Origin of the sequence: Variovorax atrisoli, assembly GCF_014195185.1 — a bacterium.
Classification (GTDB): domain Bacteria; phylum Pseudomonadota; class Gammaproteobacteria; order Burkholderiales; family Burkholderiaceae_C; genus Variovorax; species Variovorax atrisoli.
The window spans coordinates 222890-277428 of the sequence record NZ_JACIBG010000002.1 but is presented as its reverse complement, the minus strand read 5'-3'; the positions used below and the strand labels follow the sequence as shown (position 1 = coordinate 277428).

Below are 54539 nucleotides of genomic sequence, written 5' to 3'. Positions count from 1 at the left end.
GCCTGCTCGCGAGCGCGACGAGCCGGTGCGTGGCCACCAGCGCCGCACCGGCCGCCATGGTGCTCCAGAAGGGCGAGGCGCCGACCACCGCGCGGCTAAGCACCGCGCCCAGCAACACGGTGATGCAGATGTCGAACGGGCTCTGCTGGCCGAAGGAGCGCCGTCCCGATGCGCGGATCATCGCCAGCGCGAAGAAGAAGACGACCAGCGCCCGCGCGGCCATCTGCCGCGGGGTGAGCGCGGAGCCCTCGCCGAAGAGCCAGTCGAAGAACTGCATCGCCTTCGTCATTGCGTCATTGCGTCATTGCGTCATTGCGTCATTGCGTCATTGCGTCATTGGGCCGGTGGCCTGGGAGCCTCGGGCGGCTGGTGACGATCCTCGTCTTCGCTGCCGCCGTCGTTCTGCTTCTTGATGCTGCTCTTCTTCTTGAAAACGCTCAGCGTTCCATCGCTCTCAAGCCGGGCGACGCGCACCTCCGAGAAATCCGCCACGCCTTGCTCACGGAGTTTGCCGCGCAGTTCGTCCGTGGTGATCATCTCGCGCCGAAGCGCGCGCCGGTTCAGCCGGCCGCCGCGGATGAGAACCTCCGGCTGCGGCTCGAGGAAGCGGGCGACCGGCTCGAAGCGATAGCTGAGCCAGTCGAGCGCGAAGTTCCAGCCCACCAGCGTCGCCAGCAGCACGAGGCCGTCGTCGATCGACTTGTACTCGCCCTGCATCGCATTGCTGGAAGCGTCGGCCACCAACACCACGAAGAGCAGGTCGGCCACGCCCATCGAGCCGATGTCGCGCCGCAGCACGAAGCGGAACACCAGCAGCAGGAACCAGTACACGACCGTGCCCCGCACCACCATGTGCCACACGGGAAACTCGCGCGCGAAAAGTTCGGCGACTTCGCTCATGCCGTCTGCCTGTCCTCTGTCTGCTGTGAGTCGGTTCAGGCTTCAACATAGGTTCGGGTGGAGTCGGGCCTTGTCGGCAGCGGTGGCTGCGGGCTGTAGGTGGCGACTACCCGGGTTGCGCCATGGGGTGTTGGTCGACGACGCGCTCGGCGAGGCCGGCCCGCAGCCTTTGCAACGTCGCGTCTGCCGCTCCCAGGCACCTCTGCAGCTCCTCGTTGACCACTCGCACCAGCGCTCCGAGTTCGGTGCGGGTCGGGTAGACCTCATCGGTTTCGCTCGTTCGCTGGGGAGCGATGAGCTTTTCAAGGCACGCGAATGCGCGTTGCACTGCCAGGAGGCCATCGATGTCGTCGCAGGCCTGCAGCGCGAGCGATTCGAGGCTTGCGGCTTCGGAAGATGGGGGGAATGAAGAGACGGGCGCTGACGCGCGGGCAGATGCAGCCATCAAAGGCCTCCAGTGGTTTCGGCTTGTTGACACCGCTACGCTCAACGCCAATTGAGGGCGGCGGCTCGACGAGTTGGCGTACCGGGAAACCACTTGCATGAAACCGGCCGGGCTCGCGCCCGCACGTCGAGCCGCCAAAACTGGAGGCACGAACGACGAAGCCGCAGACCCTGCGCGGTGACTGCGGCTTTGCGTCGCAGTGATTTCAGCGGGACGCCAATCCCGATCACGCCCTCGTTCGACGTGACGGGGCGCAGTATAGCCACCCGCCGCGGCCTCACTGGCGCTTCACTGATCGTCTTCCCGCCCCCGGTATTGCCCCATCAGCACCTGCTGCACGTTCGGTGGCACGGCCTCGTAGTGCGACAGCGCGATCGTGTAGCGGCCCTGTCCGCTCGTCATCGCATTGAGTCGCGACTGGTAGCTCGCCAGCTCGGCCATGGGCACCTGTCCGCGCACGGCAGCCGCGCCGGCTCCGAGGGCCGACGTGCCGGTGACCAGTCCGCGCCGCGACGAAAGGTCGCTCGTCAGGTCGCCCACCGCATGCTCGGGCGCCACGATCTCGATCTGCACGATCGGCTCCAGCACCACCGGCCTTGCTTCGCGGATCGCGGCCATGAAGGCCTTTCGGCCTGCGGTGGCGAAGGCGATGTCCTTGCTGTCCACGCTGTGGTGCTTGCCGTCGTAGACCACCACGCGCACGTCGACGACCGGGTAGCCCGCGATGGCGCCGCACGAGAGCACCTCGCGCACGCCTTTCTCGACGGCGGGGATGAACTGGCCCGGAATCGCGCCGCCCCTGACTTCGTCGGCAAACTGGAAGCCGTCGCCGCGAGAGAGCGGCTCCACGCGCAGGAAGACTTCGCCGAACTGGCCTGCGCCGCCGGTCTGCTTCTTGTGGCGGTGATGGCCCTCGGCCGGCGCGGTCACGGTCTCGCGGTAGGCGATGCGCGGCGGGCGCGTCTGCACCTCGAAGCGATACACCTCGCGAAGGCGTTCGAGCACGGTGCGCAGGTGCAGTTCGCCCAGGCCGTAGAGCACCGTCTCGTTGGTCGCCGCCACATGCTCGATGCGCAGGCAGGGGTCTTCGGCCGCGAGCTTGCCGAGGATCTCCCATGCGCGCTGCTCGTCGCCATGCCGTTTGGGCTCCACGGCCAGCCCGTGCACGGGCACGGGAAACGCCAGCGGCGCGAGGTGCACGTGGCTGTCTTCGGCCGCGTCGTGCAGCACGTCGTCGAACTGGAGCTCTTCCACCTTCGCCACGGCCACGATGTCGCCCGGCACGGCCCTCGGCACCTCGACATGGTCCTTGCCCTGGAGCATGAAAAGATGCCCCACCTTGAAGGGCTTGCGGCCGTCGCCGATGTAGAGCTGGCTGTCGCTCGCGACGGTGCCCTGGTGCACGCGCATGATGCCGAGCTTGCCGACGTAGGGATCGCTCGTCACCTTGAAGACGTGCGCCAGCACGTGCATCGACGGGTCTGGCGTGGCGTGCATCGGCCTTGCATCCTCGCCTTCGCCGAGCAGGAAGTCCGGCGGATTGGCCTCGCTCGGGTCGGGCAGCAGCTTGACGATGATGTCGAGCATCTCCGCCGCCCCCGCGCCGCTGCGCGCCGAGACGAAGCACACGGGAATCAGGTGGCCTTCGCGCAGCGCCTGTTCGAGCGGCGCATGCAGCTCGGCGGCGTCCACGTCGCCGTCGTTCAGGTAGCGCTCGACGAAGGCCGCGTCGACCTCGACGACCTGTTCGACCAGCGCGCGATGCGCCGCATCGACCGCGCCGATGTCGGACTCGCCCTCGCGGTTGAAGAAGCAGTCGATCACGCGCGTGCCGCCCGAAGCGGGCAGGTTCAGCGGCAGGCATTCGCGGCCGAAGGTGTCCTGGATCTGCGCTAGCAGGCCGGCGAGGTCGGCGGCGGGGTCGTCGATCCTGTTGACGACCACGAGGCGCGCGAGGTGGCGCGATGCCGCGTAGTCCATCATGCGCAGCGCCATCGGCTCGATGCCGGCGGCGGCGTTGATGACGATGGCGGCGGTTTCCACGGCCTCCAGCGCGGGCAGGCTCTGGCCCAGGAAGTCGGCGCCGCCGGGCGTGTCGATCAGGTGGATGCGGGTGCCACCGTGCGCCATGTGCATCAGCGTGGCATTGAGCGAATGCTGCATTCGCTTCTCGAGCGGGTCGTGGTCGCTGACGGTGGTGCCGCGCTCCACGCTGCCGCGTGCCCCGATGGCGCCCGCCTCGTGCAGCAGGGCCTCTGCAAGGGAGGTCTTGCCGGACGCGGAGGCGCCGACGAGCGCCAGGGTTCGCACCGCTTCCATTTCGGCCGCGAGGCCGTTCGATCGGCTTGGCATGCGTGGCTCCTTCACGCCCGCAAGACAGGCCCGGCGGCCCGCTCGGGGCTCGGGTGCTGCACGCGGACGCCGGGTCAGCCTAAGGTATTGACCGTACCGATGCAAGCGGAAATGGCAGGGTCGCGAGGAGGGCCTTCGCTAAACTGCGCGGGTGAACTCTTCTTCCGAGCCTCCCAGTAGGCCGCTGGCATGCGCCAGCACCGCCTTCGCTTCAACCCTCATCTCTTCCCCGCAAAGCGGCGCCGCGGCTGACATCCACGCGGCCTTCTTGCGCTCTCCGCCTCCCCAGTCGCCTCCCGAGCCGCCCCTTTGCGGCATGGGCCGCGGCATGTTGCGCTGCAGCGGTGTGCGTGCTTCTTCCTTGCTCCCATCATGATCGAACTGCTCTCCGACCCGGCCGTCTGGCTCGGTCTCCTGACGCTGGTCGTCCTGGAGATCGTGCTGGGCATCGACAACCTCGTCTTCATCGCGATCCTCGCGGAGAAGCTGCCGCCAAGCCAGCGCGACAAGGCCAGGCTCATCGGCCTGAGCCTCGCGCTCATCATGCGGCTGGCGCTGCTGTCCATCGTCTCGTGGCTGGTGACGCTGACCACGCCGCTGTTCCACGTGTGGGGGCACGGCTTTTCGGGCCGCGACCTGATCCTGCTGGGGGGCGGTCTGTTCCTGCTCTTCAAGGCCACGTCGGAGCTGCACGAGCGGCTCGAAGGCGTGGCGGCGCACACGGCCACCGGTCCGGTGGCCTACGCGAGCTTCTCGCTGGTGGTGTCGCAGATCGTCGTGCTCGATGCGGTGTTCTCGCTCGATGCGGTCATCACCGCGGTGGGCATGGTCGACCACCTGCCGGTGATGATGGCGGCGGTCGTCATCTCCATCGGCATCATGCTGTGGGCCTCGAAGCCGCTCACCCGTTTCGTCAACGCGCATCCCACGGTGGTGATGCTGTGCCTGAGCTTCCTGCTGATGATCGGCCTGAGCCTCGTGGCCGAGGGCATGGGCTTCCACATTCCGAAGGGCTACCTGTACGGCGCCATCGGCTTCTCCGTGATGATCGAGGCGCTGAACCAGTGGGCGCGGCGCAATGCGCTCAAGCACGAGGCGCGCAGGCCGCTGCGCGAGCGCACGGCCGAGTCGGTGCTGCGGCTGCTCGGCGGCAGGGTGCGCGGCGAGCCCGTGCCCGCCGGTGCGGGCGCGTCCGACGCGACGCCAGAGGCACAGGAAGAACCGGCCTTCGCGATCGAGGAGCGCAACATGGTGAGCGGGGTGCTCTCGCTGGCCGAGCGCACCGTGCGTTCGGTGATGACGCCGCGCGCCGATGTCTCGTGGGTGAACCTCGACGACGACCCGGTGGCGGTGCGCGAGCAGCTGCTCGACACGCCGCACGGCATCTTCCCCGTGTGCCGGGGCTCGCTCGACGAGGTGGTGGGCGTGGCGCGCGCCAAGGACCTGCTGGGCCAGCTGCTGCGCAACGGCCGGATCGACGAGAGCGCCGGCCTGCGCGCGCCCATCTACGTGCCGGAGTCGACCACCGCGATCCGCCTCATCGACACGCTGCGCGGCGCGCGCGGCCAGCTCGCGCTGGTCAGCGACGAGCACGGCACGCTCAGCGGCGTGGTGACGCCCATCGACGTGCTGGAGGCCATCGCCGGCGAGTTTCCCGACGAGGACGAGACGCTGGAGATTCTGCAGACCGCGCCCGATGCATGGACCGTCTCCGGCAGCGCCGACCTGCATCTGCTGGAGCAGGCGCTGCAGACCCATGGCCTCGTCAGCGATGACGACAGCTACACATCGGTCGCTGGCCTGCTGCTGGAGCGCTTCGGCGGGCTGCCCGCGCGCGATGCCCGCTGGACGCACGACGGGTACGATTTCGTGGTGACCGACGTCGATGCGCAGCGCATCCGCACGGTCGCCGTCCGCCGGGTGCCGGTGGAAGAGCCCGAGACCTGATCCACGTCCTGATCCATCGCCCGCCATGAACGCCATCACCCACCGCCAGCCCGTCGCACTGAACAAGGCCTACCGCCTGCTGAACCACGGTCCCACGGTGCTCGTGAGCGCCGCGCACGGCGGCCGGCGCAACATCATGGCGGCAGCCTGGGCCATGCCGCTGGACTTCGATCCGCCCAAGGTGGCGGTGGTGCTCGACAAGAGCACCTGGACGCGCGAACTGCTCGAAGGCGCAGGCAGCTTCGCGCTGCAGGTGCCGGTGCGCGCGCAGCTCGACCTGACGGAGACGCTGGGCAACACGTCGGGCCGCGAGATCGCCGATCAGCCGGGGCAGGACAAGTTCGCCGCCTACGGCCTCTCGACCTTCGCGGGCGCTGCCATCGACGCGCCGCTGCTCGAAGGCTGCGCCGCGTGGCTCGAATGCAGGCTGCTGCCAGAGCCGGCCATCCAGCAGCGCTACGACCTGTTCCTCGGCGAGGTGATCGCCGCGCAGGCCGACGAGCGGGTGTTCTCCAACGGGCGCTGGCACTTCGACGGACACGACGAGCTGCGCACGCTGCACCACGTGGCGGGCGGGCACTTCATCGTCGATGGCGAAGCGGTCGACGCGCGGATGCTGCCCCGCTAGAGGAAGCCCGCGCTCAGGCGGGCTGCAGGCAGCGGGTGAGCGGTGCGAGCGTGACCTCGCTGCCTCCCGCATCGCGCAGGGCCTGGGCGGGCTCCAGCGCGAGCAGCGCGGTGTATTCGCGCAACCGCGCGCCGCCATGCGGATCTCCGGGCATGAGGCCGGCGGACGGATGGCACATGAGCACGTCGCCGGTGCGGCTGGCCGAGAGCCATTCGCGCAGCCGCTGCTCGTGGCTGTTGATGTCGCCCGAGAAGCCGTAGACGCCCAGCAGCCGGCCGCTGGTCGGAATGCCGCGGCGTTCGGCCAGCGCAGCCAGCCGCGCGCCGCCCAGCGCGTGGATGATCTCGGCCTTCAGCCGGTCGGGGCCCTGGCGAAAGCCCGGCGCCGTGTTGCGGATCCAGGGCGGTGACGAGGGATAGCGCCGCGCGATCTCCTCCACCAGCAGTTCGCGCACCACCGGGAACTGGTGCACGTGCCGATGCCCGTCGACGAAGGCGGGCGCGCGGCCCATGGCGTCCTCGAAGCGGGTGAACTGGTCGCGGATGTCGGCCTCTAGCCCGGGCGAGAACACCGTGCGCGTCCAGGTGCGCGCGATCAGGCCGGCCAGGCCCGGCTCGGGGCCGCCGGCATGCGCGGGGCGCGTGAGGTCGAGGTGCAGGCCGGCGTCGAATTCCGAGGGCTCCAGCTGACGCAGCGTCCTCGCGCCTGCCAGCCAGGCCTCGCGGCGCACCATGCCGCTGGTGGCCGAGATCTTTCCTTTCGCGGCGAGGTCGAGCACGGCCGAGTTGATGCCGGCGCTCATGCCGAAGTCGTCGGCGCAGATGCACAGGTAGCGGCGCGGTTCAGCCATTGCCGCCGTTCGTTCCGGTGGTGTGGGCGGGCGCCGGGGCGGCGGCCGGGTCGGGGAAGGGCACCGTGTCCAGGCAATGCGGGTCGCCCGTGGCGCTGCCCTTGAAGCGCCAGGCCGCCAGCCCGTCGTTCACCACCACCAGCTGCGCATGGTGCAGCCACGGGTTGGCGAGGTGCGCCGTGTTCGCGCCGACGATCCAGGTGGTGCGCGGCACGCACAGCACTTCGGCGAGCTCCGTGCGGTCGACCAGCGTGCGCGCCGCGCGCGCCGGATCGAAGCGGCTCGCGTCGAAGATCTCCTTGCGCCAGTTGTCGCGCGTGTCCTCGGCCGCGGCCTTCCAGTCGTCCGACACCATCACCGGCTCGCGCAGGTTCCAGTAGAACGGAATCTCGTAGTTGTAGGTGTCGAGCATCAGCACCTGTTCACCCGGTGCCACCGCTTGCCCAGCCGGCAGGCGCAGCCGCGAGCCCGGCGGCGACGAATACACCATCACGGCGATCACGCACCCGATGCAGACCGCGGCCGCCGCCACCGTCATCGCGCGCACCTTCGGCAGCAGGGTCTCCAGCGGGCGTCCCGCCAGCACGCGCTGCGCGATCAGGTACGCCAGCGGCGGCAGCGCCGGGAGCACGTAGCCCACCAGCTTGGAGCGCGGCAGCGAGAAGAACACCACGATCACCGCGAGCCATATCCACATCAGCCGGTCGATGTCCGGCTGGCGGTGGCGCGCCGCGGCGTCGTTCGTCGCGTCGTCCGATCCGCGAGGCACGAACACCCATGCGAACCACGGCAGCGTCAGGCCCGCCAGCACCGGCAGATAGAACCAGAAGCCGTGCTCGTTGTTGAAGCCCGACGACGCGAAGCGCCGGAAGTGCTGGGTGACGACGAAGTAGTCGAAGAACTCCGGATATCTCAGCTGCATCGCGACGAACCACGGCCCGGCCACTGCCAGCAGCACGGCCCAGCCGGGCAGCCACAGCGCGAGGCGCAGTGCCCCGAGCCTGCGCGTTGCGGCGCACCAGATCGCGATCACCATCGCGGGCAGCACGAGTCCGATCAGCCCCTTGGCCAGCAGGCCGGCCGCGGCGAACAGCCAGGCGCCGGCCAGCAGCGCGCGCCATGGCTCCTCGCGCTCGCGGGCCAGTGCCGCGCCCGCCGCCAGCAGCACCGTGGCCGAGATGCAGCCCGCCACCAGCATGTCGAGGTTGGCGAACTGCGCGCCCAGGAAGAAGAAGGGCGTGGTCACCAGCACCACCGTGGACAGCAGCGCCAGGCGCACCGTCGACCAGCGGCGCAGGAAGAGAAAGAGCGCCGCGGCCGCCGCTGCGCCGCCCAGCACGGAGGGCAGCCTCGCCGCCCATTCCACGGGCCCTGCGATCGACATCGCCGCCGCGCCGATCCAGTAGAAGAGCGGCGGCTTGTGGAAGAAGGGCAGTCCGTCGAGCCGTGGCACGAGCCAGTCGCCCGAGTGCAGCATGGCGAGCGCGACGCCGCCGTAGCGGCCCTCGTCGGGCGCCATCAACGGACGCATCCATGCCGTGGCCAGCAGCCAGGCGAGCAGGGCTGCGATGAGCCATATGGGTTGAGGAGCGGTCCACCATGGGGAAGCGGGTCGTTTCATGTCTTTCCGGTCTCGAGTCCCGTGCCGCGTTCGCGGCGCACCACGTACAGCGGCCGGCCCTTCACTTCCTCGTAGATGCGGGCGATGTATTCGCCCACGATGCCGGTGGAGATCATCTGGATGCCGATGAAGAACATGAGGCTCACCACGATGGTGGTCCAGCCCGAGACTTCGTTGCCGAACAGCAGGTAGTTGATGGCCACGAAGGCGCCGTAGGCGAAGGCCGGTATCGCGAGCATGAGGCCCGCCACGCTGACCGCGCGCAGCGGCCAGGTGGTGAAGGCGGTGAGCCCGTCCATGGCCAGGCGCACCAGCCGGCGTTTGTTGAAGGTGCTCTTGCCTTCCGCGCGCGGCGCGGGCGTGTAGGGCAGTGCCACCGCACGGAAGCCCACCCAGGCGTACAGGCCCTTCATGAAGCGGCTGCGCTCGGGCAGGCTCATGAGCGCGTCGACCACCTTGCGGTCCATCAGGCGGAAGTCGCCCGCGTCCTTGGGCACGGTGAAGCGGTCGGACCCGTTGATCAGGCTGTAGAAGAGCTTGCTGCCGAGCTGCTTGAAGCGGCTCTCGTCGCTGCGCTGCTCGCGCACCGCGTACACCACCTCGGCACCGGCCACCCACTGCGCGATCATGGTGTGGATGAGTTCCGGCGAATGCTGCAGGTCACCGTCGAGCAGCACCACCGCGTCGCCCGTGGCGGCGGCGAGACCCGCGGTGAGCGCGGCCTCCTTGCCGAAGTTGCGCGACAGCGAGATGCAGCGAAAGCCCGAGAGCTCGCACCATGCCTCGGCCACCGCGACGGTGTCGTCGGTGCTGCCGTCGTCCACCACGATGATCTCCCAGCGCATGCGCGTGTCCCAGAGGATGTCCTCCAGCAGCGGCAGCAGGTGCCGCAGGTTCGCGGCTTCGTTGAAGCACGGGATCACGCAGGAGATGCTGCGCGTCGAATCGGGTGCCGCATGCGGCACGTCGGTGTCCGCGCGCGCGGCGGGGAGGGCTTCGGCCTGTGGCATGCGCATCGGCGCGCGTGCATGCCGGCCGTTGTCGGTCGAGGAAATCATGGATGCCTCCAGAAAGAAGCGGCCGCTTGCCTGTTGTCGCGGGCGCGGCCGGCCGGCGACGCTGGAAAAGAGAAGAAGCGATGCGCCAGGAGCTGCACGACGAGGAGCGCGCCCGCAATGGCGCCTCCGAGCAGCAGGCCCGCGGCGATGTCGATCGGGAAATGCACGCCCACGTAGACGCGCGCCCAGCCCGTGAGGGCCGCGAGCGCCAGCAGCGGCATGGCCAGCCTGCGCAGCCCCGGGCGCAGCAGGAAGGCCAGGGCCACCATGAACATCACGGTCGCGTGCGTGCTCGGCAGCGAGCCGCGGCCGGCGTGCTCGATGTAGGCGGGTGCGAGCCCGAGCACGAAGGGGCGCGGCGCGTTCACTGCCTGGGCGATCGCATGGGAGGCCATCGACGAGAGGCCCGCGAAGGCCGCGACGATGCACAGGTAGGCGCGTTCCTCGCGATACCGCCACAGCGCGAACACGACCAGGGCCGCACTCACCCAGCTGCCCCAGAGCGCGAAGGCGGATGCGACGGACAGCACCCACGGCGTCGGCTGCGTGCCGGCCGTGAGCCATTGGAAGAGCGCGAGATTCAGCGAATTCATGACGCCACCTTCTTCGGCGCGATCGGGAAGTGGAAGGAAAAAATGGGCGAGCGAAGCCACGCGCCACCACGGGCGCAACTAGCGAAACCGGACATGGTCGAACCTTTCGACAGGGGAAGAGATGGCCCGCTGCAGGACGCAGCAGACCGCCTCGACGCACGAGGCGTCGTGTCTCAGGTGGCGGAAGGTGGTGCGACGGTGGGCGGCAGGCGCCGCCAGGGCTGCGAGGGAGGTGGCGCGCCGCCGTGCGGAGGCACGTGTTCGGGCGCTTCGCGCACGATGGGAACCGCGAGCCGTGCGACGGCCAGCGCCAGCGGCAGGAGCGCCAGCACCATCGCCATCAGCGTGCTCAGCGCGAGGTCGAAGGCATCGGGATGGTCGGTGCTCGCAGGAGCCTGTGCGAACAGCGTGGTCTCGCGATCGGACGGGTGGTCCGCGCGGTCGTCGGCTTCGAACTGGGTGGTGTCGCTGGCGCTGCGCACGCGCAGCATCGGCTCGTCTTCCAGCCCGTCGCAGCGGAAATGGACCGCGATGAAGGGCTGCAGAAGAATGAGCAGCATGCCCGCCACACACCACGCCTTGTGGTGTGCGTCGACGAAACGGCGGACGCGTGCGAGCAACAGCATGGGCGAATGCTATGAGGCTCGTGTGAACCGAACCTGATCGGGCGGGTCAGCATCCCGCAAGGTTCAGGATGACGCCCGTATGAAAAAGGGCGTCGAGGTTGAAGCGCCTTGCGAACGTGAAAAAGGTCTCGCGCCGTACGGCTCGTCACACATCGGCGTAAACATTCGTCAACTGCGCTGCTGCGAGCGCGTTGGTCGCTGCATGCACGTGCTTTCGTGCGATTCACAAGGAGCGATCTTGAAGAAGACCCTTTTCCTGCTGGCGGCCAGTTCCGTCCTTGCCGTCTCTGCCTTTGCACAGCAACCAGCCGCTCCCGCGACGACCAGCCCTGCCACCGCGCCGGCCGCTGCCACGGCACCTGCTCCTGCGGCGACGAAGCCCGCTGCTGCGCCTGCTGCGGCCGCACCCGCTGCAGCAGCGGCCAAGCCCGCAGCCGCGCCTGCCGCCTCCACGACTGCAGCGGCACCCGCCGCCGGCCAGGTATGGGTCAACGGCAAGGTCTATCACTGCGCCAACGACAAGTACTTCGGCAAGACCAAGCGCGGCTCGTACATGTCAGAAGCCGACGCGAAGGCCAAGGGCGCACACGCCGCCCACGGCAAGGCGTGCTGAGCGTCGAAACCACGTGAATAGCGCCCCTGACGGGGCGCTTTCTCTTTGGCGCAGCGGAAGTGCCTGCGCCTTCTCGAGCGGGGCGACAGGCCCTAGAACAGGAACGGAATGAAGCGCCGCGTGCCGCGCATGTATGCACGGTAGTCGTCGCCGAAGTGCGCGATGCATTCCTGCTCGTCGCGCAGCGCCGTCATGAACAGCAGCACCGTGGCCGCCAGCACCAGCGCGAGCGTGAGCCAGCTGAACTGCTTCATGAAGGCGCCCCATGCCAGCAGCAGCAGCGCCGTGTACATGGGATGGCGGATGTAGCGGAACGCGCCGCTGCTGACGATGGCCGAGGTCTTCTCGAAGCCGTAGAGCGCCGGATCGTCGTTGCGCGCGTCGCTGGGCTTGCCCTGGGCCTTGAGCAGCCGCACCGCGTGGATCGGCAGCCAGATCGACAGTACGAAGAAGAGCGAGGAAACGATCTGCCGGGGCGAGAACGGATCGTCGTGCCACCAGGGCAGGTTCAGCACGATCAGCACCAGCATGCACTCCCACGCGAAGAAGCGGTAGAAGCCGTGCGAGCCCGGCTGGCTCAGCGGGCCGCGCGACACGTACACCAGCGCGGCAGTGCCGGCGACGAGAAGGAATATCTGGATCCAGAAGAGCATGGCCGGCGAATTTACACGGCCCGCGGGCTTCAGCCCGAAATGGAGAAGCCGCCGTCTACGGGTATTGCGGTACCGGTCACGTAGTCGGACGCTGCGCTCGCGAGGAACACGGCGGTGCCGGCGATGTCGGCCGGCTGGCCCCAGCGGCCTGCGGCGGCGCGGGCGTTCACCCGTTCGTAGAGGCCCGGCACCTGGCTGCGCGCGCCGTCGGTCAGCTCGGTCTCGAACCAGCCGGGCAGGATCGCGTTGACCTGGATGTTGTCGGGAGCCCACGAGAGCGCCGTCGACTTGGTGAGCTGCACGATGCCGGCCTTGCTCGCCGCATAGGCCGGCGCGTAGGCCGCGCCGAAGATCGACATCATCGAGCCGATGTTGATGATCTTTCCGCCGCCCGCGGCCTTCAGATGCGGGTGCGCGGCACGGCTGCACAGGAAGGCGCTGGTGAGGTTGGTGTTCATCACCTTGTGCCAGTCGTCCAGCGGGAGCTGGTCGACCGGCTTGCGGATGTTGGTGCCGGCGTTGTTGACGAGGATGTCGAGCCGGCCGGCGCGCGCGGCGGCTTCGTCGAACAGCTTCTGCACCGAGGCCTCGTCGCTCACGTCGGCCTCCAGCGCGAAGCTGTCGCTGCCGAGCGCCTTCAGTGCCTCGACCGCCGCGGCCGACTTCTGCGCATTGCGCGCGGCCACGATGACGCGGGCGCCGGCCCTGGCAAGGCCCTGGGCCATGCCAAGGCCGATGCCCCCGTTGCCGCCCGTGACGAGCGCTACCTTGCCGGTGAGGTCGAACATGGAGGACGAGGAAGATTGCATCAGGCGTTGGCCGAGGCTGCAGCGGCTTCGGGCTTCTTGGAGACGAGGGTCAGGATATCGTAGCTGGCGACCAGCTCGCCGTCCTGGTTGGTCACCTCCACGTCCCATGCGACCACGCCCTGGCCCTGGCCGCTCGCGTCCTTCTTGTTGCGGTCGATCTTGCGCTTGCAGGTCAGGCGCGCGCGGATGGTGTCGCCGATGCCCACGGGCTTGGTGAAGCGCAGCGTATCGAGGCCGTAGTTGGCCAGCACCGGCCCCGGCGAGGGCGACACGAACAGGCCCGCCGCCGCCGACAGCACGAAGTAGCCGTGCGCGATGCGCTTGCCGAAGGGCGACTCCCTGGCCGCCACTTCGTCGAAGTGCATGTAGAAGTAGTCGCCCGAGATGCCGCCGAAGGCCACGATGTCGGCCTCGCTCACCGTGCGGCGGTGCGTGAGCAGCGAGTCGCCGACGCGCAGGTCCTCGAAGTAGCGGCGGAAGGGATGCACCTCGCTCTCGCGCACGGCCGCGCCGCGCACGTGCTCGCCGGTGATGGCGGCCAGCATGGTGGGCGAGCCCTGCACGGCGGTGCGCTGCAGGTAGTGCTTCACCGCGCGCAGGCCGCCCAGTTCCTCGCCGCCGCCCGCGCGGCCCGGGCCGCCGTGCTTGAGCTGCGGCAGCGGCGAGCCGTGGCCGGTCGATTCGGCAGCGGCCTCGCGGTCGAGCACCAGCAGGCGGCCGTGCCATGCGGCAGCCACCGGAATCGCCTTGGCAGCGGTGGCCGGGTCGCGGGTGACCAGCGTGCCGACCAGGCTGCCCCGGCCGCGCGCGGCCAGCGCCAGCGCCTCGTCGATGCCGTCGTAGGGCATCAGCGTGCTGACGGGGCCGAAGGCCTCCACGTCATGCGCCGCGTCGTGTTCGAGCGGCTTGCGGCTCAACAGCAGCGTGGGCGCGAAGAAGGCGCCTTCGACCACGCCGTCGCCCACCGGCGAGAAGCCGTCGCGCTCGCCGTACACCAGCTCCGCGCCCTTGAGCAGCGTGGCCACTCGCTCGGCCACGTCGGCCTGCTGGTCGCGCGATGCCAGCGCCCCCATGCGCACTTCCTCGCGCGAGGGGTCGCCCACGACCGTCTTCGCGAGCCGCGCGCGCAGGCGCTCGGCCACCGCGTCGAGGTGCTGTAGCGGCACGATCGCGCGGCGGATGGCCGTGCACTTCTGGCCGGCCTTCACGGTCATCTCGCGCGCCACTTCCTTCACGAAGAGATCGAACTCCTCGTCGTCGGGCGTCACGTCGGGCGCGAGGATCGCGCAGTTGAGCGAGTCGGCCTCGGCGTTGAACGGGATCGACTGGCGCACGATGTTCGGGTGCACGCGCAGCTTCGCCGCCGTGTCGGCCGAGCCGGTGAAGGTGACCACGTCGGGCCCTTCAAGCCGGTCGAGCAGGTCGCCCGTGCTGCCGATGACCAGCTGCAGCGCGCCTTCGGGCAGGATGCCCGACTGCACGATCAGCCGCACCAGCGCCTCGGTGAGATAGCTGGTGGCCGTGGCCGGCTTGCCGATGCAGGGCATGCCCGCGAGGAAGCTCGGCGCGAACTTCTCGAGCAGCCCCCACACCGGGAAGTTGAAGGCGTCGATGTGCACCGCCACGCCGCCGCGCGGCACCAGGATGTGCGTGCCCGCGAAGCCGCCCTTCTTGCCGAGCGGGAAGGCCGGGCCTTCATGCACCAGGTTGCCCGAGGGCAGCTCGTTGGTGCCGATGCCGGCGTAGGCGCTCAGCGTGCCGGCACCGCCTTCGATGTCGATCCAGCTGTCGGCGCGCGTTGCGCCGGTGTGGGCTGAGATGGCGTAGAGCGTTTCCTTGTTCGCTGCGAGGAACTTGGCCAGCGCCTTCAGGCGTTCGGCGCGCTGCTGGAAGTCGAGCTTCATGAGCGCCGGGATGCCGATGCGCCGCGCATGGGCCAGCGCCTCGGCGAAGTCGATGGCCTCTGCATGCGTGGCGGCCACGGGCTTGCCGTTGACGGCACTGCGCAGCTGCTGCGCGGCCTGCTGGCCGATCCAGCGGCCGGCGATGTAGCTTTGGAGGGTGGTGGTCATGGTGCGGGTCCTTTGCGTGTTGCTCCTTCCCCCTCTGGGGGAAGGCTGGGATGGGGGCAGCCACGTCCTCGAAGGCTGCGCGGCGGTGGAGGCCGCCGTGCCCCCACCCCTGCCCTCCCCCAGCGGGGGAGGGTGAAAGTCAAGTCACTCTTTCTTGCCGATACCCAGATAGGTATCGATGATCCGCTGGTCGTGCAGCAGGTCGCGCGCCTTGCCTTCGAGCGCCACGGCGCCCATTTCCAGCACATAGGCGCGGTCGGCCACCTGCAGCGCGGCGCGGGCGTTCTGTTCCACCAGCAGCACCGACACGCCGTGGCTGCGCAGCTGCGACACCACGCGCAGCACCTCGCGCACCACCAGCGGGGCGAGGCCGAGCGAAGGCTCGTCGAGCATCAGCAGGCGGGGCCGCGCCATCAGCGCGCGGCCGATGGCCAGCATCTGGCGCTCGCCGCCGGAGAGCGTCGATGCCATCTGCGCGCGGCGTTCTTTCAATCGCGGGAAGATGGCGAAGATCTCGTCCATGCGCGCACGCTGGTCGCGCTTGCCCTTGCGCCACTGGTAGAAGCCGCCGAGCAGCAGGTTGTCTTCGACCGACATCTCGCCGAACAGCTCGCGCCGCTCGGGCACCAGCGCGACGCCGCGCGACACCATGGTCTCGACGCTGGGGCGCGAGACGCGCTCGCCGTCGAGCAGCAGCTGGCCGGTGGAAGGCAGCAGCCCCATGGCCGCGCACAGCAGCGTGGTCTTGCCGGCGCCGTTGGGGCCGATCACGGTGACGATCTCGCCCTCGTTCACCTGCAGGCGCACGCTGTGCACCGCTTCAACGGTGCGGTAGGCGACGCAGAAGCCGTCGAGTTGAAGCAGGGGATGGCTCATCTTGCGTCTTCCAGCAATTCGTCGTCGGCACCGCCCAGGTAGGCTTCGAGCACGCGCGGGTTGGCCTGCACTTCGGCGGGCGTGCCGGTGGCGATGACGGTGCCGAACTCGAGCACCGTGATGCGGTCGGCGAGGTTCATCACGAATTCCATGTCGTGCTCCACCACCAGGATGCCGAGGCCCTCGGCGCGCAGCTGCGCGAGCAGTTCCGAGAGGGCGCGCTTCTCCAGGTGGCGCAGGCCGGCGGCAGGCTCGTCGAGCAGCAGCACCGAGGGTTGTCCGGCGAGCGCACGGGCGATCTCCACCACGCGCTGCTGCCCGAGCGAGAGCGACGCCGCGGGCGTGTCGGCATGCGCGCCGAGGCCGCAGCGTTCGATCTGCCTGCGGGCCTCGGCCATCAGGGCGGCCTCTTCGGCGCGGTCCAGGCGCAGCATGGCCGACAGCCAGCCGCACCTGGCACGCAGGTGGGCGCCGAGCGCCACGTTCTCGACCACGCTGCGCTGGCCGAGCAGCCGCACGTGCTGGAAGGTGCGGCCCAGGCCCAGCGAGGCGAAGGCGCGCGAGGGCTTGCCCGACATGGGCTGGCCGACCAACCGCACTTCGCCGGTGGTCGGGTCGTCCACGCCCGAGATCATGTTGAAGAAGGTGCTCTTGCCGGCCCCGTTGGGCCCGATCAGCGCATGCACCTCGCCGGCCTTCAGCGTCATCGAGATGTCGTTGTTGGCCACCAGGCCGCCGAAGCGCTTGCTCACGCCGTCGGCCTGCAGCAGCAGCGTGCCGGCGGCGGGCACCGCGCGCTGCGCGAGCTGTACCGTGGTCGATGCGGCAGGGCCGGCACCTGCGGCGCGCGGCACTTCGCGCACCCAGCGGCGCGACAGCCGAGCGAGCGTGGGCCACAGGCCGTCCGCGAAGCGCTGCAGAACGAACAGCATCAGCAGGCCGAACACCACCACCTCGAAGTTGCCGCTGGTGCCCAGCAGCGCGGGCAGAACGTCCTGCAGCTTCTCCTTGAGCAGCGTGATCAGCGTGGCGCCCAGCACTGCGCCCCACAGGTGGCCCGCGCCGCCGACCACCGCCATGAACAGCATCTCGATGCCGATGTTCAGGTTGAAGGGCGTCGGGTTCACGAAGCGCTGCATGTGCGCATAGAGCCAGCCCGAGATGGCAGCGAGCAGTGCAGCCAGCACGAAGAGCTTGATGCGGTGGCGCGCGGTGTCCACGCCCATCGACTCGGCCATCAGCCGGCCGCCCTTGAGTGCGCGGATGGCGCGGCCCTCGCGCGAGTCGAGCAGGTTGTGCATGGCCCACAGCGCGAGCAGGAGCACGGCCCAGATCACCACGCCCAGCATGCGCGGCGTGGCGAAGGAGACGCCAGCCACCACCAGCGGCGGAATGCCGGTGATGCCGGTCTGGCCGCCGAGGAACTCCATGTTGCCCAGCAGGAAGTACAGGCTCAGGCCCCAGGCGATGGTGCACAGCGGCAGGTAGTGGCCAGAGAGCTTGAGCGTGACCGCGCCGAGCGTCCACGCCAGCGCGAAGGTCAGCACCAGCCCGAGCAGCAGGCCCAGCCACGGCACCAGCGCGGAGCCTGCGAGGCCGCCGAGCCAGCCGGCGGCCGTGGGCGAGGTGCAGATCCAGGCGGTGGCGTATGCGCCCATGCCGACGAAGGCGGCCTGGCCGAAGGAGGTCATGCCGCCCACGCCCGTCAGCAGCACCAGTCCGACCGCGACCAGCGCGTACAGGCCGATGTTGCTGAGCACGCTGACGGTGAACTCGGGCAGCCAGCCCCAGGCCAGCGCGAGCGCGACGATGAAGACGAGGGTGAGCACGCGCGGCGTCACGAGCGGGCGGCCCTCGGGCACGGCGTTCGCGGCGGTGGATGCGGTTGGGGATGAAGACGACGGGTTCATTCCTCGTCCTCCACGTGATGGCTGTTCAGCGAGCGCCACAGGAGCACCGGGATGATCAGGGTGAAGACCAGCACTTCCTTGTACGCGCTGGCCCAGAAGGAAGAGAAGGCCTCCAGCAGGCCGACCAGCAGCGCGCCCGCGAGCGCCAGCGGATAGCTCGCGAGCCCGCCGACGATGGCGGCCACGAAGCCCTTCAGGCCGATGAGGAAGCCGGTGTCGTAGTAGACCGTGGTGATCGGTGCGATCAGCAGGCCCGAGATGGCGCCGATCACTGCCGCCAGCGCGAAGCTCAGGTCGCCCGAGAGCTCGGTGGGAATGCCCGACAGCCGTGCGCCCACGCGATTGATGGCGGTGGCGCGCAGCGCCTTGCCGACCATCGAGCGGCCGAAGAACCAGAACATCGCGATCACCAGCACCAGCGTGACGCCGACCACCACCAGCGACTGGCCGTTGACCGGAATGCCGCCGAGGTCGAAGCGCGCTTCCGAGAACGCGCTGGTGCGCGAGCCCTCGGCGCCGAAGAAGAAGAGGCCGAGGCCCACGAGCACGCCATGCAGCGCCACCGACACGATCAGCAGCATCAGCACGCTGGCATCGGCCAGCGGGCGATAGGCGACGCGATACAGCAGCGGACCCAGCGGCGCGATCAGCACCAGCGTGGCGAGCGACTGCATCGCGAGAGAGGTGGGCTTGAAGCCGAGAATCAGCACCGCCGCGATGGCCGGGAAGGCCACGCACCAGGTCAGGGCCGAGCGCCAGTCGACGGTGGCGCCGCGCTTCCAGCGCCAGGCCTCCACCACCAGCACGATCACGGCCAGCGCCAGCAGCAGCCACAGCGTGGAGGGCGCCCGCCCGCCCTGCAGCGCGGCCATCGACAGCGCACCGAAGGCGACGAACTCGCCCTGCGGGATGAAGATCACGCGCGTGACCGAAAACACCAGCACCAGCGCGAGCGCCATCAGTCCGTAGACCGCGCCGTTCACGATGCCGTCCTGCCCGAGCAACAGGGCGATCTGCAAATCCATAAAACAACCTTCGGGCGTCGCCCGTGACTCAGTTCAGGAACACCGAGGAACCGGCTCTGCCGGGCCTCTGGTGTTGCCCCCGGTAGGGGGTGGGAGAAGCGACACGAAGTGCGCGGAGCCTGGGGGCGAGCTTATGGTTGGTATTTCCAGGCGCCGTTCTCGATGCGCACCATCACGCGTGCGCGCTGGTCCAGGCCCAGGTGGTCCTGTACGGTCATGTTGAACACGCCGTGCGCGCCGGCCACTTCCTTGGTCTGCTCCAGCGCGTCGCGCAGTGCGGCGCGGAACTCGGGCGTGCCGGGCTGGGCCTTCTTCAGCGCGACGGGCACGGCCGAGCTCATCAGCAGGCCGGCGTCCCAGGCGTGGCCGCCGAAGGTCGAGACCGAGCCCTTGCCGTAGGCGGCTTCATAGGCGGACACGTAGGCGAGCGCGGACTTCTTCACGGGGTTGCTGGCGGGCAGCTGGTCGGCCACGAGCACCGGGCCTGCGGGCAGGAAGGTGCCTTCCACGTCCTTGCCGCCCACGCGCAGGAAGTCGGCGTTGGCCACGCCGTGGGTCTGGTACATCTTGCCGGTGTAGCCGCGTTCCTTCAGCGTCTTCTGCGGCAGCGCGGCCGGCGTGCCGGAGCCGGCGACGAGCACCGCGTCGGGCTTGGCGGCCATGATCTTCAGGGCCTGGCCGGTCACCGAGGTGTCGGTGCGGGCATAGCGCTCGTTGGCCACGATCTTGATCTTCTTCAGGTCGGCGGCCTTGGCGAACTCCTGCGACCAGCCTTCGCCGTACGCGTCGGAGAAACCGATGAAGGCGACGGTCTTCACGCCGTTGGCGGCCATGTGCTCGGCGATGGCCAGCGACATCATGATGTCGTTCTGCGGCGTCTTGAACACCCACTTCTTCTTGGCGTCCATCGGCTCGATGATGCGCGCCGACGCGGCCACCGAGATCATCGGCGTCTGCGCCTCGGCGGCCACGTCGATCATGGCGAGCGAGGCCGGCGTGGTGGTCGAGCCCAGGATCACGTCGACCTTGTTCTCCGCGATGAGCTTGCGCGTGTTGTTGACGGCCGCGGTGGTGTCGGAGGCATCGTCCAGCACGATGTAGTTGATCTTCTGCCCGCCGATCGTCTTGGGCATCAGCGAGATGGTGTTCTTCTCGGGGATGCCCAGCGAGGCTGCCGGGCCCGTGGCCGAGATGGTCACGCCGACGTTGACGTCGGCCCAGGCCGCGAGGGCCGAGGCGCACAGGGCGACGGTCAGCAGGGGCTTGAAGAATTTCATGGTTGGCTTGTCTCCGGGTTGAAAATCGATTGAGGCCTGAAGTATCTCCGTTGCAGGTGTCTTTTTCAGGGCACCGGTGGAGCCGGCTTTGCCGGGCCACCGGGTGCGCCCCCTTGAGGGGGGATCCGAAGCGACACGAAGTGCGCGGAGATTCAGGGTTGGATTCATCTTTCAGCGCTCGTCGAACGACAGCGTGACGCGTTCGGTCAGGGGGTGCGCCTGGCAGGTCAATACGAAACCCGCGGCGACTTCATTCTTGTCGAGCGCGAAGTTTCTTTCCATGCGGACTTCCCCGTCCACGCACTTCGCGCGGCATGTTCCGCACACGCCCGAGGTGCACGAGAAGGGCACCTCGAGCCCCGCGGCCGATGCCGCGTCGAGGATGCTGGGCTGCCCTTCGGTGAAGGTGATCTCGCGCTGCAGGCCGTCGCGCACGATGACGATGCGCGCCTGCTTCGCATCGCCGGGCTGGGCCTCGTGCACCACCGCGCCCACCTGGCTGGCCGAAGGCAGCGCGACGCCGAAGCGCTCGATGTGGATGCGGTCTTCCGGCACGCCGGCTGCCAGCAGCGCGGCCTCGGCCTCGTCGTTCATCTGGAATGGGCCGCACACGTAGACGTGGTCGATGTCCGCGGCAGGCACCACGCTCGCGAGGAACTCGCCGATCTTCTCGCGGTTCATCACGCCGAAGCCCAGCGGCGAATCGGTGTGCTCGTCGGAGAACACATGCTGCAGCACGAGGCGCGTCATGTAGCGGTTCTTCAGGTCCTCGATCTCTTCCTTGAACATCGTGGACTGCAGCTGGCGGTTGCCGTAGATCAGCGTGAAGCGGCTGTGCGGCTCGCGCGCCAGCACCGTCTTCATGATCGACAGGATGGGCGTGATGCCGCTGCCGCCCGCGATGCCGACGTGGTGGCGCGCCGCCTCCGGCTCGATGGGCACGAAGAAGCGGCCCTGCGGCGCCATCACCTGGATGGCATCCCCGGGCTTGAGGCTGGCGTTGATCCAGTTGGAGAACACGCCGCCGCGCACCTTGCGCACGCCGACGCGCAGCTCGCCGTCGTCGAGGCCGGCGCAGATCGAATAGGAGCGGCGAAGGTCCTGGCCGTCGATCTCGTGGCGCAGCGTGAGGTACTGGCCCTGCGTGAAGCCGAAGACCTGCTGCAGGTCGGCCGGCACCTCGAAGGAGACGATGACGGCCTCGGCGGTGTCGGGCTCGATGGCCTTCACGCGCAGGGGATGGAAGAGGGTGCTCATCGCGGGGGGCGTCTCAGATGGGTTTGAAGTGTTCGAAAGGCTCCTTGCACGCCATGCAGCGATACAGGGCCTTGCATGCGGTGGAGCCGAATGCGGAAAGCCGCTCGGTGCGCTCGCTCGCGCAGCGCGGGCAGGCGATGCGCTCGCCGGCGATGCGGCCGAAGAGCCTGATGGGCACGGCGGTGCCCGCGGCCTGTTCGGCATTCAGGTGCGCGGGCGGCGCGATGCCGTAGGCCTTGAGCTTGGCGCGGCCCTCGTCGCTGATCCAGTCGCTGGTCCATGCGGGCGCTCGGCGCAGCGTGGCGCGCGCGCGGCCCAGGCCGGCCTGCTCGACGGCGGCGAGCACGTCGTGCTCGATGGCCTCGGTGGCGGGGCAGCCGGAGTAGGTCGGCGTGAGCACGATCTCCAGGCCGTCGTCGTGCTCGATCACCTCGCGCACGATGCCCAGGTCGCACACCGACACGGCCGGCACCTCCGGATCGGGCACGTTGCGCAGCACGGCCCATGCCGCGTCGACGCGCGAGGCCAGTGCGTTCATCACCACACGCCTCCGGGATAGGTGCGCTGCAGGTGCTGCATCTCGGCGAGGATGTAGCCCATGTGCTCGCTGTGCACGCCGTGCTTGCCGGTGCTGCGGAAGGCGGCTTCCTTCGGCATGGCGAGGCCGGCCGCGTCCAGCACCTGCTGCATCTCGGCGAGCCAGGGTTCGCGCAGCTCGCTCCATGCGGGGCCGAGGCCGCTGGCGCTGGCCGCGGCATCCACCTCGTCGCTGAAGAAGAGCTCGGGCATGTAGAGCCACAGCTGCTTCAGCGCCTTCTCGGTGCGGCGGCGCGATTCGTCGGTGCCGTCGCCCAGGCGCACCACCCAGTCGCCAGAATGCTGCTGGTGGTAGCGCGCTTCCTTCAGCGCCTTGCCGGCGATGGCTGCCACCTCGGGGTCGTTCGAGGCCGCCAGGCGCTGCCACAGCAGCTTGAGCAGCGTCGACACCATGGTGTTGCGCACGACAGCGAAGGCGAAGTCGCCGCGCGGCAGTTCGGCGATGGTGAGGTTGAAGTAGTCGCGCTCGTCGCGCAGGTAGGCGAGCTGGTCCTCGTCGTGCTCGCGGCCGGTGCCTTCGAGCTTGCCGGCGTGCGTGAGCAGCGCGCGGGCCTGGCCGACGAGGTCGAGCGCGATGTTGGCCATCGCGATGTCTTCCTCCAGCACGGGCGCGTGGCCGCACCATTCGCCCAGGCGCTGCGCCAGCACCAGGCAGGTGTCGCCGATGCGCAGCAGGTATTGCACGGCGGGCGTGCGGTTCAGTTCGATGGATGCTTGCATGATGCTTCCGTCAATGGCCGCTCACATGTGGTCGACCGACTTGGGCAGGGCATAGAAGGTCGGGTGGCGGTACACCTTGTCTTCGGCCGGATCGAAGTACATGTCCTTCTCGCCGGGGTCGCTGGCCACGATCTGGTCGGAGCGCACCACCCAGATGCTGCTGCCTTCCTGGCGGCGGGTGTAGACGTCGCGCGCCATCTGGATCGCCATCTTCGGGTCGGCCGCATGCAGGCTGCCGCAGTGCTTGTGGTCCAGGCCCGCCTTGCTGCGCACGAACACCTCCCACAGAGGCCATTCCTGTTTCGCTTCGGTGCTCATGCTGCTTCCTTGATCGGTTGATGTTGCTTGTTGGCGTGGGCGAGCGCGGCTTCGCGCACCCATGCGCCGTCTTCCCAGGCGTCGACGCGGGCCTGCAGGCGTTCACGGTTGCAGGGGCCGTCGCCGCCGATCACGCGCCAGAACTCGCTCCAGTCGATGGCGCCGAAGTCGTGCGCCTGGCGCTCCTCGTTCCACTTGAGGTCGGGGTCGGGCAGGGTCACGCCGAGGATGCGGGCCTGCTCCACGGTGGCGTCGACGAACTTCTGGCGCAGCTCGTCGTTGCTGAAGCGCTTGATGCCCCAGCGCATCGACTGCGCGCTGTTGGGCGACTGGTCGTCCGGCGGGCCGAACATCATGATCGAGGGCCACCACCAGCGGTTGACCGCGTCCTGCACCATGGCCTTCTGCGCCTCGGTGCCGTGGGTCATCATGGTCAGCAGCGACTCGTAGCCCTGGCGCTGGTGGAAGCTCTCCTCGCGGCAGATGCGGATCATGGCGCGCGCATAGGGCGCGTACGAGCAGCGGCAGATCGGCACCTGGTTCATGATGGCCGCGCCGTCCACCAGCCAGCCGATGGTGCCCATGTCGGCCCAGGTCAGCGTGGGGTAGTTGAAGATCGAGCTGTACTTGGCCTTGCCGCTGTGCAGCGCCTCGAACATCTGGTCGCGCGAGGTGCCCAGCGTCTCGGCCGCGGCATACAGGTAGAGGCCGTGGCCGCCCTCGTCCTGCACCTTGGCCAGCAGGATGGCCTTGCGCTTGAGCGTGGGCGCGCGGCTGATCCAGTTGCCCTCGGGCAGCATGCCGACGATCTCGGAGTGCGCATGCTGGCTGATCTGGCGCACCAGTGTCTTGCGGTAGTGCTCGGGCATCCAGTCCTTCGCCTCGATGAATTCGCCGGCGTCGATCTGCGCGTCGAAGCGTTCCTCGAGGCGCATCTCATCTGCGGAGCGCACGGCCTTCTTGCCGTCGCCCGCGTCCTTGCCCATGGTGTCCATTGCCTGGGTGTACATGTGCGTGTCCTTTCGGTCGGTGTTGGTAGTGGCTGGTCTCAGCGCGGGCGCGTGTCGATCACGCGGCGCGCCTTGCCGGTCTGGGTGCGTTCCATCTCGTCGGGGCCGTGCACCACCACGCGGGTGGAGATGCCGATGAGCGTCTTCACGCGGTGCTGCAGCCAGTCGCCGATGGCCGTGCGGTCGGCCGAGGTGGCGTCGGCGGGCTTGAGCTCGCAGTGGATCTCGACCTGGTCGAGCTTGTCGGCGCGGCTCACGTGAACCTGGTAGAGGCCCGAGAGCGCCTGGTGCGCGAGCACGATCTCCTCCACCTGCGTGGGGAAGACGTTGACGCCGCGGATGATCATCATGTCGTCGCTGCGCCCGACGATCTTGCCCATGCGGCGGAACGAGCGCGAGGTGGGCGGCAGGAGGCGCGTGAGGTCGCGCGTGCGGTAGCGCACGATCGGCATGGCCTCCTTGCTCAGCGAGGTGAAGACGAGCTCGCCTTCCTCGCCGTCGGCCTTCAGCTCGCCGGTCTCGGGGTCGATGATCTCGGGGTAGAAGTGGTCTTCCCAGATCACGGGGCCGTCCTTGCTCTCCACGCATTCGCTGGCGACGCCCGGGCCCATCACTTCGCTGAGGCCGTAGATGTCGACCGCGTCGATGCCGGCGCGGGCCTCGATGTCGCGGCGCATCGCCTCGGTCCATGGCTCGGCGCCGAAGATGCCGACCTTGAGCGAGCTCTCCTTCGGATCGAGCCCCTGGCGCTCGAACTGCTCGATGATCACCTGCATGTAGCTGGGCGTGACCATGATGATGTTCGGCTTGAAGTCCTGGATGAGCTGCACCTGCTTCTCGGTCTGGCCGCCCGACATGGGGATGACGGTGCAGCCCGCGCGCTCGGCACCGTAGTGCGCGCCCAGGCCGCCGGTGAAGAGGCCGTAGCCGTACGACACGTGCACCATGTCGCCGGGCCGTCCGCCCGCGGCGCGGATGGAGCGGGCGACGAGGTCGGCCCAGGTGTCGATGTCCTTGAGGGTGTAGCCCACCACGGTCGGCTTGCCGGTGGTGCCCGACGATGCATGGATGCGTGCCACCTTCTCGCGCGGCACGGCGAACATGCCGAAGGGGTAGTTGTCGCGCAGGTCGCTCTTCACCGTGAACGGGAACTTCGACAGGTCGGCCAGCGACTTCAGGTCGTCCGGGTGCACGCCCTTGGCGTCGAAGGCCTTGCGGTAGTGCGGCACGTTCTCGTAGGCGCGCTGCAGCGTGGCGCGCAGGCGTGCGAGCTGCAGCGCGGCGATCTCGTCGCGGCTGGCGGTTTCGATGGGATCGAGCTCGCCGGGGGCGGGGCGCTTGACTGTCATGGTGTGTTGTCTCCTCAGGCGGCTGCAGCGGCAGGCGGAACGGCCGGGCGGCCCTTGGCGGTGTAGGAGCGGCCGCGGAAGATCGCGATGCGCTCGCCGCGCTGGTTGGTGATTTCGGTGTCGTACACGCCGGTGCGGCCGGCCTTCGACACCTCGTGGCAGCGCGCGGTGAGCACGTCGCCTTCACGCGCGGGGGCGATGAAGTCGATGGCGAAGCCCGAGGCCACGGTCAGCTCGTCGTACGAGTTGCAGGCGAAGGCGAAGGTGGAGTCGGCCAGCGTGGCCATGAAGCCGCCGTGGCAGATCGCGTGGCCGTTGAGCATGTCGGGGCGCACGCGCATCTCGATGGTGGCCTGGCCGGGGCCGACCTCCACGATGCGCATGCCCAGGCCCTTGCTGGCGTTGTCGTTGGCGAACATGCCGTCGCGGACGTATTCGGCCGTCTGCTGGGGCGTGCGTTGCTGGTTGTTGTTGGTCATGGCTTCAGCGGTCCTTGAAGACGGGTGCGCGCTTGGCGCGGAAGGCCTCGACGCCTTCGCGGTAGTCGTCGGCACTGCCCATCTCGCGCTGGATGCGGGCTTCCTCGGCCAGGGCCGCGCCCAGGTCCATGTGCTGCGCGGCGGCCAAGGCCTCGCGGGTGGCGACCAGGGCGCGCGTGGGCATGCCGGCAAGCTTCGATGCGAGCGCGGCCGCCGTTTCGGCGAGCGCTGCGTCGTCCACGCACTGCCAGATCAGGCCGATGCGCGCGGCTTCCTCGGCGGGCAGCTTGTCGCCCAGCATCGCGATGCCCAGCGCGCGCGCCGAACCGACCAGGCGCGGCAGCAGCCAGGTGCCGCCGGTGTCGGGCACGAGGCCGATCTTGGTGAAGGCCTGGATGAAGCTGGCCGAGCGCGCGGCCACCACGAGGTCGCAGCACAGCGCGAGGTTCGCGCCCGCGCCGGCGGCCACGCCGTTGACGGCAGCGATCACCGGCACCGGCATCGAGCGCAGGCGTGCGACCAGGGGGGCGTAGTAGGCAGAGATGACGTGGCCCAGATCCTTGGGCGCGGCGCCGGGCGTCGGGTCGGGTGCGACCGACGGGTCGGCCAGGTCCTGACCCGCGCAGAAGGCGCGGCCGGCACCCGTGAGCACCACGCAGCGCACGCTCGCGTCGTTCGCCGCGGCTTCCAGCTCCGCCATCAGCGCTTCATGCAGTTGGGTCGTGAAGCTGTTGAGGGCAGCCGGCCGGTTGAGGCTCAGCGTGCGGACGGCGCCGGCGTTGCTGGTGAGTACCAAAGGCTCAGTCATCGCTTGTCTCTTTCATCCTTTGTGGGTACGGGCCGGCGTGCAAACACTATTGACCGACCGTTCGGTTGATTTTAGGATCGACCCGGACAACGGCACAAGCAGGGTTGATTCAGGGCAAACCCTGATACCCGCGACAAGCCAGGCAAGAAGGAGACAGAGCGAATGCCCAGCTATTCCATCGACGGCGTGATCCCGGTCGTCGACCCGAGCGCCTACGTGCATCCCACGGCCGTGCTGATCGGCGACGTGATCGTCGGCCCCCGCTGCTACGTGGGCCCCTGCGCCAGCCTGCGCGGCGACTTCGGCCGCATCGTGCTGGAGGAGGGCTCCAACGTGCAGGACCACTGCTGCATCCACGGCTTCCCGGACAACGACACCGTGGTGGAGGTCAACGGCCACATCGGCCACGGCGCGATCCTGCACAGCTGCATCGTGCGGCGCGACGCGCTGGTGGGCATGAACGCGGTGGTGATGGACGAGGCCGAGATCGGCGAGAAGGCCATCGTCGCGGCCTGCGCCTTCGTGCCTGCGGGCATGAAGGTGCCGACGCGCTCGCTCGCGGCGGGCATTCCCGCGAAGGTGAAGCGCGAGCTGAGCGACGACGAGATCGCCTGGAAGCTCGAAGGTACCCATACCTACCAGGCGCTCACGGTGCGCAGCCTCGCGAGCCTGCGCGAGGTGGAGCCGCTTTCCAGCGTGGAGAAGGATCGCCCGAGCCTGCCGGCCACCGACGTGCGTTCGCTCATCGCGACGAAGCGCGGCTGAACCCCGTCGAGCTTCGGGCAAGATCGCGCGTTGCCTTCAATCCAAACAACGAAGAACCGAGGAACACGAACCGATGCCGCGTGGAAGATCCGCCACCTACGAGGACCAGCGTGAATTCATCCTCGCGCAGGCCGCCCAGCTGTTCGCGCGCAGCGGCTATCCCGCCACCTCGATGAACCAGGTGGCCGAGGCCTGCGGCCTCTCGAAGGCCACGCTCTACCACTACTACAAGGACAAGAGCAGCCTGCTCATCAGCATCGCGGAGACGCACGTGTCGAAGCTCGCCGCTCTGGTGGCCGAGGAGGAAGCCTCGACGCACACCGACGAGGAGCGCCTGCGCCGCTTCATCTACCGCATCGTCGAGGAGTACGCCGGCGCGCAGGACGCGCACCGCGTGCTGACCGACGACGTGCGCTTTCTCGAAGAGGCCGACCGCGAGCGCGTGCTCGACAAGGAGCGCGAGGTGGTCGCGGGCTTCGCGCGCGCTGTGTCGGCCCTGCGCCCCGGCGCGCCCAGCGACGACCTTGCCAAGCCGCTGACCATGCTGCTCTTCGGCATGATCAACTGGATGTTCACCTGGATGAAGCCAGACGGCCGGCTCGACCACGCGGCCATCGCGCCGATCGTGGCCGACCTGTTCCTGGGCGGCATCGGGGCGGTGAAGTCGCCCGAGCCCCGGACAGCCCCGCGCGGCGCTAGAGAATCCGGTTGAACCAGAGCAGCGAGAGCCCGGCCGACAGCAGCGTCAGCACCGCGGCGCCCAGCGCGAAGAGCGCGGAGATCTCGGTTTCCTTCTTCTCCACCGTGAGCTTGGTGCTCAGCGTCTCGTAGACCTTCTTCAGGTCGTTCGCGGTGCCGGCGTAGAAGTATTCGGCGTTGGTCTTGTTGGCGATGGCCTTGAGCGTGTCCTCGTCGAGGCGCACGCGCATCGACCAGCCCTCGAAGCCGATGGTCTCGCCGTCGACCGTGCCCACGCCCACCGTGTAGATGCGAACGCCGCGGTCGGCGGCGGCCTTGGCCGCGTCCAGCGGATCGACGCCGGTGGTGCGCTGGCCGTCGGTCAGCATGATGATCGCGGCCGAGGTGAAGGAGCCGGGCGCCACGGGCGTGAAGTCCTTGAGCTTCTTCTCGTTCTGGTCGATGGCCGCGCCGCGCTGGCGGCTGGGCGAGCTGAACTGCTCGACGTCGATGCCCGCGTCGGGGAACAGCGTGGCCAGCGACACCACGATGGCGTTGCCGGTGGCGGTGGCGCGCTGCAGCTGGAAGCTGTCGATGGCGGTCACCAGGTCTTCATGGTTGGTGGTGGGCAGCTGCGCCACCTGCGCGCTGCCGGCGAAGGCGACGATGCCCACCTTCACGCTGCGCGGCAGGTCCTTGATGAAGCTCTTGGCCGCCTCCTGCGCCGCCACCAGCCTGTTGGGCTGAACGTCGGCCGCGCGCATGCTGCCCGAGACGTCCATCGCCAGGATGATGGTCTGCTGGTTCGAAGGCAGGACCACCACCGCCATCGGCCGCGCCGCGGCCACCAGCATCGCGGCCATGGCCAGCAGGAAGAGCAGGGGCGGCAGGTGCCGGCGAATGCTCTGCCCGGCGCCCATGGCCTCGCGCACGATCGACAGGCTGGCGTAGCGCACCGCGAGCTTCTTCTTGCGGCGCAGCAGCCACACGTAGAGCAGCACCAGCAGCGGCAGCGCCGCCAGCAGCCAGAGGAATTGGGGCCAGAGAAAAGTCATGCTGCCACCGCCTTCATGCCAGCCTGGCCGATGCGCGCGCGGCGCTTGCGCAGCTCGGCGAAACGGACGATCGCTTCCACCAGATCGTCGTTGGTCGAGAGTTCGAGCGCGTCGACGCCGGCCCGGGCCAGCGCCTCGCGCAATGCGGTCTCACGCTCGGCTGCGAGCCGGGCGAAGCGCTTGCGGAAACCCGCGTCATGGGTGTCGACCCACAGCTGTTCACCGGTCTCGGCATCGCGCAGCGGCACCAGGCCCAGGTCGGGCAGCTCCAGCTCGAGCGGATCGAACAGGCGCACCGCGACCACCTCGTGGCGCTGCACCAGCTGGCCCAGCGGGCGCTCCCAGCCGGGTTCGCTGAGGAAGTCGGACACCACGAACACCGTCGAGCGCCGGGGCATCAGCGTGGCGGCAGACTTGAGCAGGTCGGCCAGCCGCGTCATGCCCTTCTGCGTGGGCGCGGCCTCGGCCCTGGTGGCGCGTTTTTCCATCGCGTGCAGCAGGTGCAGCACGTGGCGCCGGCCGCTGCGCGGCGGAATCACGGCTTCGAGATCGCTGCCGTACACCAGCGCGCCCACCCGGTTGCCGTGCCGCGTGAGCAACCGCGCCAATACGCCGACGAAGCCTGCCGAAATCTCGCGCTTGGCCTTCAGGCCCGAGCCGAAGTCGACCGAGCGGCTGAGGTCGAGCACGAACCACGCGGCCATCTCGCGGTCTTCGGTGAACACGCGCACGTGCGGAACCTGCAGCCGCGCCGTGACGTTCCAGTCGATGTGGCGCACGTCGTCCTGGTGCTGGTATTCGCGCAGGTCGGCCAGGTCGAGGCCGGTGCCGCGCATCAGCGTGCGGTAGTCGCCCTGCAGCAGCCCGTCGAGCCGGCGTATCACGGTCCACTCGAGCCGGCGCAGCGCACGTTCCGCCCCGCCGGCCTCGATGGCGAGCCGGTCGTCGTTCGCGGCCGCGGGGGCCTTGCGCCACCAGCTTTTCATGCGATTCCAGGGAACGCCGCGGAACCGGCCTTGCCGGGCCGCAGGTGTCGACCCCTGCAAGAGGGTTGGCGAAGCGCCACGAAGTGCGCGAAGACCGGGGCTGCGCTCATGTCAGGCCACCAGCTTTTCATGTTCGAGCGGCTTGGGAGGAGCAGGGACCGCGCGCATGATCTTCTCGACCAGGCTGTCGGGCGTCAGCCCTTCGGACAGCCCCTCGTAGGAAAGCGTGACGCGGTGTCGCAGCACGTCGGGCACCAGCGCGGTCATGTCTTCCGGCAGCGCGTAGCTGCGTCCGCGCAGCAGGGCCAGGGCGCGCGCGCCCTCGGTCAGGCTGATGCTGGCGCGCGGGCTGGCGCCGAAGGTGATGAACCGGCGCAGGTCCTTGAGCCCATGTTTCTCGGGCGTGCGCGTGGCCGACACCAGCTTCACCGCGTACTGGATGAGCGAAGGGTCGACATACACGCGCCGGGCCTCGGCCTGCAGCGCGGCGAGCTGCTCGGTGGTGGCGACCGGCGTGGCGCTGACGGGCGCACCGATCACGCGCTGCACGATGACGAACTCTTCCTCGTCGGTGGGATAGTCGACCAGCACCTTCATCATGAAGCGGTCGACCTGCGCCTCGGGCAGCGGGTAGGTGCCCTCGGTCTCGATGGGGTTCTGCGTGGCCATCACGAGGAAGGGGCGGGGCACCTTGTGCGTCTCGCCGGCGATGGTGACCTGGCGCTCCTGCATCACCTCGAGCAGCGCGCTCTGCACCTTGGCCGGCGCGCGGTTGATTTCGTCGGCCAGCAGAAGGTTGGCGAACACCGGGCCCAGCGAGGTGCTGAAGTCGCCCGTCTTCTGGTTGTAGATGCGCGTGCCCACCAGGTCGGCCGGCACGAGGTCGGGCGTGAACTGGATGCGCTTGAACTGTCCGCGCACGGTGTCGGCCAGCGTCTTCACCGTGAGCGTCTTCGCCAGCCCCGGCACGCCTTCGACCAGCAGGTGCCCGCCCGCGAGCATGGCGACCATCACGCGCTCCAGGAAGCGGTCCTGGCCGACCACCACGCGCTTCACCTCATAAAGGATCTGCTCCATCAGTTCGGCCGTACCGGCGGTCGTGGGGGCTGCGGTGGTCTCTGCTGTGCTCATGCGAAGGGCTTTCGAGAGGAAGGGAAGAGAAGAAGATCGGGAGCGTCAGAACGGCGGCGAACCTGCGGCCGAGGCCGCGTTCTCGATGGGCACCGCGAAGCCGATGCCGATGAAGGTGCGCTGCTGCGTGGGGTTGAGGATGGCGGTGACGATACCGAGCACCTCGCCGTCCATGTTGATGAGCGGCCCGCCGGAGTTGCCGGGGTTGGCCGCCGCGTCGAACTGGATCAGGTTGCCCAGCTCCTGCTTGCCCTCGGGCGAGCGGAACGAGCGCTTCAGGCCCGACACCACGCCGGCGGAGACGGACGGCCCGATGCCGAACGGAAAGCCCACCGCCGCCACCTGGTCGCCGGGGCGCAGGTCGGCCGTGGAGCGCATGGTGGCGGGGATCAGGTCGTCGGGAATCTTCTGCGCCTGCAGCACCGCGAGGTCGTTCTCGGGCTGCACGCCGGTGATGGTGGCTGGAGCCTCCAGGCCATCGAAGAAGGTCACCTTGATCTTGTCGGCGCCCGCGACCACGTGCAGGTTGGTGAGGATCACGCCCTTGTCGACGATCACCACGCCCGTGCCCACGCCGCGTTCGACCTCGCCCGGTCCGGCGCCGTCGTTGGGTGCCTCGGGCGGCTTGCCCTTGGCCATGTTGCGGCCGCGCTTCTGGATCTTGGCCTCGGGCGTGTTCTTCTCTTCGCCGTAGCTCACCACCCGCACCACCGAGGGCCGGATGATGTCGGCCGCCTTGGCCGCGGGAGAGGGCAGGGTGTTGGTCTGCAGCGTGCGCAGCACGGCCGCGTCGATGTCCTTCTGCGTGAGAACCCTGGCGCCGGGGCGGGGCACCCACAGCACGGCACCGGTGACCAGCGCGGCCGAGAGCACGATCAGCAGCGCGAAGCTGCGGCGGCCGGGCTGCCAGCCTGTTTTCTTGACGGGAGTGCCGGGAGGTACGGAGCCCGCGCCGACCGTGGCCGCTTCGGGCGAGGCCGGCGCATCCGCCCGTTCGGCCGCCTCGTCTGCGGCCGGTGGCTGCGTGCGGGGCGAACGGCTGTAGAAAGCGGGCCTGCGCATCGGAGTACCTCCGGCTTAAAAAATCGCAATCGCGTGTAGAGGAGTTCACAGTAGCACGCTTTCCGCGCCGGCGCATCCCATCGGGCATCATCGAGCGATGGCTACCTTCATCGATACCCACTGTCATCTGGACGCGCCCGAATTCGGTGCGGAGATGCCGGTGCTGCGCGTCCGCGCCGCCGAGCGCGGGGTCGCGATGTGCGTGATCCCGTCCGTGGCCGTCTCCAACTTCGCCACGGTGCGCGAGCTGGCCCATGTGCAGGGCGATGCCTATGCGCTGGGCATCCACCCGCTGTGCACCGGCGAGGCGAAGGACGAAGACCTGGAAGCCCTCGACGCCGAACTGGCCGCCCGACGCGACGACCCGAGGCTGGTGGCGGTCGGCGAGATCGGCCTGGACTACTTCGTGGAAGGGCTCGACGGCGAAAAGCAGGAGCGGTTCTTTCACACTCAGTTGCAACTGGCACGCAGGCACGGGTTACCCGTGCTCATCCACGTGCGGCGCTCGGTCGACAAGGTGCTCAAGCATCTGAGGCAGACGGCGGGCGGAAAGCCGTGGCAGGGCATCGCCCATGCCTTCAACGGCAGCGAGCAGCAGGCCGGCGCGTGCATCGAGCTCGGGCTGAAGCTCGGCTTCGGCGGTGCCGTGACTTTCGAGCGCGCCCTGCAGCTGCGGCGGCTGGTGTCGACGCTGCCGCTGGAGTCGATCGTGATGGAAACCGACGCGCCCGACATCCAGCCGCACTGGATCTACCGCACGCAGGCCCAGCGCGACGCCGGCGAGCCGCAGGGCCGCAACGAGCCGGCGCAGCTGCCGCGCATCGCCGAAGTGGTGGCCGGGCTGCGGGGCATCGGCATCGATGCGCTGGCCGAAGCGACCACTCGCAATGCGGTCCAGGCGCTGCCGAAGCTCCAAAGTCTGCTGTCCGCGTCGGATGGGCGGATATCCCCCGCGTAGGCGGATTTCCCGAGTTGCATCCAGGCGTGTCATCGGGCCCCTTTTGCTGTCATCCTTGAAGTTCGAAGTGGCGTTGGGTGTGCAGTGGCGCATCCGTCACTCCAATATTTCACTCAAAAAAGGAGCCTTTCCATGACCAAGTCCTTTGTTCGTACCGTTCCCGTCGTCATCGCCCTGGCGCTGGCATCCATCGGCGTGTCGGCCGTCGCGCAGACCGCCGCCACCACCACCGAGCCGACCACCACCGAGAAGGTGAAGGAAGCCGGCAAGGACGCGGTGAACGCCACCGAGCGCGGCGCGGAAAAGGCCTGGGACGCGACCAAGAGCACCACCAAGAAGGCCGTGAACGCCACCGAGCGCGGCACCAAGAAGGCCTGGAACGCGACCAAGCGCACCACCAAGAAGGCAACCAACGCCACCAAGACCGCAGCCGCGAAGACCGGCGACGCCGTCGAGAACGCCGGCCACAAGACGGCCGACGGCATGCGTTCCACCGGCAAGGCCATCGGCGAGAAGATCCCGGGCACGGCCGAGAACGAAGCCGCCAAGAAGTAAGTAAAAGAGAGGAACTCGGGCCGCTCCCGGACCTGTTCCAGGACGCTTGCGTCCCCCGCGAAAAACCCGCTTCGGCGGGTTTTTTCGTTACTCGCCCTGGCATATGCGCGACGGTGGCACGATTGCCGCCCATGAAGAAGGAATCCGTCTTGCCCTCGAACGGCGCCGTCGAGCCCGGCCTGGTGCTCACGGGACTTGCGCCCGTCGTGTCGCCGGCCACCGTCGTGCTGATCCTCGGCAGCTTCCCGGGAGTGAAGTCGCTCGAGCGGCAGCAGTACTATGCACACCCCCAAAACCAGTTCTGGAAGATCCTGCAAGCCGTGTGGCCCGACATTCCCCTTCCCTCGGGCGCCGACAGCTACGCGCAGCGCTGCCGCTGGCTGCTCGAACGCGGCCTGGGCGTGTGGGACGTGTATGCCTCCTGCGAGCGTGAGGGCAGCCTCGACTCGGCCATCCGTGCGCCGGTGGCGAACGACATCGCCGGCCTGCACCTGCCGAAGCTCGCGGCCATCGCGCACAACGGCGGCGAGAGCTTCAAGCATGCGCGCCACACCCGCACGCTGGGCGTGCCGGTCTACCAGCTGCCTTCCACCAGCCCCGCCAACGCGTCGTGGAGCTTCGAGCGCAAGCTCGCGGCCTGGCGCGAGGTGATGGCCGCCCACAAACTAGTCGCCTGAGCTGCAGCATCGATGGCATCGAGCAAAACTCCCGTCTCCCTTCCTGAAGTCAATTTCTCCGACTGGGGCCCCATCCGCTACCTGCACCTCGGCACCGAATGGGTCCAGGGCTCGATGAAGCTCGATGCGCCCTTCGAGATCGAGCTCGAGTACGTGCAGCGCATGATGGCCTGGCTGCTCTTCGCCGACCCCAAGACCGTGGCCAGCCGCCATGCCATGCAGCTCGGCCTGGGCGCGGCCACGCTCACCAAGTTCAGCCGCAAGATCCTGCGCATGCGCACCACCGCGATCGAGCTCAACCCGCAGGTGGTGGCGGCATGCCGCGGCTGGTTCAAGCTGCCGCCGGACGATCCGAAGCTGCGCGTGGTGATCGCCGATGCCGCGGCCGAGATCCGCAAGCCCGAATGGCAGGGCAACGTCGACGCGCTGCAGGTCGACCTGTACGACCACGAGGCCGCGGCGCCCGTGCTCGACAGCGAAGACTTCTACGCCGACTGCCGCGCGCTGCTCACCGAGGACGGCTGCATGACGGTCAATCTCTTCGGCCGCTCGTCGAGCTACGAGCGCAGCCTCGAGAAGATCTGCGCCGCCTTCGGTGCCGACGCCGTCTGGGCCTTCAAGCCGACGCGCGAAGGCAACACGGTGGTGCTCGCGCAGCTCACCCCGAGCCGCCCGAAGCGCGAGGCGCTTGCCGAGCGCGCCCAAACGATCCAGACTCGCTGGGGCTTGCCCGCACCGAAATGGCTCCGGGTCTTCAAGCCGCTGAATCCGACACTCACCCGAACCTGAACCCGACCGACACACGGAACATGAGCGCTGTACCCGCTGCTTCCGCCCCCGCTGCGCTGGCCGCGCGCCACGAAGGCCCGCTCGACCTGCGCCGCCTGATCGAATGGCTTGCCGCCGATGGCGTGATCTCCCCTGTGGAGGCCAAGCGCACCATCGCCCGCTGCGCGCAGGCCGAGAGCCGACAGGCCCCGCTGGTGCGCCTGGCCAACGTCGCCATGACCCGCGAGAGCGACAACAAGCCGCTCGACCTCGAGATGCTCACGCAGTGGCTCGCGGGCCGCGCGGGCCTTTCCTATCTGCGCATCGATCCGCTCAAGGTCGACGTGGGCAAGGTGGCCGACACCATGAGCGCGGCCTATGCCGAGCGTCACAAGGTGCTGCCGGTGCAGGTGCTGCCCAACGAGGTGGTGGTGGCCACGGCCGAGCCCTTCCTCACCGACTGGATCGCCGAAGTCGAGCGCCAGGCCCGCCGCTCGGTGCGGCGCGTGGTGGCCAACCCGGCCGACATCCAGCGCTACACGGCCGAGTTCTTCGCGCTCGCGAAATCGGTGCGCGCCGCGCAGAAGGCCGGCGGCAGCACCAGCACCACGAGCTTCGAGCAGCTGGTGGAGCTCGGCAAGAGCAACAAGCAGCTCGACGCCAACGACCAGAGCGTCGTGCAGGTGGTCGACTGGCTGTGGCAGTACGCCTTCGACCAGCGCGCGAGCGACATCCACCTGGAGCCGCGGCGCGAGCAGGGCGTGATCCGCTTCCGCATCGACGGCATCCTGCACCCGGCCTACCAGATGCCCATGGGCGTGATGAACGCGATGGTCGCGCGCATCAAGCTGCTGGGCCGCATGGACGTGGTCGAGAAGCGCCGCCCGCTCGACGGCCGCATCAAGACCCGCAACATGCGCGGCGAAGAGATCGAGATGCGCCTGTCGACGCTGCCCACCGCCTTCGGCGAGAAGATGGTGATGCGCATCTTCGACCCCGACACCGCGGTGAAGGACCTCGATGCGCTGGGTTTCGCGCAGCACGACGCGCAGCGCTGGGAGCAGCTGGTCACGCGGCCCAACGGCATCATCCTCGTCACTGGCCCCACGGGCTCGGGCAAGACCACCACGCTGTACTCCACGCTCAAGCGCGTGGCGACCGAGGAGGTCAACGTGAGCACGGTGGAGGACCCGATCGAGATGATCGAGCCCTCCTTCAACCAGACGCAGGTGCAGCCGCAGCTCGACTTCGGCTTCACCGAGGGACTGCGCGCGCTGATGCGACAGGACCCGGACATCATCATGGTCGGCGAGATCCGCGACCTCGCCACCGCCGAGATGGCGGTGCAGGCCGCGCTCACCGGCCACCTGGTGTTCAGCACGCTGCACACCAACGACGCACCCAGCGCGATCACCCGGCTGATGGAGCTGGGCGTGCCCTCGTACCTCATAAACGCGGTGATGCTGGGCGTGCTCGCGCAGCGCCTCGTGCGCACGCTGTGCCCCAACTGCAAGCAGCCCGACGACACGGTCACTCGCGAGAAGCTCGAGGCCATCGTCAAGCCCTGGCAGATCACCGGCTCGGTGCGCGCCTACAAGCCGGTGGGCTGCGTCGACTGCCGCATGACCGGCTACATGGGCCGCATGGGGCTCTACGAGCTGCTGAGCGTCAGCGAGCCGTTCAAGAGCCAGGTCACCAAGGAGCCCAACCTCGCCGGGCTGCGCCGCCAGGCCGTGATCGACGGCATGCGGCCGCTGCGGCTGGCCGGCGCGCTGCGCGTGGCCGAGGGCGTGACCACCATCGAAGAGGTGCTGAGCGCCACGCCCCCGCTGGAGTGATCCGCGCCGCGCCGCAGCCATCCCGGGGGCGGTGATCGTTCCCGGGTTATCCCTAAGACTTTGGTTAGTGGAATCCACATCGGGCTGACCGGAAGCTGACTCGACAATCCCGCATCGAAATTTGTTCGAGGAGACTGTTCGTGAAGATCAAGAGTCAGAAAGACTTTTTCTCGGGTCTGATGTTCACGGTGGTGGGTGTGGCGTTCGCATGGGGCGCCACCACCTACACCGTGGGCACCGGCGCCCGTATGGGACCGGGTTACTTCCCGTTGATGCTCGGCATCCTGATGGCCCTCATCGGCCTGGGGATCATGTTCACCGGCCTCAGCGTCGAGACCACCGACGGCGAGAAGATCGGCAAGTGGGCCTGGAAGCAGGTGGTGTTCATCCTTGGCGCCAACCTTGCCTTCGGCGTCCTGCTCGGCGGCCTGCCGAGCATCGGGGTTCCGGCCATGGGCATGATCATCGCCATCTACGCGCTGGTGATCATCTCCAGCCTCGCGGGCCACGAGTTCAAGCTGCCCAGCGTGCTGATCCTGGCCACCGTGCTGGCAGTCGGCAGCTACGTCGCGTTCATCTGGGCGCTCAAGCTCCAGATCCAGGTCTGGCCGACCTTCATCACCGGTTGAGACGAAAGCCGATACCACCATGGACCTGATCCACAACCTTTCCGTCGGTTTTGGCGTCGCCTTTACCTTCACCAACCTGCTGTACTGCCTGATCGGCTGCATCCTGGGCACGCTGATCGGCGTGCTGCCGGGCATCGGCCCGGTCGCGACCATCGCGATGCTGCTGCCGGCAACGTACGCGCTGCCGCCAGTGTCGGCGCTGATCATGCTGGCCGGTATCTACTACGGCGCGCAATACGGCGGCTCGACCACCGCGATCCTCGTGAACCTCCCCGGTGAGTCTTCATCGGTGGTGACAGTGATCGACGGCTACCAGATGGCGCGCAAGGGCCGTGCGGGCCCGGCGCTCGCCGCCGCCGGCCTGGGCTCGTTCTTCGCGGGCTGCGTCGGTACGCTGATCCTGGCCGCCTTCGCGCCGCCGCTGACCGAGCTGGCCTTCAAGTTCGGCCCGGCCGAGTACTTCTCGCTGATGATCCTGGGCCTGATCGGCGCCGTGGTGCTGGCCTCCGGTTCGCTGCTGAAGGCCATCGCGATGATCGTGCTGGGCCTACTGATGGGCCTGGTCGGTACCGACGTGAACTCGGGCGTCGCCCGCTACAGCTTCGACATCCCTGAACTGACCGACGGCATCGGCTTCGTGGCCATCGCCATGGGCGTGTTCGGCTACGGCGAAATCATCGCGAACCTCTCGCGTCCCGACGACGAGCGCGAAGTGTTCACCGCCAAGGTTTCGGGCCTGTTCCCGACCAAGGAAGACTTCAAGCGCATGACGCCCGCCGTTCTCCGCGGCACGGCGCTGGGTTCCGCGCTGGGCATCCTGCCCGGCGGCGGTGCGCTGCTGGCCGCCTTCGCTGCCTACACGATCGAGAAGAAGACCAAGCTGAAGCCAGGCGAAGTGCCTTTCGGCAAGGGCAACATCCGCGGCGTGGCGGCTCCCGAGTCGGCCAACAACGCTGGTGCGCAGACCTCCTTCATCCCGCTGCTGACGCTGGGCATCCCCCCCAACGCGGTGATGGCGCTGATGGTGGGCGCGATGACCATCCACAACATCCAGCCGGGCCCGCAGGTGATGACCAGCAACCCCGAGCTGTTCTGGGGGCTGATCGCCTCGATGTGGCTGGGCAACGCGATGCTCATCATCCTGAACCTGCCGCTGATCGGCATGTGGATCAAGCTGCTGTCGGTGCCCTACAAGTACCTGTTCCCGGCCATCGTGCTGTTCTGCGCGATCGGGGTGTACTCGACCAACAACAACACCTTCGACATCTGGATGGTGGGCATCTTCGGTCTGGTGGGCTATACCTTCTTCAAGCTGGGTTGCGAGCCTGCACCGCTGCTGCTGGGCTTCATCCTGGGCCCGATGATGGAAGAGAACCTGCGCCGCTCGCTGCTGCTGTCGCGCGGCGACTGGAGCGTGTTCGTCACGCGCCCGATCTCGGCAAGCCTGCTGGCCGCGGCAGCCCTGCTGCTGATCATCGTGCTGCTGCCGGCCGTGAAGTCCAAGCGCGAAGAGGCCTTCGTCGAGGACTGATCCCTCACGCCCTGCACAACGGCGCCTTCGGGCGCCGTTTTTGTTTGGGGTGGAGGTCGGGCAGCTGGACGCAGAGGGCGCGAAGAATTCGCGACAGGTTCGCGAAGGGCGCGAAAGGAAAACCAAAACCGGTCTTCCTGATTTCTTTTGCGGCCTTTGCGTCTTTTGTACTTCTTCTGCGTTCGGCTGTCCGCTCTTCAGAGCTTGTCCACCCGCACCGGCTTCATGTGCTGGCGCGCCATCGCCAGGAAGGCCATTGCAGCGGGGCTCAGCGGGTGCTTGGCCAGGCGGATGGCGACCACGGGGTATTCGAGCACGGGGCGGGTGACCCCCACGGCGCGCAGGTTGCCGGGCATCAGGACTTCGACGTAGCGGGGTGCCAGCGCGACCCCCGCGCCGGCCTGGATGAGGCCGAAGGCCGTCGACAGCATCGACACGTGGTGCACCACCTGCGGGTACATGTTGGCGACGCTCGCCAGCTGGCGGCTCACGGCGCGCCACACGTTGGCGTCGGGGTTGACGTGGATGAAGGGCAGGCCTTCGAGCCGCCTGGCCTCGACCGTCTCGTGCTGCGCGAGCGGATGGTCGTCGCGCACGAAGAGGGCCATGCGCTCGGTGAAGAGGGGCTCGGTCGCCAGCTCGGAGTGCTTCTGGCCGATGTCGGAGCCGAAGCCCAGGTCGGCTTCCTGCGAGAGCACGCGCGAGATCATCTGTTCGGCGGTGCTGTCGAGCAGCGTGGCCGCGAGCGTGGGGTGCTTCTGCGAGAAGCGGCCCAGCAGCGGCGGCAGCAGGGCGCCCGCCGTCAGGTGGCCCACCGCCAGCACGATGCGGCCTTCGCGCAGCTGGGACTGCGAACGGCAGGCGCCGACCGAGTCGTCGATCAGCCGCAGCGCCCGCACGGCGGTGTCGACCATCATCTGGCCCGCGTTGGTCATGCGGATGCGGCGCCCGCGCACCACCAGCGGCTGCGCCAGCTCTTCCTCGAGCCGCTTGATCAGGTGGCTGATGGCGGGCTGGGTGAGCTGCAGGGCTTCGGCCGCCAGCGTGAAGCTGCCGGTTTCGGCCACGGCCGCCAGCGCCCGCAGCTGCTGCAGCGAGATTTCCTCGGCGGGGGCTCGTGTCATAAACGGCGTTGATAGTTGAATAAGCTGGATTATCTGGCTTGATCCACCGCCGCTGCATAGCATGCTCGGTCCCCCTCACTGGCACAGAATTCTTTCCCGCACATGAAACGCCTCCAGTTCCTCCAGGTGCTCGCCGTCGCGCTCGGCGTGGCCGCTTCGTCCGCCAGCCTGGCGCAGGGCTATCCGAACAAGCCGATCCGGCTGATCGTTCCGTTCCCGGCCGCGGGCGCCACCGACCTCTTCGCCCGCACGCTGGGGCAGAAGATGGGCGACAAGCTGGGCACCACGCTGGTGGTCGACAACAAGCCCGGCGCCGGCGGCGCCATCGGCTCCGACCAGGCGGCCAAGGCCGCACCCGACGGCTACACCATCCTGCTGGCCACCACCAGCACGCATTCCATCGGCCCGGCGATCAGCAAGCTGCCCTACGACACGGTGCGCGACTTCACGCCGATCGCGCACGTGGGCGACGCGGCCAGCATCATGCTGGTGCCGGTCAATTCGCCCGCGAAGACGGTGCGCGAGTGGATCGACTACGCCAAGAAGAACCCCGGCAAGCTCAACTACGCATCGAGCGGCAACGGCACCATCGTGCAGCTCACGGCGGAGCTCTTCAAGGCGCAGGCCGGCGTGTTCGTCACGCACATTCCCTACAAGGGCACGGCCCTGGCCATTCCCGACCTGATCAGCGGCAAGGTCGACGTGCTGTTCGACTCGCTGCCCACCGGCATGCCGCACGTGCGCGACGGCCGCCTGCGCGCGCTGGGCGTCACCTCGCTCAAGCGCAGCCCGCTCGCGCCCGAGTTGCCGCCCATCGCCGACACGCTGCCCGGCTACGAGTCGAACACCTGGTTCGGCTTCTACGGCCCGAAGAACCTGCCGGCGGACATCGTCGCGAAGATCAACAAGGCCGCCAACGACGCGCTGGCCGACCCCGAGGTGAAGGAAAAGCTCGCGCGCCTGGGCATCGAGCCTGCGGTGCCCGGTACGCCGGACCAGTTCGCGAAGATGGTGGCGGCCGATGCGGCCAAGTGGAAGAAGATCGTCGTCGAGCGCAAGATCACCAACGAGTGACAGGCTCACCCCCAGTCTTCGCGCACTTCGTGTCGCTTCGCCAACCCCCTTCCGGGGGCAACACCTGCGGCCCGGCAAAGCCGGTTCCGCGGTGTTTCCCGAATTGTTCACGCCATCCTTGAAAGCACGGTATGAAGTTCGATTACGCCAACCCCTATCTCTCCACGCGCATCCCGATCTTCGCGCGCAACGTGGTGTCGACCTCGCATCCGCTGGCCTCGCAGGCCGGGCTGCGCATCCTGCAGCAGGGCGGCAACGCGGTCGACGCGGCCATCGCCACCGCGGCGGTGATGACGCTGGTGGAGCCGGTGAGCAACGGCCTGGGCAGCGATGCCTTCTGCATCCTGTGGGATGGCGAGAAGCTGCACGGCCTCAACGCTTCGGGCCCCGCGCCCAAGGCCTGGACGCCCGAATACTTCAAGGCCAAGTACGGCGCCGACGCGGCCAATCCGCCGATGCGCGGCATCGACTCGGTCACCGTGCCGGGCGCGGTGCGCGGCTGGGTGGCGCTGAGCGAGCGCTTCGGCAAGCTGCCCTTCGCCGACCTGCTGGCACCGGCCATCGACATCGCCGAGCGCGGCTACCTCGTGCCGCCGGTGGTGCAGGGCAAGTGGGCCGCGGCCACGCCGATCCTGCAGTCGCAGCCGGGCTTCGCCCAGACCTTCCTGCCCTGGGGCCGCGCACCCGAGGTGGGCGACATGTTCCGCTTCACGGCCGCGGCGCGCGCGCTCAAGGCCATCGCCCGCACCAAGGGCGAGGCCTACTACAACGGCGAGATCGCCGAGGCGCTGGCGAAGTTCTCCGCCGAGCAGGGCGGCGCGCTCACCGTGGCCGACCTCGCGGCCTACCAGCCCGAGTGGGTCGAGCCCATCTCGCGCGACTACCGCGGCCACACGCTGCACGAGATCCCGCCGAACGGCCAGGGCATCGCGGCGCTGATCGCGCTGGGCATCCTGGAGAAGTTCGACATCGCCTCGCTGCCGGTCGACTCCGTGCAGTCGCAGCACCTGCAGATCGAGGCCATGAAGCTGGCCTTCGCCGACGTGTACCGCTACGTGTCGGAGCGCAGGACCATGGAAGTGACCACCGAGCAGATGCTCGACGACGCCTACCTGGCCTCGCGCGCGCGCCTCATCGACCCGAAGAAGGCGCAGGACTTCAAGGCCGGCAACCCGGTCAAGGGTGGCACCATCTACCTCACGGCCGCCGACGAGAGCGGCATGATGGTCAGCTTCATCCAGAGCAACTACATGGGCTTCGGCTCGGGCTGCGTGGAGCCCGAATACGGCATCAGCCTGCAGAACCGCGGCCACGGCTTCAGCCTGAAGGCCGAGAGCCCGAACGTGGTGGCGCCGGGCAAGCGGCCGTTCCACACCATCATCCCGGCCTTCCTCACGAAGGGCGGCCAGCCGGTGATGAGCTTCGGCGTGATGGGCGGCAACATGCAGCCGCAGGGCCACATGCAGACGCTGGTGCGCATGCTCGACTACGGGCAGAACCCGCAGGCCGCCTGCGACGCGCCGCGCTGGCGCTTCAACTCGGGGCTGGAGATCAACGTCGAGGCCGCGATGAACCCGGCCACGGTGCAGGGCCTGCGCGAGCTCGGCCATCACCTGGAAGTGATCAACGACTCCTACCAGGACTTCGGCGCCGGCCAGTTCATCTGGCGCGCGGGCGAGCCCTCGGTCGAAGGCTACGTGGCCGCCAGCGACCCGCGCCGCGACGGCGCGGCTGCGGGGTACTGAGCGCGGGCGAGGCAGGGGTTCGGGCTTGCCGCGATGATCGGGGGATGAAAAAGACAGCCGCGTCGACCGGCGAATCCCCCCGGCCAGCCCTCCAACCCCTGCGCGACAGCGCCAGGAAGGGCGTCGCCACCGGCCTGGTGCTGGCCACCCTGGGCGCCATCGCGTTCAGCGGCAAGGCCATCATCGTCAAGCTCGCGTACCGCTACGGCGTGGACGCGGTCACGCTCATCATGCTGCGCATGCTGTTCGCGCTGCCGCTCTTCGCACTGATGGCGTGGTGGGCCGGGCGCGGCAAGCCCGCGCTCACCGGGCGCGACTGGATCGGCGTGGTCGGCCTGGGCTTCTCGGGCTACTACCTCGCGAGCTTCCTCGACTTCGCGGGGCTGGCCTACATCTCGGCCAGCTTCGAGCGGCTGATCCTTTACCTCAACCCCACGCTGGTGCTGTTCTTCGGCTGGCTGCTATATCGGCGCCACCCGACGCGCCCGCAGCTGCTGGGCATGGTCGTGAGCTATGCCGGCGTGCTGCTGGTGTTCGGCCACGAGCTCTGGACCGGTGGCGGCGGCAAGGGCGGCGGCGCCGCGGCCTGGGGCGCCTTCCTGGTGTTCCTGAGCGCGGTGAGCTATGCGGGCTACCTCGTCTACAGCGGCGAGTTCGTCAAGCGGCTGGGGTCGCTCAGGCTCGTTGGGCTGGCCACCACCGTGGCCTGCGTGCTGTGCATCCTGCAGTTCGCGCTGACGCGGCCGATCAGCGTGGCGATGGCGGTGGCGCCGGAGGTGATCTGGCTGTCGGTGCTCAACGCCACGCTGTGCACGGCGGTGCCGGTGCTGATGGTGATGATGGCCATCGAGCGCATCGGCCCGGCGATGGCGGCGCAGACCGGCATGATCGGGCCGTTGTCGACCATCCTCATGGGGGTGGTCATACTCGGCGAGCCGTTCACGCCGTGGATCGCGGCGGGCACCGTGCTCGTGATCGCGGGCATTTTCGTTTTCACGCGCAAGGGGCGCTGAAGCCCCCGGCGCTTCTGCTTCTGTTTCATTGGAGAAAGAACATGGATCTGGGTATTGCAGGCAAGACCGCGCTGGTGTGCGGCGCGAGCAAGGGCCTCGGCTACGGCTGTGCCGAGGCTCTGGTGCGCGAGGGCGTCAACGTGGTGATCGTGGCGCGCGGCGCCGAGGTGCTGGAAGCGGCCGCGAAGAAGCTGGCCGAAGTGGCCGGCGGCTCGGGCAACCCGTTCGTCAAGCACGTGGCCGCCGACATCACCACCGAGGCCGGCCGTGCCGCGGTGTTCGCGCTGGGCCATGACTTCGACATCGTCGTCACCAACGCCGGTGGCCCGCCGCCCGGCGACTTCCGCAACTGGGACCGCGAGGCGTGGATCAAGGCGGTCGACGCCAACATGCTGACCCCCATCGAGCTCATCAAGGCCACGGTGGACGGCATGGCCAAGCGCGGCTATGGCCGCATCGTGAACATCACATCGAGCTCGGTGAAGTCGCCCATCGACATCCTGGGGCTGTCGAACGGCGCGCGCAGCGGCCTCACCGGCTTCGTGGCCGGCGTGGCGCGCACGTCGGTGGCGGCGCAGGGCGTGACCATCAACAACCTGCTGCCTGGCGCCTTCGACACCGACCGCCTCAAGGGCACGATGGCCGGTTCCGCGCAGAAGTCGGGCCAGGACTTCGACACCGTGTGGGAAGCCCGCAAGAAGACCATCCCGGCCAAGCGCTTCGGCACGCCGGCCGAGTTCGGCGCCATCTGCGCCTTCCTGTGCAGCATGCAGGCCGGCTACATGACCGGCCAGAACATCCTGGCCGACGGCGGCGCCTACCCCGGCACGTACTAGGGCTCGCCCCCAGGCTGCGCGCACTTCGTGTCGCGCACGCCTTCCCCCTGCCGGGGGCAACACCTGAGGCCCGGCAAAGCCGGTTCCTCGGTGTTCGCTTGAAGGGTCCGTCCTTCGCTCAGCGCCGCGAGGCCACCACGATCCCGCTCACGATCAGCAGGAACGCCGCCCCGTGGTACCAGTGCGGCGGCTCGCGCAGGAAGGCCGCCGACAGCACTGCCGCGAACAGCGGCGTGAGGTTCATGAAGATGCTCGCCCGCTGCGGCCCCGCGCGCTGCACGCCGGTGCCCCAGCAGCGATACGCCACCACCGCGGGGCCGATGCCGATGAACAGCATCGCCGCGATCAGCGGCCAGCCGAGTTCGAGGTGCGCGGGCGTCATCGTCCATTCGCCTGCGGCCAGCGCGCCCGACCATGCGAGGCCGAACACCAGCTGCGCCATCAGGAACGCGGCCCAGTCCCTGCGCACGGCCACCGGCTCGTGCGTGCGCGCCAGCAGCCAGCTGTAGAAGGCCCACGCGATGGTGCCCAGGATCATGTAGAGGTCGCCCGGCACCAGCCGCAGCCCGAGCAACTGCCGCCATTCGCCGCGGCTGAGCACCAGCAGCACGCCCGCCATCGACAGCAGCGCGCCGCCGATCTCGCGGCCGCTGACGCGCGCGCGGAAGAAGAGGGCGCCCACCGCGAGCATCCACAGCGGCAGGCTCGAGCCGACCAGCGTCACGTTGATGGGCGTGGAGGTCTGCAGCGCCAGGTACTGGAAGGCGTTGTACAGGCCGATACCCAGCAGGCCGAGCACCGCGTAGCGCTTCCAGTGCGCCCACAGCGGGCTGTCGCGCCGCAGCACCTGCGCCGCCAGCGGCAGCAGCAGCGCGAAGGCGATGACCCAGCGCACGAAGTTCAGCGTCAGCGGCGAGACCAGCTCCCGCACCATGCGGCCGACCACGGCATTGCCGGCCCACAGCAGCGGAGGAACGAGGAGCAGGAAGACGGTGAGGGGAGCGAGGCGCTGCGGCTGTGTCTGCATGGGCGCCGACTCTACCGGGCAATGATTCCCCGCGCCGTCGCCGGAAGCTCAAACATGGCAGGATGCCTGCCCCTACCTTCAATCCCTTCCTTACCTTCTTTCCAGAGCGTGGAGACCGCAACGATGAAGAGCAAAGCCGTCCGTATCGACCGCCATGGCGGTCCCGAAGAACTGAAGATCGTCGAGGTGGAGGTCGGCGAGCCCGGTCCGGGCGAGATCCGCATCCGCCACAAGGCCGTGGGCCTGAACTTCATCGATACCTACCAGCGCAGCGGGCTCTACCCGTTCCAGATGCCGCTGCAACTGGGCATGGAAGCCTCGGGCGTGGTCGAGGCGGTGGGCGAGGGCGTCACCCACCTCAAGGCCGGCGATCGTGCCGCCTACGCGAGCCAGCCGCCCGGCGCCTACAGCGAGCTGCGGGTGATGCCGGCGAAGAACGTCTGCAGGCTGCCCGACGACATCTCCTTCGAGACCGGCGCGGCCATGATGCTCAAGGGCCTGACCACGCAGTACCTGCTGAAGAAGACGCTGCCGGCCGAGGGCCTGCAGGCCGGCGACTTCATCGTGTTCCATGCCGCGGCCGGCGGCGTCGGCCTCATCGCATGCCAGTGGGCCAAGGCCCTGGGCCTGCAGCTGATCGGCACGGCCGGCAGCGACGCCAAGTGCAAGCTCGCGCTGGAGCACGGCGCGGCGCACGCCATCAACTACAGCACCGAGAACTTCGCCGCCCGCGTGAAGGAGATCACCGGCGGCAAGGGCGTGAAGGTGGTGTACGACTCGGTGGGCAAGGACACCTTCGAGGGCTCCATCGACTGCCTGCGCCCCTTCGGCCTGCTGGCGATCTTCGGCAACGGCTCCGGCCCGGTGCCGCCGGTCAACCTCGGCCTGCTGGCCTCCAAGGGCTCGCTCTACATCACCCGGCCCACGCTCTTCACCCACATGGCCACGCGCGAAAGCACGCAGGCGATGGCCGACGACCTGTTCGCGGTGGTGCGCAGCGGCGCAGTGAAGATCCCTATCGACCAGCGCTACCCGCTGGCCGACGTGCAGCAGGCGCACCGCGACCTGGAAGCGCGCAAGACCACCGGCTGCACGATCCTCACGCTCTGATTTCCGAGCCCGCCGCGCCGGCCTTGTCCTACCGGCGCAGGGGTGTCATGCCTTCGACTTGTGCCACGAGCACTTTGTAGCCTGTGGATACAACGCAGAGGCATAGATACCCCATGACCACCGTTCGCACCTTCATCGTCGAAGACAACCCGACCATCCGCCGCAACCTCGCAGGCACCCTGCGAGAGGTGGCGAGGGTCGAGCCCATCGGCGAGGCGGAGACGGAGGCCGAGGGGTCGCGCTGGCTTTCGAGCAATCTGGCGCAGTGGGACCTGGCCATCGTCGACCTGTTCCTCAAGGACGGCACCGGTTTCCGCGTGCTCGAGGCCTGCCGCAACCGCAGCCCCTCCCAGAAGATCGTGGTGCTCAGCAACTACGCCACGCCCGACATGCGCCGCAAGTGCGTGCACCTGGGCGCCGATGCGGTCTTCGACAAGGCCACCGAGATCGACGACCTGATCGACTACTGCCAGCGCCGCCGTCAGGCGCAGTTCAGTTCGCCCACGGCACACTGAAGCGCCGTGGTGGGGCATTTCCGGCCCGCCCGGCAGCGATGCCGGAATTCGCCGAAAATCCCCCTCCTGAAGGCGCGAGGAGCACGCGCCGGGCTCCGCAAAGTGGCGACCAGATTCATGCGCGGAAATCACATCTTCCCCTGCTGAGTCGGCCCGCGCGCCTGCAACGCGCGTGGCGTTCGTCCCGAGTTGCAACATGTCCCGCCCCCGTTTCCTTCCCGACAACTTCACCCTCGCGCTTCTTTCGGTCGTGACCCTGGCCAGCCTGCTGCCGGCCAGCGGGCGCATCGCGCACTTCTTCGAGGGGCTGACCACGGTGGCCATCGGCCTGCTGTTCTTCCTGCACGGGGCCAAGCTGTCGCGCGAGGCGATCGTCAACGGGCTCATGCACTGGCGGCTGCACCTGCTGGTGTTCGCGAGCACCTTCGTGCTGTTCCCGGTGCTGGGGCTGGTGCTCAAGCCGATCCTGCTGCCGCTGGTGACGCCCGAGCTCTACACCGGCGTGCTGTACCTGTGCGTGCTGCCGGCCACGGTGCAGTCGGCCATCGCCTTCACCGCGATGGCCAGGGGCAACATGCCCGCCGCCATCTGCAGCGCCTCGGCCTCCACCCTGCTGGGCGTGTTCATCACGCCGGTGCTGGTCAACCTGGTGGTGCTGCCCGGCGGCGGCCATGCGGCTTCGTCCTCGCTGGATTCCATCGGGCGCATCCTGCTGCAGCTGATGGTGCCCTTCGCGGCCGGCCACCTGCTGCGGCCGCTGATCGGAAAGTGGATCCAGCGCCGCGCCGCGGTGCTGAAGTTCGTCGACCAAGGCTCGATCCTGCTGGTGGTCTACACCGCGTTCAGCGCGGCCGTGATCGAGGGGCTCTGGAAGCAGGTGCCCGTGCATGCACTGGTCGGCCTGCTTGTGGTGTGCGCGGTGGTGCTCGGCCTGGCGCTGAGCCTCACGACCCTGCTGGCGCGCAAGCTGGGCTTCGACACGGAAGACGAGATCACCATCGTCTTCTGCGGCTCCAAGAAGAGCCTGGCCAGCGGCATCCCGATGGCGAAGGTGCTCTTCGCCTCGCACGCGGTGGGCGCGATCGTGCTGCCGCTGATGCTCTTCCACCAGATGCAGCTGATGGTCTGCGCGGTGCTGGCGCAGCGCTATGCGCGGCGCGGGCGTGACGAGACTTCGCTGCTGGAGACCGCCGGGCAGGCCAAGTAGGCCCTGGCAGGACGTTCGGAAGGCCGTTCAGCCCTCGATCTTGCCCAGCCGCGACTCGCGCAGCCGGCTGGGCGCCAGCGCCCCGGCCGACTCCAGGATCGGATACGCGATCGAGCAGATGTGCGAGTTGATGCGCTTCAGGTCGCTGATCAGGTCGATATGCAGCGAGCTGGTTTCGATGCTCAGCGTGGTGCGGTCCGACAGCCGGTCGAGGTGGGTGGTCGCGTAGGCCCGCTCCAGGTCGCGGAAGCGCGCCTTTTCCTCCAGCAGCTTCTGTGCGTCGCGCACGTTGCCGTTGAGGAACACGCTCATGCTCAGGCGCAGGTTGGCCACCAGGCGTCCGTGCAGCTCCACGATCTCGGCCATGCCGGCCTCGGAGAAGTTGCGCTGCGGCCGGATCTTCTTGTCTTCGACGTCGATGATCACCCGCTCGATGATGTCGCCGATCTGCTCCATGTTGATCGTGAAGCTGATGATGTCGGTCCAGCGGCGGCTTTCCTCCTCGCCCAGCGCCTCGCGCGAGATGCGCGTCATGTAGTACTTGATGGCCGAGTAGAGCTCGTCCACCGTGTCGTCGAGCTGGCGCAGCTCCTGCGCCAGCCGCAGGTCGTTGTGGCGGATCACGTCCAGGATGCCGATCAGCATGGTCTCCACCACGTCGGCCTGGTGCAGCGCCTCGCGCGCGGCGTTGGAGATGGCGAGCGAGGGCGTCGACAGCGCCGACGGGTCGAGGTGATGCGGCCGCGTCGTGCCCGCCGGCTGCTGCGGCTGCGGCAGCAGGCGCGTCACCAGCTTGGCCACCAGCTGCGTCAGGCCGATGAAGCCCACGCTGATCACCACGTTGAATGCCAGGTGGAAGAGCACCACCCCGTGCGTCTGGTTCGGCAGCTCGGGCTGCACGTAGCGGATCCACAGACCGATGAAGGGCGCCACGATGGCCACGCCCAGCGCCTTGAAGAGCAGATTGCCCACGGTCACCTGCCGTACCGAGACGGCCGACTTGGCCGTGGTCAGCACCGCCAGCAGGCCGCTGCCCAGGTTGGCGCCGAGCACCAGCCCGAGCGCCACGTCCAGCGGCACCACGTTCGAGCTGGCCATGGCCGCCACCAGCAGCACCACCGCGAGGCTCGAGTAGGCCACGATGGCCAGCACCGAGCCGATGGTGATCTCCAGAAGCACGTCGCTGTTGATCGAGGCCAGCAGCGCGCGGATGGCCGGCGAGGAGAACAGGGGCTCGGTCGCCTCCACCACCAGCTGCAGCGCCAGCAGCATCAGTCCCAGCCCGATGAGCACCCGGCCGACGCGCCCCGCCACCGTGGCCGAGCGCGTGATGAAGAGCACCACCCCCACGAAGATGAACATCGGCGAGAGCCACGAAAGGTCTGCCGAGAACAGCACCGAGATCAGCGCCGTGCCGATGTCGGCGCCCCGCATCACCGCCAGCGCCGCAGGCAGCGTGACCAGCCCCTGCCCGACGAAGGAGGAGGTCATGAGCGAGGTGGCGGTGCTCGACTGCACCAGCGCCGTCACGCCGATGCCCGAGAGGGCGGCGGTGAAGCGGTTGCGCATGCTCTGCACGAGGATCTTGCGCAGGTTGGCGCCGAACACGCGAAGAACGCCGGTGCGGACCAGATGGGTGCCCCACACGAGCAGGGCCACCGCCGCCAGCAGATTCAGGAGGTGCTTCATGGAGGTCGGGCTCTATCCTTTCTTTTCGTTGTTTTTCGTTTCGACCCCATTTTCCACAAGTAGGAGCTTCAGTCGATCAACGCTCCGTTGTCGTGGAAAGGGTAGGGTCCCTCGAAGCTGCCCGAGGCGGCCAGGTGGGTGACGAGCCGCCGCCCGCGGGCGGACCAGGCGTGCACCCGGAACGATGGCGGCTCCAGCGTCCAGGCCGAGTCGGCGTCGGGCGCCAGGTCGAGGCACACCTGGTGGGCTTGCGCCGGCGAGGTCGAGGCGATGGTGCCGCCGAAGCGCACGTCGATGGCGCGGTGCAGGTGGCCGCAGATGATGCGCTCGACGTTCGGATGGCGCGAGACCAGCGCTTCGAGCGCCTCGGCGCCTTCCAGCAGGCCGATCTCGTCCATGTGGCCGATCAGCGTCTCGAAGGGCTGATGGTGCATGGCGATGACGACCGGCTCGCCTCGGCAGGCGTCGAGTTGCGCTTCGAGCCAGGCCAGGCGCTTCTCGCACAGTGCGCCGTGGCTGGCGTGGGGCACGCAGGTGTCGAGGGTCAGCAGCCGCAGCGCGCCGACACGCACCGAATACTGGATGAAGCCGCCGCCGTCCGCGCCCAGGTAGGCGTGGCCGGGAAAGCTGCGGCGCAGCTGGTCGCGCTCGTCGTGGTTGCCGGGCATCAGGTAGACCGGCATGGTCAGCGGAGCCAGCAGGCGGGCGAGGTGCTCGTACTCGGCGGCGCGGCCGAAGTCGGTGAGGTCGCCGGTGACGACCACCGCGTCGGGCTGCTGGCGCAGCGCGAGCACCGACTGCACCGCGCGCTCCAGGTACGGGGCCGTGTCGATGCGCCCATAGGCCAGCCGGCCCGGCTCGCGGATGTGCAGGTCGGTGAGCTGGACCAGGATGGTGTTGTTGCGGGTTTCTGCTGTCGTCATGCGATGGCTCCCTGCGACGTCATCAGGCGTTCGGGCTGGATGCGAAGACCCACCGTGTCGCCCGGTCCGAAAGGATTGTCACGCCCCACGTCGGCCACCAGCACGGGCTGGTCCTGTGCGCGCAGATGGAGCTGCACGCGGTCGCCGAGGAAGGTGCGGCGCTCGACGATCGCAGCGCTCCAGTCGAGCCGGGGCGAGCCGACCTCGATGTCCTCGGGCCGCACCAGCAGAGTCGCATGGCTCTGCCACGCCGGGGGGCAGGGCAGGGTCTTTCCTCCGAGTCGGACAACGCCCTGGGCGATGGCGTCCTGCCCGCGCTCCAGCCGGTTGACCCGGCCCAGGAACTCGGCCACGAAGGGATGCGCGGGCGCGCGGTACAGGTCCTCGCCGCGGCCCACCTGCACGATGCGGCCGGCGCGCATCACCGCGAGCCGGTCGGCGATGGCCAGCGCCTCCTGCTGGTCGTGGGTGACGTGGATGGCCGTGATGTGCAGCCGGCGCAACAGTTCGGCCAGTTCGTCGCGCAGCGACTCCTTGAGCTTGGCGTCGAGCGCGGCCAGCGGCTCGTCGAGCAGCAGCACGCGCGGGCGCACCGCCACCGCGCGCGCCAGGGCCACGCGCTGGCGCTGGCCGCCGGAGAGCTCGGCGGGGCGCTTGTTCTCCAGGCCGCCCAGGCGCACCAGGTCGACCAGCTCGCCGACGCTGCGCTTTTCTTCCTGGGCCGACACGCCCCGGATGCGCAGGCCGTAGCCGATGTTGGCCGCCACGGTCATCTGCGGAAAGAGCGCGTAGCTCTGGAACACCATGCCCACGCCGCGCTGCTCCACGGGGCGCTGGGTGACGTCCTGGTCGCCGAACACGATGCGGCTGCCCGCGTCGGGCGACTCCAGCCCGGCGATCAGCCGCAGCAGCGTGGTCTTGCCGCAGCCCGAGGGGCCGAGCAGCGCGAGCACCTCGCCGGCTTCCACGCGCAGGCTGGTGGGTTGCAGGCCGCGCGTGCCGTCTGCATAGGTCTTCGCGCAGTTGGCGATGTCGATAGGGATGCGTTCAAGTTCCATGATGTTTCTGGATCAGGTTTGCAAGGTGCTGCAGGCCCCACAGCACCGGGAGGATGACGGCGAAGAAGACCAGCGTGTAGGCCGATCCGATCTCGATGCGCATCGAGGCGTAGCTGTCGGCCAGGCCCACGGGCAGCGTGCGGGTGAGCGGCGTGTGCAGCATCCAGGTGAGGTTGAACTCGCCCACCGAGAGCGTGAACACCATCAGGCTGCCGGCCACGATGGCCGGGAACACGGCCGGCACCAGGATGCCCATGAAGCGCTGGCGGAAGTTCGCCCCCAGCGAGCGCGCGGCTTCCTCGAGCGCGAGCAGCTCGTCGCGCTGGAAGGCCGAGCCCACGGTGCGCACCATGAAGGGCAGCGTGAAGACGATGTGCCCCACGAGGATGAACGCGAAGCTCTGCCGGAAGGCCGTGAGCTGCCCGTAGGCGAGGATCAGCGCCAGCGCCGTGGCCAGCCCCGGCACCGCGACCGGCAGCGTCAGCAGTTCCTCGAAGATGCGGGCCGCGCGCGAGCGGCTGCGCGCCAGCGCATAGGCGCAAGGCACGCCCAGCAGCACGGTGCCGGCGACGCAGGCGATGGCCAGCGCGAGCGACCAGCCCACGGTGCCGCCGTAGTTCTCCCACACCTCGGCCAGCCAGCGCAGCGTGAAGCCGCTCTTGATGCCCGTGCTGTAGTTATTGACCAGGCCCGCCATCACCGACAGCAGCATCGGCGCGATCATGAAGAGGCTCACGATCAGCGTCACCGCGAAGAGGAACGGAGCCTTCGGTTGAGTGTTCTTGTGCATGGTGCGAGCCTCAGCGTGCGACGGGGTTGGCGCCGAAGCGTCGCGCCATGAAAAGCACCAGCCAGGTCACGACGCCCAGCGCGATCGACAGCGATGCGGCCAGCGCGAAGTTGGCGTAGTTGGTGAACTCGTTGTAGATCGTGATCGGGATCACCTCGAACTTGCTGGCCAGCGTGAAGGCCGTGCCGAAGGCGCCCATCGAGGTCGCGAACAGGATCGCGCCGCAGGCCAGCGTGGTGGGCGCCAGCTCGGGCAGCCACACGTCGCGCGCCACGCGCAGCCGCGAGGCGCCGAGCGAGCGCGCGGCTTCCTCCAGCTGCATGTTCATCGACTCGGCCGCTGCCGCATAGGTGGCGATGGCGCGCGGCAGCGAGAAATACAGGTACGCCAGGAACAGGCCGAGCAGTCCGTAGGCGAAGGTGATGCGCTCGCCGAACAGGGTGTCGCCGATGTCCGCCACCACGCCCTGGCGTCCGCCGAGCAGGATCACGAAGAAGCCGATGATCACGCCGGGGAACGACAGCGGCAGCGTGAGCAGCGACAGCAGCACGCGCTTGCCCACGAAGGCGCGGCGCGCGAGGTAGATGCCCACGGCTGCGCCCAGCACCAGCGTGGCCAGCGTCACGGTGACCGAGAGCACGACGGTGTTGACCATGCTCGCGAGGTAGCGCGCATCGGTCAGCACTGCGAAGTAGGTGGCCCAGCCCTTGCCGGCGGGCAGTGCCAGCAGGCGCACCACCGGCAGCAGCCAGAAGGCCGCGAAGAAGGCGGCCGCGGGCGCGACGCAGGCCAGCAGGCGCCAGCGCGGGTTCCAGGCGTTCGGCACGTCGGAGGCGCTGGAGGCGTTCATGGAAATGGCTTGCGTCATCGCGCGCGGCATCCGCTCAGCGGACTTCCTTCAGGTACTCGTCGGAGAAGGCCTTCTGCGCGGCGGCCATGCGGCCGTAGTCCACGCTCTTGGCACGCGCGTACTCGCTGGCTGGCAGGAACTGGGACTCGATG

Annotated in this window: 55 protein-coding genes (2 of these 55 running past the window's edge); 19 read left to right on the top strand and 36 right to left on the bottom strand. The window is 68.7% G+C overall.

The features are described 5' to 3' along the window. The 4 genes from FHY06_RS08255 to fusA all read right to left on the bottom strand — a co-directional run. Positions 1–289, bottom strand: partial view of a DUF421 domain-containing protein gene (locus FHY06_RS08255; RefSeq protein ID WP_184604411.1) — the 5' portion only. It extends 215 nt beyond the left edge of the window; 289 of the gene's 504 nt are visible here — the first part of the coding sequence; it begins with the start codon at positions 287–289; its stop codon lies beyond the left edge, outside the window. 44 nt (positions 290–333) lie between these two features. After that, positions 334–900 (bottom strand): DUF421 domain-containing protein, encoded by a 567-nt coding sequence (locus FHY06_RS08250; RefSeq protein WP_132752382.1) that lies wholly within the window; start codon positions 898–900, stop codon positions 334–336. 106 nt (positions 901–1006) lie between these two features. Then, positions 1007–1345, bottom strand: a complete 339-nt coding sequence (locus FHY06_RS08245) for a hypothetical protein (RefSeq protein WP_184604409.1) — start codon at positions 1343–1345, stop codon at positions 1007–1009. 288 nt (positions 1346–1633) lie between these two features. Next, positions 1634–3697: an elongation factor G gene (gene fusA, locus FHY06_RS08240; protein ID WP_126182717.1), complete on the bottom strand. Its 2064-nt coding sequence runs from the start codon at positions 3695–3697 to the stop codon at positions 1634–1636. Between the two features lie 375 nt (positions 3698–4072). Here fusA and FHY06_RS08235 point away from each other — a divergent pair, with 375 nt between their 5' ends. Then, on the top strand, positions 4073–5644 hold the full coding sequence (locus FHY06_RS08235; RefSeq protein ID WP_026346342.1) for a TerC family protein: 1572 nt from the start codon (positions 4073–4075) through the stop codon (positions 5642–5644). 25 nt (positions 5645–5669) lie between these two features. Beyond that, positions 5670–6272: a flavin reductase family protein gene (locus FHY06_RS08230; RefSeq protein ID WP_126182719.1), complete on the top strand. Its 603-nt coding sequence runs from the start codon at positions 5670–5672 to the stop codon at positions 6270–6272. A gap of 13 nt (positions 6273–6285) precedes the next feature. Here the strand turns inward: FHY06_RS08230 and FHY06_RS08225 are convergent, their stop codons facing one another. The 5 genes from FHY06_RS08225 to FHY06_RS08205 form a co-directional block, all read right to left on the bottom strand. Then, entirely contained in the window at positions 6286–7122 is an 837-nt protein-coding gene (locus FHY06_RS08225) for a ChbG/HpnK family deacetylase (protein WP_184604407.1), read from the bottom strand. Continuing rightward, positions 7115–8743: an ArnT family glycosyltransferase gene (locus FHY06_RS08220; RefSeq protein ID WP_019654333.1), complete on the bottom strand. Its 1629-nt coding sequence runs from the start codon at positions 8741–8743 to the stop codon at positions 7115–7117. Before FHY06_RS08220 ends, FHY06_RS08225 begins: the two co-directional genes overlap by 8 nt. Further along, positions 8740–9801: a glycosyltransferase family 2 protein gene (locus FHY06_RS08215; RefSeq protein ID WP_184604404.1), complete on the bottom strand. Its 1062-nt coding sequence runs from the start codon at positions 9799–9801 to the stop codon at positions 8740–8742. Before FHY06_RS08215 ends, FHY06_RS08220 begins: the two co-directional genes overlap by 4 nt. Then, positions 9798–10394 (bottom strand): phosphatase PAP2 family protein, encoded by a 597-nt coding sequence (locus FHY06_RS08210; RefSeq protein WP_019654331.1) that lies wholly within the window; start codon positions 10392–10394, stop codon positions 9798–9800. Before FHY06_RS08210 ends, FHY06_RS08215 begins: the two co-directional genes overlap by 4 nt. A gap of 173 nt (positions 10395–10567) precedes the next feature. Beyond that, positions 10568–11020 (bottom strand): hypothetical protein, encoded by a 453-nt coding sequence (locus FHY06_RS08205; protein WP_260310162.1) that lies wholly within the window; start codon positions 11018–11020, stop codon positions 10568–10570. Positions 11021–11258: 238 nt separating this feature from the next. On the opposite strand from FHY06_RS08205, the gene FHY06_RS08200 reads away from it, so the two are divergent. Beyond that, complete coding sequence (locus FHY06_RS08200) at positions 11259–11633, top strand: hypothetical protein (protein WP_126182722.1); 375 nt, start codon at positions 11259–11261, stop codon at positions 11631–11633. A gap of 92 nt (positions 11634–11725) precedes the next feature. On the opposite strand, the gene FHY06_RS08195 is transcribed toward FHY06_RS08200, so the two are convergent. The 15 genes from FHY06_RS08195 to FHY06_RS08125 form a co-directional block, all read right to left on the bottom strand. Continuing rightward, complete coding sequence (locus tag FHY06_RS08195) at positions 11726–12286, bottom strand: methyltransferase family protein (RefSeq protein WP_019654328.1); 561 nt, start codon at positions 12284–12286, stop codon at positions 11726–11728. Positions 12287–12315: 29 nt separating this feature from the next. Further along, positions 12316–13095: an SDR family NAD(P)-dependent oxidoreductase gene (locus tag FHY06_RS08190; RefSeq protein ID WP_260310161.1), complete on the bottom strand. Its 780-nt coding sequence runs from the start codon at positions 13093–13095 to the stop codon at positions 12316–12318. Then, positions 13095–15167, bottom strand: coding sequence for a phenylacetic acid degradation bifunctional protein PaaZ (paaZ, locus tag FHY06_RS08185; protein WP_184604402.1), 2073 nt, complete (start codon positions 15165–15167; stop codon positions 13095–13097). The genes FHY06_RS08190 and paaZ overlap by 1 nt, the downstream gene beginning before the upstream one ends. Before the next feature lie 144 nt (positions 15168–15311). Continuing rightward, positions 15312–16043 carry an ABC transporter ATP-binding protein gene (locus FHY06_RS08180; protein ID WP_019654325.1) on the bottom strand — a complete coding sequence of 244 codons (732 nt, stop codon included), beginning with the start codon at positions 16041–16043 and terminating at the stop codon, positions 15312–15314. After that, positions 16040–17953 carry a branched-chain amino acid ABC transporter ATP-binding protein/permease gene (locus tag FHY06_RS08175; protein ID WP_184604400.1) on the bottom strand — a complete coding sequence of 638 codons (1914 nt, stop codon included), beginning with the start codon at positions 17951–17953 and terminating at the stop codon, positions 16040–16042. Before FHY06_RS08175 ends, FHY06_RS08180 begins: the two co-directional genes overlap by 4 nt. Next, entirely contained in the window at positions 17950–18978 is a 1029-nt protein-coding gene (locus FHY06_RS08170) for a branched-chain amino acid ABC transporter permease (protein WP_019654323.1), read from the bottom strand. The genes FHY06_RS08175 and FHY06_RS08170 overlap by 4 nt, the downstream gene beginning before the upstream one ends. Positions 18979–19109: 131 nt before the next feature. After that, on the bottom strand, positions 19110–20255 hold the full coding sequence (locus FHY06_RS08165; RefSeq protein WP_184604398.1) for an ABC transporter substrate-binding protein: 1146 nt from the start codon (positions 20253–20255) through the stop codon (positions 19110–19112). A 171-nt stretch (positions 20256–20426) separates the two neighbouring features. Beyond that, complete coding sequence (gene paaE / locus FHY06_RS08160; protein WP_019654321.1) at positions 20427–21512, bottom strand: 1,2-phenylacetyl-CoA epoxidase subunit PaaE; 1086 nt, start codon at positions 21510–21512, stop codon at positions 20427–20429. A 13-nt stretch (positions 21513–21525) separates the two neighbouring features. Then, a complete protein-coding gene (paaD, locus tag FHY06_RS08155; protein ID WP_019654320.1) occupies positions 21526–22050 on the bottom strand; it encodes a 1,2-phenylacetyl-CoA epoxidase subunit PaaD in 525 nt (174 codons plus the stop codon). Continuing rightward, the gene (gene paaC / locus FHY06_RS08150; protein ID WP_019654319.1) at positions 22050–22829 is read right to left on the bottom strand and encodes a 1,2-phenylacetyl-CoA epoxidase subunit PaaC; all 780 of its coding nucleotides are present in this window, start codon (positions 22827–22829) and stop codon (positions 22050–22052) included. Before paaC ends, paaD begins: the two co-directional genes overlap by 1 nt. 21 nt (positions 22830–22850) lie before the next feature. Next, a complete protein-coding gene (paaB, locus tag FHY06_RS08145; protein WP_019654318.1) occupies positions 22851–23147 on the bottom strand; it encodes a 1,2-phenylacetyl-CoA epoxidase subunit PaaB in 297 nt (98 codons plus the stop codon). After that, complete coding sequence (gene paaA / locus FHY06_RS08140) at positions 23144–24157, bottom strand: 1,2-phenylacetyl-CoA epoxidase subunit PaaA (protein WP_184604396.1); 1014 nt, start codon at positions 24155–24157, stop codon at positions 23144–23146. Before paaA ends, paaB begins: the two co-directional genes overlap by 4 nt. A 38-nt stretch (positions 24158–24195) precedes the next feature. After that, the gene (paaK, locus tag FHY06_RS08135; protein WP_019654316.1) at positions 24196–25506 is read right to left on the bottom strand and encodes a phenylacetate--CoA ligase PaaK; all 1311 of its coding nucleotides are present in this window, start codon (positions 25504–25506) and stop codon (positions 24196–24198) included. Between the two features lie 14 nt (positions 25507–25520). Then, positions 25521–25985, bottom strand: a complete 465-nt coding sequence (gene paaI / locus FHY06_RS08130) for a hydroxyphenylacetyl-CoA thioesterase PaaI (protein WP_184604394.1) — start codon at positions 25983–25985, stop codon at positions 25521–25523. 4 nt (positions 25986–25989) lie between these two features. Next, positions 25990–26793 (bottom strand): enoyl-CoA hydratase-related protein, encoded by an 804-nt coding sequence (locus tag FHY06_RS08125; RefSeq protein WP_132752395.1) that lies wholly within the window; start codon positions 26791–26793, stop codon positions 25990–25992. A gap of 162 nt (positions 26794–26955) precedes the next feature. On the opposite strand from FHY06_RS08125, the gene FHY06_RS08120 reads away from it, so the two are divergent. Together FHY06_RS08120 and FHY06_RS08115 are read left to right on the top strand one after the other, a co-directional pair. Next, the gene (locus FHY06_RS08120; RefSeq protein WP_184604392.1) at positions 26956–27558 is read left to right on the top strand and encodes a phenylacetic acid degradation protein PaaY; all 603 of its coding nucleotides are present in this window, start codon (positions 26956–26958) and stop codon (positions 27556–27558) included. 73 nt (positions 27559–27631) lie between these two features. After that, complete coding sequence (locus FHY06_RS08115) at positions 27632–28270, top strand: TetR/AcrR family transcriptional regulator (RefSeq protein ID WP_019654312.1); 639 nt, start codon at positions 27632–27634, stop codon at positions 28268–28270. Here FHY06_RS08115 and FHY06_RS08110 read toward each other — a convergent pair. From FHY06_RS08110 to FHY06_RS08095, 4 genes are all read right to left on the bottom strand, one after another. Further along, a complete protein-coding gene (locus tag FHY06_RS08110) occupies positions 28254–29291 on the bottom strand; it encodes a VWA domain-containing protein (RefSeq protein ID WP_019654311.1) in 1038 nt (345 codons plus the stop codon). The two genes, FHY06_RS08115 and FHY06_RS08110, sit on opposite strands and share 17 nt — an antisense overlap. Beyond that, entirely contained in the window at positions 29288–30277 is a 990-nt protein-coding gene (locus FHY06_RS08105; RefSeq protein ID WP_019654310.1) for a DUF58 domain-containing protein, read from the bottom strand. Before FHY06_RS08105 ends, FHY06_RS08110 begins: the two co-directional genes overlap by 4 nt. A 111-nt stretch (positions 30278–30388) precedes the next feature. Continuing rightward, a complete protein-coding gene (locus FHY06_RS08100) occupies positions 30389–31408 on the bottom strand; it encodes an AAA family ATPase (protein ID WP_184604390.1) in 1020 nt (339 codons plus the stop codon). A gap of 45 nt (positions 31409–31453) precedes the next feature. Then, complete coding sequence (locus FHY06_RS08095) at positions 31454–32470, bottom strand: S1C family serine protease (protein WP_184604389.1); 1017 nt, start codon at positions 32468–32470, stop codon at positions 31454–31456. Positions 32471–32567: 97 nt separating this feature from the next. Between FHY06_RS08095 and FHY06_RS08090 the strand changes: the two genes are divergently transcribed. The 7 genes from FHY06_RS08090 (at position 32568) to FHY06_RS08060 (ending at position 39426) form a co-directional block, all read left to right on the top strand. Further along, entirely contained in the window at positions 32568–33428 is an 861-nt protein-coding gene (locus tag FHY06_RS08090) for a TatD family hydrolase (protein ID WP_184604386.1), read from the top strand. 132 nt (positions 33429–33560) lie between these two features. Next, positions 33561–33983: a hypothetical protein gene (locus FHY06_RS08085; RefSeq protein WP_019654306.1), complete on the top strand. Its 423-nt coding sequence runs from the start codon at positions 33561–33563 to the stop codon at positions 33981–33983. Between the two features lie 131 nt (positions 33984–34114). Then, a complete protein-coding gene (locus tag FHY06_RS08080; RefSeq protein ID WP_020723048.1) occupies positions 34115–34660 on the top strand; it encodes a DNA-deoxyinosine glycosylase in 546 nt (181 codons plus the stop codon). Positions 34661–34672: 12 nt separating this feature from the next. After that, entirely contained in the window at positions 34673–35449 is a 777-nt protein-coding gene (locus FHY06_RS08075; RefSeq protein ID WP_184604383.1) for a class I SAM-dependent methyltransferase, read from the top strand. A gap of 20 nt (positions 35450–35469) precedes the next feature. Continuing rightward, entirely contained in the window at positions 35470–37266 is a 1797-nt protein-coding gene (locus tag FHY06_RS08070) for a type IV pilus assembly ATPase TfpB (RefSeq protein WP_019654303.1), read from the top strand. 140 nt (positions 37267–37406) lie between these two features. Further along, positions 37407–37895 carry a tripartite tricarboxylate transporter TctB family protein gene (locus FHY06_RS08065; protein ID WP_019654302.1) on the top strand — a complete coding sequence of 163 codons (489 nt, stop codon included), beginning with the start codon at positions 37407–37409 and terminating at the stop codon, positions 37893–37895. Positions 37896–37914: 19 nt separating this feature from the next. After that, a complete protein-coding gene (locus FHY06_RS08060) occupies positions 37915–39426 on the top strand; it encodes a tripartite tricarboxylate transporter permease (RefSeq protein ID WP_019654301.1) in 1512 nt (503 codons plus the stop codon). Positions 39427–39623: 197 nt separating this feature from the next. Here FHY06_RS08060 and FHY06_RS08055 read toward each other — a convergent pair whose 3' ends face one another. Beyond that, positions 39624–40550 carry a LysR family transcriptional regulator gene (locus tag FHY06_RS08055; RefSeq protein ID WP_184604380.1) on the bottom strand — a complete coding sequence of 309 codons (927 nt, stop codon included), beginning with the start codon at positions 40548–40550 and terminating at the stop codon, positions 39624–39626. Between the two features lie 102 nt (positions 40551–40652). Between FHY06_RS08055 and FHY06_RS08050 the strand changes: the two genes are divergently transcribed. The 4 genes from FHY06_RS08050 to FHY06_RS08035 all read left to right on the top strand — a co-directional run bounded on the left by FHY06_RS08050 (position 40653) and on the right by FHY06_RS08035 (position 45218). Then, entirely contained in the window at positions 40653–41624 is a 972-nt protein-coding gene (locus FHY06_RS08050; protein WP_019654299.1) for a Bug family tripartite tricarboxylate transporter substrate binding protein, read from the top strand. A gap of 131 nt (positions 41625–41755) precedes the next feature. After that, the gene (locus tag FHY06_RS08045) at positions 41756–43369 is read left to right on the top strand and encodes a gamma-glutamyltransferase family protein (protein ID WP_221404178.1); all 1614 of its coding nucleotides are present in this window, start codon (positions 41756–41758) and stop codon (positions 43367–43369) included. A gap of 44 nt (positions 43370–43413) precedes the next feature. Beyond that, positions 43414–44382, top strand: coding sequence for a DMT family transporter (locus FHY06_RS08040; protein ID WP_260310160.1), 969 nt, complete (start codon positions 43414–43416; stop codon positions 44380–44382). 41 nt (positions 44383–44423) lie between these two features. Further along, a complete protein-coding gene (locus FHY06_RS08035; RefSeq protein WP_019654296.1) occupies positions 44424–45218 on the top strand; it encodes an SDR family oxidoreductase in 795 nt (264 codons plus the stop codon). A 118-nt stretch (positions 45219–45336) separates the two neighbouring features. Here the strand turns inward: FHY06_RS08035 and FHY06_RS08030 are convergent, their stop codons facing one another. Then, positions 45337–46245, bottom strand: coding sequence for a DMT family transporter (locus tag FHY06_RS08030; protein ID WP_184604378.1), 909 nt, complete (start codon positions 46243–46245; stop codon positions 45337–45339). Positions 46246–46368: 123 nt separating this feature from the next. Here FHY06_RS08030 and FHY06_RS08025 point away from each other — a divergent pair, with 123 nt between their 5' ends. The 3 genes from FHY06_RS08025 (at position 46369) to FHY06_RS08015 (ending at position 49077) form a co-directional block, all read left to right on the top strand. Beyond that, the gene (locus tag FHY06_RS08025; RefSeq protein ID WP_019654294.1) at positions 46369–47355 is read left to right on the top strand and encodes a quinone oxidoreductase family protein; all 987 of its coding nucleotides are present in this window, start codon (positions 46369–46371) and stop codon (positions 47353–47355) included. A 113-nt stretch (positions 47356–47468) separates the two neighbouring features. Beyond that, the gene (locus FHY06_RS08020; protein ID WP_019654293.1) at positions 47469–47870 is read left to right on the top strand and encodes a response regulator; all 402 of its coding nucleotides are present in this window, start codon (positions 47469–47471) and stop codon (positions 47868–47870) included. Between the two features lie 196 nt (positions 47871–48066). Continuing rightward, on the top strand, positions 48067–49077 hold the full coding sequence (locus FHY06_RS08015; RefSeq protein WP_184604376.1) for a bile acid:sodium symporter family protein: 1011 nt from the start codon (positions 48067–48069) through the stop codon (positions 49075–49077). A gap of 27 nt (positions 49078–49104) precedes the next feature. On the opposite strand, the gene FHY06_RS08010 is transcribed toward FHY06_RS08015, so the two are convergent. From FHY06_RS08010 to FHY06_RS07985, 6 genes are all read right to left on the bottom strand, one after another. Then, complete coding sequence (locus FHY06_RS08010; protein ID WP_019654291.1) at positions 49105–50766, bottom strand: Na/Pi cotransporter family protein; 1662 nt, start codon at positions 50764–50766, stop codon at positions 49105–49107. A gap of 68 nt (positions 50767–50834) precedes the next feature. Continuing rightward, positions 50835–51689 (bottom strand): phosphodiesterase, encoded by an 855-nt coding sequence (locus tag FHY06_RS08005; RefSeq protein ID WP_184604373.1) that lies wholly within the window; start codon positions 51687–51689, stop codon positions 50835–50837. Beyond that, the gene (locus tag FHY06_RS08000; RefSeq protein ID WP_184604371.1) at positions 51686–52747 is read right to left on the bottom strand and encodes an ABC transporter ATP-binding protein; all 1062 of its coding nucleotides are present in this window, start codon (positions 52745–52747) and stop codon (positions 51686–51688) included. The genes FHY06_RS08005 and FHY06_RS08000 overlap by 4 nt, the downstream gene beginning before the upstream one ends. Then, entirely contained in the window at positions 52737–53537 is an 801-nt protein-coding gene (locus tag FHY06_RS07995) for an ABC transporter permease (protein ID WP_019654288.1), read from the bottom strand. Before FHY06_RS07995 ends, FHY06_RS08000 begins: the two co-directional genes overlap by 11 nt. A 10-nt stretch (positions 53538–53547) precedes the next feature. After that, positions 53548–54387: an ABC transporter permease gene (locus tag FHY06_RS07990; RefSeq protein ID WP_126182745.1), complete on the bottom strand. Its 840-nt coding sequence runs from the start codon at positions 54385–54387 to the stop codon at positions 53548–53550. A gap of 34 nt (positions 54388–54421) precedes the next feature. After that, positions 54422–54539 carry the end of an ABC transporter substrate-binding protein gene (locus tag FHY06_RS07985; RefSeq protein WP_132752407.1) on the bottom strand. Its footprint extends 893 nt past the window's final position, so only the last 118 of its 1011 coding nucleotides appear in the window; its start codon lies beyond the right edge, outside the window — the gene reads right to left on this strand; it ends in the stop codon at positions 54422–54424.

What these genes read in the sequence shown, in the direction of transcription:
- FHY06_RS08250 (WP_132752382.1), bottom strand. Translation starts at nt 900, where the DNA reads ATGAGCGAAGTCGCCGAACTTTTCGCGCGCGAGTTTCCCGTGTGGCAC.
- FHY06_RS08245 (WP_184604409.1), bottom strand. Translation starts at nt 1,345, where the DNA reads ATGGCTGCATCTGCCCGCGCGTCAGCGCCCGTCTCTTCATTCCCCCCA.
- fusA (WP_126182717.1), bottom strand. Translation starts at nt 3,697, where the DNA reads ATGCCAAGCCGATCGAACGGCCTCGCGGCCGAAATGGAAGCGGTGCGA.
- FHY06_RS08230 (WP_126182719.1), top strand. Translation starts at nt 5,670, where the DNA reads ATGAACGCCATCACCCACCGCCAGCCCGTCGCACTGAACAAGGCCTAC.
- FHY06_RS08225 (WP_184604407.1), bottom strand. Translation starts at nt 7,122, where the DNA reads ATGGCTGAACCGCGCCGCTACCTGTGCATCTGCGCCGACGACTTCGGC.
- FHY06_RS08220 (WP_019654333.1), bottom strand. Translation starts at nt 8,743, where the DNA reads ATGAAACGACCCGCTTCCCCATGGTGGACCGCTCCTCAACCCATATGG.
- FHY06_RS08215 (WP_184604404.1), bottom strand. Translation starts at nt 9,801, where the DNA reads ATGATTTCCTCGACCGACAACGGCCGGCATGCACGCGCGCCGATGCGC.
- FHY06_RS08210 (WP_019654331.1), bottom strand. Translation starts at nt 10,394, where the DNA reads ATGAATTCGCTGAATCTCGCGCTCTTCCAATGGCTCACGGCCGGCACG.
- FHY06_RS08205 (WP_260310162.1), bottom strand. Translation starts at nt 11,020, where the DNA reads ATGCTGTTGCTCGCACGCGTCCGCCGTTTCGTCGACGCACACCACAAG.
- FHY06_RS08195 (WP_019654328.1), bottom strand. Translation starts at nt 12,286, where the DNA reads ATGCTCTTCTGGATCCAGATATTCCTTCTCGTCGCCGGCACTGCCGCG.
- FHY06_RS08190 (WP_260310161.1), bottom strand. Translation starts at nt 13,095, where the DNA reads ATGCAATCTTCCTCGTCCTCCATGTTCGACCTCACCGGCAAGGTAGCG.
- paaZ (WP_184604402.1), bottom strand. Translation starts at nt 15,167, where the DNA reads ATGACCACCACCCTCCAAAGCTACATCGCCGGCCGCTGGATCGGCCAG.
- FHY06_RS08180 (WP_019654325.1), bottom strand. Translation starts at nt 16,043, where the DNA reads ATGAGCCATCCCCTGCTTCAACTCGACGGCTTCTGCGTCGCCTACCGC.
- FHY06_RS08175 (WP_184604400.1), bottom strand. Translation starts at nt 17,953, where the DNA reads ATGAACCCGTCGTCTTCATCCCCAACCGCATCCACCGCCGCGAACGCC.
- FHY06_RS08170 (WP_019654323.1), bottom strand. Translation starts at nt 18,978, where the DNA reads ATGGATTTGCAGATCGCCCTGTTGCTCGGGCAGGACGGCATCGTGAAC.
- FHY06_RS08165 (WP_184604398.1), bottom strand. Translation starts at nt 20,255, where the DNA reads ATGAAATTCTTCAAGCCCCTGCTGACCGTCGCCCTGTGCGCCTCGGCC.
- paaE (WP_019654321.1), bottom strand. Translation starts at nt 21,512, where the DNA reads ATGAGCACCCTCTTCCATCCCCTGCGCGTGAAGGCCATCGAGCCCGAC.
- paaD (WP_019654320.1), bottom strand. Translation starts at nt 22,050, where the DNA reads ATGAACGCACTGGCCTCGCGCGTCGACGCGGCATGGGCCGTGCTGCGC.
- paaC (WP_019654319.1), bottom strand. Translation starts at nt 22,829, where the DNA reads ATGCAAGCATCCATCGAACTGAACCGCACGCCCGCCGTGCAATACCTG.
- paaB (WP_019654318.1), bottom strand. Translation starts at nt 23,147, where the DNA reads ATGAGCACCGAAGCGAAACAGGAATGGCCTCTGTGGGAGGTGTTCGTG.
- paaA (WP_184604396.1), bottom strand. Translation starts at nt 24,157, where the DNA reads ATGTACACCCAGGCAATGGACACCATGGGCAAGGACGCGGGCGACGGC.
- paaK (WP_019654316.1), bottom strand. Translation starts at nt 25,506, where the DNA reads ATGACAGTCAAGCGCCCCGCCCCCGGCGAGCTCGATCCCATCGAAACC.
- paaI (WP_184604394.1), bottom strand. Translation starts at nt 25,985, where the DNA reads ATGACCAACAACAACCAGCAACGCACGCCCCAGCAGACGGCCGAATAC.
- FHY06_RS08125 (WP_132752395.1), bottom strand. Translation starts at nt 26,793, where the DNA reads ATGACTGAGCCTTTGGTACTCACCAGCAACGCCGGCGCCGTCCGCACG.
- FHY06_RS08120 (WP_184604392.1), top strand. Translation starts at nt 26,956, where the DNA reads ATGCCCAGCTATTCCATCGACGGCGTGATCCCGGTCGTCGACCCGAGC.
- FHY06_RS08115 (WP_019654312.1), top strand. Translation starts at nt 27,632, where the DNA reads ATGCCGCGTGGAAGATCCGCCACCTACGAGGACCAGCGTGAATTCATC.
- FHY06_RS08110 (WP_019654311.1), bottom strand. Translation starts at nt 29,291, where the DNA reads ATGACTTTTCTCTGGCCCCAATTCCTCTGGCTGCTGGCGGCGCTGCCG.
- FHY06_RS08105 (WP_019654310.1), bottom strand. Translation starts at nt 30,277, where the DNA reads ATGAAAAGCTGGTGGCGCAAGGCCCCCGCGGCCGCGAACGACGACCGG.
- FHY06_RS08100 (WP_184604390.1), bottom strand. Translation starts at nt 31,408, where the DNA reads ATGAGCACAGCAGAGACCACCGCAGCCCCCACGACCGCCGGTACGGCC.
- FHY06_RS08095 (WP_184604389.1), bottom strand. Translation starts at nt 32,470, where the DNA reads ATGCGCAGGCCCGCTTTCTACAGCCGTTCGCCCCGCACGCAGCCACCG.
- FHY06_RS08090 (WP_184604386.1), top strand. Translation starts at nt 32,568, where the DNA reads ATGGCTACCTTCATCGATACCCACTGTCATCTGGACGCGCCCGAATTC.
- FHY06_RS08085 (WP_019654306.1), top strand. Translation starts at nt 33,561, where the DNA reads ATGACCAAGTCCTTTGTTCGTACCGTTCCCGTCGTCATCGCCCTGGCG.
- FHY06_RS08080 (WP_020723048.1), top strand. Translation starts at nt 34,115, where the DNA reads ATGAAGAAGGAATCCGTCTTGCCCTCGAACGGCGCCGTCGAGCCCGGC.
- FHY06_RS08075 (WP_184604383.1), top strand. Translation starts at nt 34,673, where the DNA reads ATGGCATCGAGCAAAACTCCCGTCTCCCTTCCTGAAGTCAATTTCTCC.
- FHY06_RS08070 (WP_019654303.1), top strand. Translation starts at nt 35,470, where the DNA reads ATGAGCGCTGTACCCGCTGCTTCCGCCCCCGCTGCGCTGGCCGCGCGC.
- FHY06_RS08060 (WP_019654301.1), top strand. Translation starts at nt 37,915, where the DNA reads ATGGACCTGATCCACAACCTTTCCGTCGGTTTTGGCGTCGCCTTTACC.
- FHY06_RS08055 (WP_184604380.1), bottom strand. Translation starts at nt 40,550, where the DNA reads ATGACACGAGCCCCCGCCGAGGAAATCTCGCTGCAGCAGCTGCGGGCG.
- FHY06_RS08050 (WP_019654299.1), top strand. Translation starts at nt 40,653, where the DNA reads ATGAAACGCCTCCAGTTCCTCCAGGTGCTCGCCGTCGCGCTCGGCGTG.
- FHY06_RS08045 (WP_221404178.1), top strand. Translation starts at nt 41,756, where the DNA reads ATGAAGTTCGATTACGCCAACCCCTATCTCTCCACGCGCATCCCGATC.
- FHY06_RS08040 (WP_260310160.1), top strand. Translation starts at nt 43,414, where the DNA reads ATGAAAAAGACAGCCGCGTCGACCGGCGAATCCCCCCGGCCAGCCCTC.
- FHY06_RS08035 (WP_019654296.1), top strand. Translation starts at nt 44,424, where the DNA reads ATGGATCTGGGTATTGCAGGCAAGACCGCGCTGGTGTGCGGCGCGAGC.
- FHY06_RS08030 (WP_184604378.1), bottom strand. Translation starts at nt 46,245, where the DNA reads ATGCAGACACAGCCGCAGCGCCTCGCTCCCCTCACCGTCTTCCTGCTC.
- FHY06_RS08025 (WP_019654294.1), top strand. Translation starts at nt 46,369, where the DNA reads ATGAAGAGCAAAGCCGTCCGTATCGACCGCCATGGCGGTCCCGAAGAA.
- FHY06_RS08020 (WP_019654293.1), top strand. Translation starts at nt 47,469, where the DNA reads ATGACCACCGTTCGCACCTTCATCGTCGAAGACAACCCGACCATCCGC.
- FHY06_RS08015 (WP_184604376.1), top strand. Translation starts at nt 48,067, where the DNA reads ATGTCCCGCCCCCGTTTCCTTCCCGACAACTTCACCCTCGCGCTTCTT.
- FHY06_RS08010 (WP_019654291.1), bottom strand. Translation starts at nt 50,766, where the DNA reads ATGAAGCACCTCCTGAATCTGCTGGCGGCGGTGGCCCTGCTCGTGTGG.
- FHY06_RS08005 (WP_184604373.1), bottom strand. Translation starts at nt 51,689, where the DNA reads ATGACGACAGCAGAAACCCGCAACAACACCATCCTGGTCCAGCTCACC.
- FHY06_RS08000 (WP_184604371.1), bottom strand. Translation starts at nt 52,747, where the DNA reads ATGGAACTTGAACGCATCCCTATCGACATCGCCAACTGCGCGAAGACC.
- FHY06_RS07995 (WP_019654288.1), bottom strand. Translation starts at nt 53,537, where the DNA reads ATGCACAAGAACACTCAACCGAAGGCTCCGTTCCTCTTCGCGGTGACG.
- FHY06_RS07990 (WP_126182745.1), bottom strand. Translation starts at nt 54,387, where the DNA reads ATGAACGCCTCCAGCGCCTCCGACGTGCCGAACGCCTGGAACCCGCGC.